Origin of the sequence: Psychrobacter fozii, from assembly GCF_003217155.1 — a bacterium.
Classification (GTDB): Bacteria; Pseudomonadota; Gammaproteobacteria; order Pseudomonadales; family Moraxellaceae; genus Psychrobacter; species Psychrobacter fozii.
Genome location: NZ_QJSU01000012.1, coordinates 1 through 57671, shown reverse-complemented (window position 1 = coordinate 57671; position 57671 = coordinate 1). Strand labels below are relative to the sequence as shown.

Below are 57671 nucleotides of genomic sequence, written 5' to 3'. Positions count from 1 at the left end.
AGTGGTAGGCGAGATGTTAGACACGCTTGATTCCTGCTGCGCGGACTTTAAGGTTGCTTGAGCCGATGCTTGCTTTGATGCGATATTGCCAAAACTCCAGCCTATTGCTGCAATCAAGATACAGACAAACCCAGCCAAAGGCATATCGCCACCAAGGTTTAGCGCAATCACTCCCAATCCTAGTATGCCAACTATCATACCTATGATTTGCATGCGATTTACTGCCTCACCCAGCATGATATATGCTAGCAGTACGGTGATAAAAATTTGAATTTGTAGCAATAGCGCCGTCAATCCTGCCGACGCACCCAAATGCATAGCAGTAAATACAAAAGCATATTGCATGACAAACGTACCGATGGCATAGATAAATAACGTACGGTTGAATTTAGGCGGCTTAAGAAAAAAAACCAGTGGTATAGCGGTAAAGAAAAAACGTAGGGCCGTGAGCATCAGTGGAGGAAAGCTGTCGAGCCCCCACGCAATAAAGGTAAAGTTCACACCCCAAATAAAGGTAACCAGTACAGCTAATGCAGTATATAAAGGGGTCATATAATTGGCCTAAAAAATGATGACTGGTTATTAGAATTATATTCGAGAATATATCATCAGCCATTCTATCACTAGGAACATTGGCAAATTAGCTAAGCGTAAAAATATAACGCATAGGCTTATTTTCAAATATTAAATTTATTTATCTCTCATTTATTGAGGAATTGTCGTGTGCGCGACAAACTTCTAAGTGCTGTTATGAAATTATGGTCTGTAGGAAAGGGACGTCGTCAACGACAAGCCTTAACTTATCACTAAATAAATTAATCAGGGATGAATGATGAATAGTAATAAAAATGCTTATGGTACCGATACGCTTGATCCAAAAATCAGATCGCGTTTTATTGATAACAACAATGGTCTAAATGTTCATATTTTAGAAGCAGGGTTTGAAGAAGCGGAGTCTGAGAAAGGAAGCCGACCAGTTGTGCTGCTTTTGCATGGTCATCCAGAGCTGGCCTATAGCTGGCGCAAGCAGCTGGTGCCTTTGGCTGACCAAGGCTTTCATGTGATTGCGCCTGACTTACGCGGTAGTGGAAGAACGACAGGGTGGGAGACAGGTTTCGACTGTAATCTTGACCAGTTTAGTTTATACAATAATGTGCAAGACATGATTGGGCTGGTATATGCATTAGGCTATAAATCAGTCGCTGCCGTTGCGGGCCATGACTTTGGTTCTCCTGCGGCAGCGCTATGTAGTTTTATCCGTCCTGATATTTTCAAGTCTCTAATCATCATGAGTACGCCTTGGCCAGGCACGCCGCAATTTCCATTTAATTCAGCCAATCTACCAAAAGATGCCACAAACTATGATCCAACCTTGACCAAAAGTATGGAAGAGCAGCTTGGCTCTTTAGTACCACCCCGCAAACACTATCAAATGTACTTTGCCTCACCTCATGCTAACGATGAAATTATGAATGCACCTCAGGGAATTCATGATTTTATGCGGGCATACAATCATGCCAAGAGTGGCGATTGGCAAGAGAACAATCCGCACAATCTACAAGCTAAAACGCTTGAGGAGTTTTCTAAAATTCCAAAATACTATGTGATGGATCTGGATAAAAGTATGCCTGAGCAAGTCATGGAGTTTATGCCAACCCAAGCACAAATAGATGCCTGTGAATGGTTACCCGATAACGAGCTAAAAGTGTTCTCTGATGAATTCACCCGCACGCAATTCCAAGGCACTATGAATTCTTATCGCTGTGCCACCAATCCAAAATATTTCCATGCGATAAAAACCTTCAGCGGTAAATCTATCGATGTGCCCGTGGTATTTATAGCAGGCGAAAAAGACTGGGGGCCGTATCAGAGCTATGGCAACTTTGAAGCGATGAAGGCGAGTATCGCGCAGCTAGAGATTCACTTTGTAAAAGGCGCAGGACACTGGGTGCAACAAGAGCAGCCTGATGCGGTGAATGACATCATGATTGAATTTCTCAAAGATAAAAAATAACAGCGCAAATACTTGGCATTGCGGTTCATTATTTGAATCTGCAATGCTCACTACGTGGCTGATTTTAAATATGGCTGGCTTTAAAGGTAGCAGGCTTTAGAAGTAGCTGACCTTAGAAGTGGCTTGGGAGAAAAACAATGAGTAAATATAATGTCGTTGCTGTTACGACCAATGATTATAAAAGACAGGCCAAACAACGCTTGCCCAATTTTTTGTTCGATTACATAGAGGGCGGCGCAAATGCTGAGCAAACATTGCAAGCGAATACAGCAGACTTTAAAAGATATACGCTAAGACAGCGAGTCATGCGAGACGTGTCAGCCGTTGATACCTCAACGACTCTTTTTGGAGAGTCTCTGTCGATGCCATTGGCACTAGCACCTGTCGGTATGGCTGGACTGTTTGCAAGGCGCGGAGAAGTGCAGGCGGCGAGGGCAGCAGAAAAGAATGGCATACCGTTTACCCTGTCTACTGTGGCGATATGTTCGTCTGAAGAAGTGCAAAGTGCGACCAATCAGCCTTTTTGGTTTCAGCTATATATGCTGCGTGATAGGGCACTTGTGCTAGATATGTTGCATCGTGCTGCTGCATCAGGGTGCAAAACGCTGGTATTCACGGTTGATTTGGCGCTGCCTGGTATGCGATTAAGAGACTATCGAAATGGTATGTTAGGTGGTTCTACAAAAGGAAAAATCTCTTACCTAACGCAGTTATTTACGCGTCCAGGATGGTTGCTTGATATTGGCATTTTAGGAAAACCACATAGTTTATGCAATTTGAAACACAAGGTTGAGAGTGCAAGTGACCTTGATCGATACAAAGCGTTTGTAGAGAGTCAGTTTGATCCAAGCGCCACATGGAAAGATATCGCATGGCTTCGCAATAACTGGAGTGGCAATATTATTATCAAAGGCATCATGGATGCAGATGATGCGAAAGCAGCGGTCGATGCAGGTGCAGATGGCATTGTTGTCTCCAACCATGGCGGCCGTCAGCTAGATGGTGTCTCGTCTACCATTGATAAGTTGCCGAGCATAGCGAACAGCGTCGGGCAGCAAACCAAAGTTTTATTGGATGGTGGCATACACAATGGTGTCGATGTCGTGAAGGCCATAGCACTTGGGGCAGACAGTGTCTTGATAGGACGCTCTTGGGTATATGCGATGGCAGCGCAAGGAGAGGCTGGCGTGAACAAGCTATTGGCTCTCTATCAGCAGGAGATAGCTGCGACGATGGGATTGATGGGGGTAAGCCGTATCGAAGAGCTCAATAGCGATGTCATCGAGCGATTCAATCAACCATTCAATAATCCGCTCAGTTAAATACCTTCTATTTGGAGAAGCCATATGACTTGCATGACGACTAAGACTAAGATCATAACCATGACCATGACCATGACCATGACCATGACCATGACCATGACCATGACACATGGCATATATCCCGTTGTTCATACGCCATTACATGGAGATGAAAGCATTGATTTTGACGGTTTAAAAGCGTGTTTGGAGTATTACAATCAAACAGATTTACCGGGCGTTACTTTGCTTGGAAGCGGTGGAGAGTTGCCTTATTTTTCAGACAGTGAGCAATATGACATTATTAAGGCAGCTTTTAATTATCTAGACCGTAGTAAGTCAATCATTGCTGGTGTCCATGTGTATAGCAGTACGCAGGCGATAGACAAAATAGCCTCATATAGCACTTACGTTGACTACATATTGCTATTGGTTCCTGATTATTACCAAAGCACTTTTGAAGATTATCTACAAACATTAGAATGTATTGCGCAACACTCTGCAAAACCTATCTTGTTTTACTATTTCCCGAAAATCACCCAAAAGTCATTTACGTCAGAACAGCTAATTACCATTCTTTCAATTGACAATATTATTGGTATCAAGGACAGCTCTGTACATATTCCAACGGCCAAACGCATCTTGTCTAATGTACCTGACACACTATATTTTAGCGGGCTTAGCTTGTTATTAGAGCCCATGATAAAGCTGGGCGCAGTAGGTGCGATTTGTCCTATTGCCTCGGTACTGCCACAGCAAGCACATGAGTATTTTTGTGCCATTAAAAACAGCGATAAAAATCTCACAAAATATAGAGCACCATTAAAGCGTATGTTGCCGATTGTGAATGCATTAAATCTATCGGAAAAAACCCAGTATCTGGCGTTAAGTCTGCTTAGTGCTAGCCCCGTCAAATTAATAAAAAATGTGACCAGCTCTCACGCTAAAATCAAAGAAGCTCTGAGATTTAAGGGCTTGCCTATTCAAAGAACGGTTAGAGCGCCTTTACCCAGTCTATCTGACACAGAAGCTGAAAAAATTGCGCTAATTATGGATGATTTGGCATCGCTTTGATCGCTTGTTTAATTAGCATCGTGATAGGCTTTTGAGAGTGCATCCATATTGTTGATAACGATTTTTCCGTATTGAATACAGATAAGCTTTTCCCTCTCCATTTGTTTGAGCTCTTTACTGACGCTCTGCCGAGAGACGCCTACCATCCTTGCCAAATCTGCGTGTGAGATAGTGATTTCTAGCTCATTGTTTTGTGCCATTTTTGAGCTTTGATTGAGCACAATTCTGTATATGCACCGTGCTAACCTTTGATGCAAAGGCAGCGTTAGGTTGTCAGTATTAACCTCAAAGGCCACTCGCATTCGATGAGAGAACATGATTAGGAGCTGAGTATTTATCTCAGGGTGCTTATGGTTAAGTCGAAAAAAATGCCTTTTGCTCAATACATTGACGACAGAATCACCTACTGAGTAGGTATTGGTTGCTCTGGGCAACTCATCTATCAGTCCCTGCTCACCAAATGTCTCTCCTGACAACAGCGTACCGATGACAACTTCTGTGCCATCTTGGCTATATATATTGCATTTTATTTTACCCGATACTACTTGGTACAGCTCGTTCGATGCTTCTTGTATACGGAATAATGCCTCGCCGTCAGATAGCGTTCGTTGAGTCATCGCTGAACGAATATCCTCTTGAATATCTGCATGGAGTTTTTCAAACCAGTTATAAAATATTAGCGTATTCAGAAGAACGCCCTCATGTGAGTCGAGACTATTAATCTAACATGTTTTGGTTTAAACCGTTTTATACGTTTATAAATGATGCAATGTGGAAGTAGAGATTCAAAACAGTGTCTTTGGTTTAAATGCTTTAATGGATGGTTCGATTTTTTATCAATTGTAGCTGATTGAGTAATTTTGATTATAGACTGATTTGAGCATAATTTCCGCTACAGCTCTTATGTTAACAACTCAAAAGCCCCAATCGTGAGATTGGGGCTTTTGAGTTGTTAAGCATAAATAGACTAGAAATGTTGACCTTAAATGATGTTGTCTGATATGTCGTAGAATGCGTGATGACAATCAGAGATATAAGTTTTTTTAAAGGTATTCTATGACTATTGTGTAGTAATATGAGTCAGAGTTAGGTTCTGCTGTGTTCTTTCAGGTAATACTCTAGATAATTTGCTCGTCAAAAAAGACTGATATATAAAGAAAATCCTTAAATTATTAGCTGGTTCTATAGTTTATCAAGGAGCAAAAAACGGCACTTTTTTAGATAACCAAAGTTGTTTAAAGTAGGGGTCTGTAGCAACCAAACAAACCAATATAACTATGTGTTTCAGGAAAGTGTTTCAGGAATCTATGGCCCAAATAACATTGGCCTTAGTTTCGTCAAAAGATAGATTGAATATAGTCAATCGTAATTGAGTCAAAAATGATAGAAGCCGAATACAGTACCCATAAGAGTATGATGTTTGCCATAAGAGAAGCAATGACATTGTATTTGTTTGATAAAAAACGTGAAAAAGACATTCCTAAAATTGCAGAGATTTTTTTATCAATGGACAGTTACGGCGGTGATAGAGTGCCTATGTCGGCTGTTATGAAAGAAGTAAACGACTTATGCAACACCTTGCAAGACAACTATTTAGGATTAAGCTTAAATTTTTTGGTTAACATTGAATCATTACCGTCTTATAAAGCTATTAGCGAATGTGTCAGGCCTTTTGCCAATGTAAATAATGAGCTGCCTTTCTTGTTGGTCAGTCGGCTCGTATATCGTTTTTTCCCCTTGATTACACAGTCTATTACCCTCAAACTTTCTGTAGAAAAAGGATTGCTTCGATTTGATTTTATCTCCAACGCGCCAGACACGATGAATAAGCATCAGATTGATGGCGCTATGGTACTGGTCTATCGAATCGTAGAGGCTTTTTGTCCAGGTATGTTAAAGAAATTATATGTTGCACAGCATCATACGGCTTATGAGTTAGCGTACTATGAATCTGTCTTTGGGGCACCTGCTGAGTCTGCTAATAAAATAAGTTTGCTCTATGCCTTAAAATGTAAAAATCATTATAAAGATGCCGCTAGTTTATTGATAAAAGCTGAAGAGGAGCTTGGTAGAAAGTTTTATATCAATCCTTTATTTAATATGCTGTTCACTCAATTTTCTGAAGTGAGTTACAAACAGCGCTGTGAGATAATTATCGATACTATGATGGGTGTGAGCTCGCCAACTCGTATTCAGGTCGCAGACTCAATGAATATAAGCGTCAGTACGCTACAAAGAAGGCTACATGACGAGGGAGCTACGTTCCAAGAGATTTTAGAAGAGACTAGAAAGCGATTGGCCAAACTGTATCTAACTGAAAGGAAGATTTCAACAACGGACGTTGCTTATCTATTGGGCTACAAATCCCACAGTCAATTTTTTAAAGTTTTTAAAACTTGGTTTGGGATAACACCGAAAACGTATCAAAACAACCAGCTAAGTCATATAGAAGATAACATCTAGGCATGTTTGGTATTGATGCAAGACATGGATAACAGTGGTTCGACAGTAGATTGAATCAGTATTCACGCCAATACACTTTGATTGATCCAAATTGCGTAAAAAACCCATTAAAAAAGCCACTTAAAGATAAGTGGCTTTTTTAATGGGTTTTTCAGTAATAAGTCTTACTTTACTGAAAATAAGAGTATGACAAACACTACTCATATCGATTGTAATGTTGCTCCTTTACTACTGGAGGTTTTTAGTTATTTGTTGCATTTCGAGTCAATATGATATGGCGTTGTCCGCGTGCGAGTTAACCTGTATTAAAGAGGTTATCAGATAGTAATAGGTCTCTTATAATCCATACTTTCACAAAAACATTCGTTCACTGACTAATGCTAGTAGCGTTATCAGAACTGATGATGACTGATACAAGCGGCTTAATAAGATACCGCAACTGATTGTCTAATGTGAATATATAGTTAAATCCATATAAATCCGCTCCATCGTTATCCTTGCTAACCATACTAGTGTATAGCTTGCGCTCGGCTTCCTTGCGTCGAAATTATTTGAATTCAACTATATCTTAATCTGTATTATTTGACTTAAAAAATAAAAGGTAAATATAAGTATATGAATACTATAGTCAAAACTAATGATAGAACTCAGATTGTAGACCAAGTACAACTAGGGACTGAAGATGGCAAGTATTACCATATGTCAGATATCGGTGATACCTTTAAGTGCCTAACACAGCTAGTAATAGGTAGTGAAGAAGGGCAGGCGTTAAGGGATGTAGAATGTCCTGCGGCAGCAATACCTTGGTGGATGCCGACAGCAGCAGCGACTGAGCCATTAGATTTGATTGCTGATAGCAGTCATAGCGATAGCAACGACTTTAATGACAATAGTACTCTGTTTTCTAGTAACAACAGCGTGATGACCGCCTATCATAGGCCAGTTTTGACAGACATAGTTAGCAATGACACTGGTGCAGACAGCGATCTATTAAGCATAGAGGAATTCACGATTGACGGCTACACCACGGTTTATCAACCAGGTGACACGGCGACGGTTCCAAACATTGGCACCTTAAGCATTACCACTAATGGCATGCTAACCTTTACGCCAGATAAGGGTTACGCAGGCGCTGTGCCAGACGTGACCTACACTATGACTGGTGGCCACGGAGACTGCGATAAAGGCACTATCATCTTTAATGATGTATCGGTGGTGTCAAAGCAATCAGCAGTTGCCAATGGTAACCGTGTGAAGACTGCACATAATATACCAGTTGAGGTAAATTTTTTTGGCAATAACACTGATCTAGGAAGTGATCCATTAAGTGTAGAGGGGTTCACGATTGAAGGCTATACCACAGTTTATCAATCAGGTGATATGGCGACTATTCCAAATGTCGGCATCATCACTATTACCAATGATGGCACGTTAAACTTCACGCCAAACGATGGTTACGCAGGTGCTGTACCAGATGTGACCTACACCGTGATTGGCGGTAATGGCGGTATAGACACAGCTATTGTGACCTTTGACGATGTACCTGCTGGAGTAACGGGTATTAACTTTGATGGTACTGAAGATATTGTTGCAACCGCTGCTGATATTATAGATGTTGCGAATCAACCAACAGCGGATGCTTTCGATATTGATCTAACTGACTTAAGCTTAAGTATCCAAAAATGGTCTACCTCTAGTTATACATCTGTTTGAAACACGCTCAAGTGAATAAGATAATAAATGTCATACAGAGATAATCCCCGCTACAACGATTAAGATCACTCCAATCAAAAAGATAATATCTGGCGTGTCTGCAAAGAATACGAATCCCCATAACATAGCAAATCCAATCTAAGCAAAGCCAAACCTGTCAATGACTACAGATGGTGCTTTCTGATAAGCGGTTGCGGTTCCTAATTAGGTTTGTAGTACAGTCAAATTCATATAAACCCGCTACATCGTCAACCTCGCTAACCATACTAATATATAACTTGCACTCGGTTTCCTTGTGTTGAACTTATTTGAATTCACCTATATTCAAGATATTTTTTAATTAGAAGTTACTACAAATTCGAATCGTCTTCTTTAAGATTATTGATTCTCTTGAGTGTTAACTTGATGAACTGGAAGGGTTAGCACTCATCCCAATAAGGATTATCACCGAAACGCTCAGCGATAAAATCAATAAAATAGCGGCACCGCTGAGACAAGAATCTATTCTTTGGATAGACCGCATAGGCCGTTAGCATGGGTAGTTGATACTGCTGCAAGATGGGCACTAGCTCGCCACTGGCTACGGTCTGATAGGTGATAAAGGTTGGCAAAAAGGTAATGCCATGACCTTTCACTGCCATATCACGCAAAAAATCACCATTATTAATTTTTATTTTTGAGTTAACGTCCACCTGATGTTTTTTGCCTTGCTCATCTGTCAATTCTATCGTGTTAGATTTACTCAAGCTGTATTGTAAAAATTCATGATCCGCTAAATCTTCTACCGTTTTTGGTGTGCCCATCTTATCTAGATATTCAGGACTGGCGCATAGGGTATGACGAATTAATGATAGGCGTTTGGCCTGATAGCTAGAATCTTGCATTTCTCCAATACGGATGGCCAGTTCAAACCCTTCTTCGACTAAATCCGTATGCCGATCAGAAAAATCCAATTCAAAATTCAGATTGGGATGCTGGTTGGCGTATTCATCAATGACATCCTTTAAATGAAGCAAGCCAAACGATAGTGGCGCGGTCATCTTTAGTGTGCCCTCGATACGTGTTGGCGCACCACTGGACGCTTCATTCAGTGCATCAACCTCATTCAGTATGTTGCTCACCTTTTGGTAATACTGCTCACCTGCTTGCGTTAAGTTCGATTGGCGTGTGGTTCGGCTGATTAACTGACTGCCTAGGCGCGTCTCTAACTCCTTGAGACGGCGGCTGACAGCTGACTTGGCGATATTTAATTGCTCTGCGGCTTTGGTAATGCTGCCTGCTTCGACAATGCGTACAAACATTGCCATGTCTTCTAGTTGTCCCATTTTAGCCGCCCCTTAATTGTTCTTTAAATGAGAACTTACATTTGCAATTATTGATGTTTATCTATAGTTAGACAACAATTATAATATATCCATAATTTAAACCAATTAACTAATCAATATTTATCGTTATTTAACTTCCGAATAACTAAGTTAATCAATAAGTTAATAACTAGGGATAAATGATGCAAACGATCTATCATGCAGCATACTCTCGTGGCAATGCCAATCATGGCTGGCTAAAAAGCAACCATACCTTCAGCTTTGCTAATTATCACAACTCAGAACGTATGGGCTTTGGCGCGCTACGTGTCATTAATGATGACTTTGTGATTGGCGGGCAAGGTTTTGGTAAGCACTCACATCGTGATATGGAAATTATTACTATTCCATTGTCAGGCAAGCTCAGTCATGGCGATAACATCGGTAATGAAGGCATTATTGCAACGGGTGAGATACAAGTCATGTCAGCCGGCACGGGCATTACTCATAGTGAGATGAATGGTAATGCTTATGAGGCTGTGCAGTTTTTGCAAATATGGGTGCTCCCTAATAAAATTAACGTCACCCCTCGTTATCAGCAAATGCGTATGGGTGATATCATGCAGCCGAATATGTTCAATCAAGTACTATCGCCAAACGCTGACGATGCAGGTGTCTGGATTCATCAAAATGCATGGTTCAGTATGGGTGATTTTGATAAAGGCGTGACAGCGTCTTATCAGCTAAAAGATACTAATAATGGTGTTTATCTCTTTGTCATTAGCGGAAAAGCCACTGTAAATGGTAAGACGTTAGACACTAGAGATGCGCTTGGTATTTGGGGTGCTCAGCAGTTCACTGTGAATATCGAAGAAGACGCCAAAGTGTTACTCATGGAAGTACCGATAACGGCTTAATACTTTTCTACGCTCATTATTTGTAATACACAAAATGTTAAATGGCGAGATTGAACCTAGAACCAGACTTTGAGTACGGTATCTTGGAGTACGGTATCTTGGTTTCAAAGGCTAATGACTATTTATCCCCATGCATCAACATTTTATCCCAATGCATCAATATTTAATTTTAATTCATAAAAACTACTGGAGAAAACCATGTCAAATTTACAAGATTTACAGCAATTAGCAGAAAAACGCCGTTCTATTTATGCGCTAAGTAATCAATTGCCAGTATCGAATGATGAAGTAGTAAAATTGGTTGAGCATGCTATTCTGCATACGCCATCAGCGTTCAACTCACAGTCAACGCGCATTATCGTGTTGTTCGGTGAGGAGCATCAAAAGCTGTGGCAGATGACGGAAGATACCTTACGTGATATCGTCAATGACGATGAGAAATTTGTGTCAACCAAGCAAAAAATTGATAGTTTTAAAGCGGGTGCAGGTACTATATTATTCTTTGAAGATCATGCAGTGATTAAAGGTTTACAAGAAGCGGCACCGTTGTATGCTGACAAATTCCCAGTGTGGTCTGAACATACCAGTGCCATGCATCAGTATATGATCTGGATGGCATTATCCAGTTTAGATATCGGTGCAAACTTACAGCATTACAATCCTATCATTGATAGTCAAGTTGCCGACGCTTGGAATGTGGATAAGGACTGGGAATTGGTTGCACAGATGGTATTTGGTGCGATCGAGGAGCCTGCAGGTGACAAAGCATTTAAGCCTGTAGACAGTCGTTTAAAAGTGTTTGGCTAATAAATCTAGCGTTAAGGATGGTATAACCAATGAACCCGCTATGAATAGATATCATAGCGGGTTCATCGGTTTTTTATAACTGATATGCAATCAGAAGATTACTGTCATTTTAAATACAGACATTTGAAATACAGTTATTTGAAATATGGGTCTGAAAGATGTTCAGGACGTACTTCAGTTAGATTGCAATCAAAGCTCCGACTCTAACACTTATGTTCTGTAAAGCACTTTAACCACATGCCAGCCAAATTTAGTTTTTACTAAATGCGGGGTGTAGAGTTCACTGTTGAAGCAGACTTTATCAAATGCCGGCACCATGTCGCCTTTTTGAAATTCGCCTAAGCTGCCACCTTTCTTACCTGATGGGCAGTTTGAGTGCTTTTTAGCCAGCACATCAAACTTAGCGCCTTTTTTGAGCTTGACAATAATGTCCTCAGCCACTTCTTTGTGTTTTACTAAAATGTGTAATGCGCTAGCGGTACGAGCCATAATGTAAACCTTTCATAAAATATCGATTATCAAGATATTATATCACGGCTCATCTTGGTTGCTCATCTCAACTGTCGGCTCTACTTTATGCTTAGTTTACTTAGGTTTAGTTGTACGGTTTCTTAAGCGTAGCTTAGTGTTCCGTTGTTGAACTAACGCACTTTAAGTCAGCACTCAACAGACATTTAAATAAGCTTGAACCACTTTATATCAAAGGGGCTAAGTCAGAAATAGTAATCAAACCTAACAGCTTCTCTGTTTCTTTTCCATTATGAGTAATAAACAGAACATCAAGATTTCTTTCTTTCTCGTTTATATGGTTCAAAAATAGATCGTAAGCTTTATATATCGAGGTATCACGAGAAATAAACTTATAATTACGTTTAAACTCAATTTCTGGAATCAAATTTTCGACAGTTACTCCGTCTACGATAATCATTCCATTCTCATCTATTTCAGAAGCCAGCCAACGTGAGATAGTATTGTTATTGATTAACTCTATAATAGCTTCATTTGAATCCAATACTGGAAACTGAGAGAATGATTTTTGCTTCATTTGCTTAAGGATATCATTGATATAATCATCCTTATTTGCCCCCAAGACATCAAATTGAAAGGTAGGGATTACTTTTTTAGGGTTATTTATTATTTCATAAATTTCATTGAATCTTTCCACCGTCCTATCATGAGGTTCAGCAATAGCCTTATTATCTATTTTAGGGTTATGTACTATTGCATTTCTTAAAGTACCAAAAGATAGCAGTTCATCCTTAAATTTATTCACAACAGTGTTCTTTGAGTTTTTTACTTTATTTGCATAACTGACATAATCATCAGCTCTGATTTCCTTTTTAAGGTATTGATCAAGGTTATTATAAGTCTCTAAAAATTTTTCAGAATTATTCATGTTATTCCTAATGTATTCAGGTCCATTTGTAGCAGGTAAGTTTGATATCTAAACATGCTCAATAATACATAATACTAATATTTCAAATTGACCCGTAGTGTTGATTGAAGACCTATCTTCAAACTTTAAGAAATTACTCAATGCTAAGCCCTACCTTAATCCGAATCTATGAGCAAACTCACTACAGTTTTAAGAATAATGTAGCCTTCCAAAGACACTAGAACTTTATTGGAACTTTTATTACCCAAAGATGCAGTTTTTATTACTGCGCAGAACCCATTAGGTAAAGAGGTTATGTAGTGGTCAGAAGGCATCATTATCTAATAAATAAAAAAATTAGGCACCGTTTGGGTAAAACTTGGGCACATGCTTTTTGTAGAGTTTGTATTTCAAGATTGAACAAGTATAGATATATGAGAGTCAGAACTGCTACAGCCTATATATCACAGACAAAAAAAGCCCCAATCGTGAGATCGGGGCTTTCTAAATTTGGTAAGCATAAGCAGACTCGAACTGCTAACCTCTACTTTATTTATAACACCTTAGGTAATAGTTAACTTTAAAAAACCAAACAAAAAACTATAAAATTATGTAAAGAATTGTTAGTATTGGTTACTAATTATCTCTGAAATACTACCGTTTATGCGAAAAATAAATAATTTCTTGAATAAAAAAATAATCAAGAGTTTAGTAGCAATAATCATTATATCTACTTTACCTGCCTGCGATAAATCCCCTTCCGAGCACCTCAAAGCCCTTACCGAAGACAAATACCCTGTGGCAAATATGCCAGATGAGCCCTTAGAAACCCCACTTGAGATTAACATCGAACCCAAGCGCTTAGCCATGACCAGCTCATGGAGCGCAGGGGTGAAAGACGATGGGACGCTTTGGACATGGGGTACAGATGGTCTACTGCGTGATACCAAGACAGGACAAGACCCAACGCCAAGACAGGTAGAAGGGGTGAATGATGCAGTGGCGGTGTCAGGTGCAGATCATATGTTGTTATTGCGAGAAGATGGCACGGTATGGGGTTGGGGTAGTAATTCTAAAGGAGAGATAGATCCTAACGATAAAGATACCTTTATTACAGAGTTAAGACAGATTAAAGGCGTTAGTGATGTAGTTGATGTTTCTGCTGGAATTGGTGGTTCATCATATTTTATAAATAAACAGGGCACAGTATCTTTTCTAGGAAGTAACAGCTGGAAACTTTTTAATAATTCAAGTCAGAGAATTGAAAGCCCTACTCAAATTACTGGTATCAATAATATAGTTAAGATAGATGGAAATGCTGAATATTTCTTAGCTCTAGATCGTTATGGGAATTTATTTTCTAATAAGTGTATCGAAGGTACAAAGTTATTGTCTAAAAACCCTCAAATACAAATATGTAAATTCATATTTGATAAGAAGGTTGTTGATATTTCCGAAGGAATATCAAATATTGTCTTATTAGAAGACGGTACAGTATGGAGTTGGGGTGATGATGAGTATTCAGCGCAAGGAAATCGCAAGGAAAATGTTGATCAGCCAGAAAAAATTAAGGGTTTAGCTCGAGTTGTAAGTGTTAATAGCAAATCTGCTAACACCATTGATGGAGAGTTATATACTTGGGGAACTTTTGTATATAAATCAAATCATTCTCCAATTGGTTCCACTAAAGACAATATTTACCGACCTATACTTATCAGTAAAAATATCAATGTCAAAAAGTACGGTTTAGGTAGTTTTGCCGACTATTCTTTTATAGATGATAAAGGCAATGCTTGGATGTGGGGCGATAAAAGTGACAGAGGTCAATGGGGAACAGGCGAAATAACTGAAGATTATATGCCGAAAGAATTCGTACTAAGTTTGCACGAATCATTATTCAATACTCATGCTAATAAATAAATAATAACTCTAAAATTAAAGGAAAAGTATTATGTCACAGTCAGTTAAAGATATCTTTTATCACGCGCTACTAGCTCGTGCTGCTTACTCTGAGATGGAAAGTAATGATTTAAATAATTGGGAAAAACTAAAATCTGATAAGCAATCGGCAATGCACAAGGATATGGCCGAGTTCATTCAATCCCGATTTGACTTTGTGGCATCGTCCTTAGATAACGATGGATATTTTGAATATCAGCCTTCATTAGATCCTCTCGAAGCGATTAACCCTGCAAATCATGTCAACGTAGATGGCTATGACGGTATTGTATTTAAAGAGAAAGAAACAGGTAATTACGTTCTAGCCAATAGAGGTACTGAAGCTGGTTTTGACAGTCTTGATAAGATTATATCTTCTCTTGCTGATTTATATGCCGATGTGGTTCATCTTGCTGTAGAAGGTAAGGCTGAAAACCAAATCGAAACCATGCAAGCGTTTTTAGAGGATATAAAAATACAAGAGAGCTTAGGCGAAGATGCTGTTATTACCACCACAGGTCATAGCTTGGGAGATTATCTATCAGCAGAAGCAGTATTAGATTCTACTATGAATATCAGCCATGCTTATGGGTTCAATGGTGCAGGAGTGCATATTGAAGCTGATCCGCTAGCATGGGCAGCCGAAGCTAGTGAGCATCTTTCAGGGCTCGTAGATGCTTTTGAAGAGTATAGGGAAAGTTCCCAATCCTGAACGCTAAAAATTTAATTAAATTTTGGAGATAATAATGAGTTTACCTACTTTCCAAGAGATGTGGTCGAAATATTCGTTTAGTGACGAAAAGTACTCAGCATCACAAGCTGGGGAAGTCAATTGAAACGACTAAGACCCTTACTCTGCTCGTTAATGTTCGTTCTATTAGGTTGTTCAGAAGAGCCAAAACCTGAAAATGGCTTTGAAGACTTCGCATCCAATGAAGAAAGCTATTATAACAACAGTATCAATGGTGTCACAAACCCTTACGGTGTTGAAAAAAATATCTACCTTTACTCTGGTTACGATAAACAAGGTCTTGAGAACGATCATCAAGCTTTTAACTATTGTCACTTTAAAGTATTTAAAATAAAAAATGATTTTGATATTGGTTCACAAAGTCTACAAGATTATCTTAAAAAATTTGATAATCGATATTTAAAAGAAAACCCAAATAGCTTACATGGAGACTATGGAGGAGTAGTTGAAACAACTTGGATACAGCAGAAGGAAATGGATGAGAAAATTTTTAACCCACTTAATATTAATTTGAAAGATTATTATGGACAAGAAATCAATATACCGCCTGGTCAAGCAAGGTTTGAGGAGTGCATAGATTTTATCCATGATGATAAAGAAGTAAAAACGTATATTCGTAAATATAATCATTATTTCAGTGAAGGTTTTAGTCAAGGAGAGGAAGTTAAATATAACAAAGGAGACTTTCTACAAGTAATTGACAACCCTGATACATTAGTTAAATTTAAACTAGCTTGTATCAGTACTATCGTTGAATTATACGATCCTGATAAAAAATTTCTAATACGTCTCTCGTTTCAAACACATGACAGTTACCCTGAATGCTAACTTTAAGAAATAATTTTGGAGATAAAAATGAGTTTACCAACTTTCCAAGAGATGTGGTCGAGATATTTTTTTATTTATAATACTAATATATAAATAAAAAGGAGAGATGAGTTGAGAACTATAAAATCCCTGCTCTTATTATTGTTTTTAGCTTTGGTAGGTTGCTCAAATGATAGACCTAATAGAGTTGAAAAATTTAATTCGGACTGGTACACAAAAGCTGAGATTAATGGAATAAAAAATCCATATCAGGTTGAGGAGCATATATATATTTATGCTGGATATAATGAACAAGACCTAGAAAATGATAACTCGCCTAATAATTATTGTATTTTTAGAATTTATAGTTTAGATGATGAGGTATATATCAATGATAATTCTATTGAATATTTACGTCAGTTTGATGGAAAAATATTAAAGAAGAATATTTTATATGGGCATAGTGGGCAAAAAGTAAAAACTACTTGGATAAAAAAATAAATATTCCTAATAATATATTTAATTTACTAAATTTAAATTTGGTAAATTTTATAATTTACCTAGTAGTATTAATCCTATAGAGAATAGGTTTTTAGAGTGTCTATATTTCTTTAATGGTAAAAATTCAAAGTCTTTTTTTATAAATAAGTATGGTTTAGAATTTTTTGAGAAGCTTAATAAAAGTAACGATAAAATTTATAAAAAAGAAGTATTTAACAGAACTTTAAATAACCCTGAATCCTTGGTTCGGTTCGAATTTTACTGCTCTGGAAATAGAGTGGAATTTTATGATAATTCTAATAATATATTAATCAATTTATCATTTCAGTTACCTAATAAAACATATCCAAACCCTAGCTGTTCTGCATTTAATTAAGTTATAAAGGAGTAATGCTATGACTATACCTACTTTCCAAGAAATGTGGTCGAAATATTTATTTAATAATAAAGCGCCAAAAATAGGTGATGATTTAAAAGATTATATGTGTTTCTTAGCATATTCTAATATCTCGTGTTGAATATACTACAATTGAAAAAATATGAATATATAGTATGAGGATTTCAATGAAAGCTGATACCAAGCAATAGATTTAAAGTTAAAATTCGAAACAGAGGTCAAAAAGAGGATTTCAATTTTAAGGGTTGGTCACGTTTTGGTCACCATTTGGTCACCGTCGCTTTTTCAAATGATTTAAAGCTGATTGTATAATCATGACTATGAGTCGATGCAAGCAAGAAATTTTCTCTACAGCCCATATATTACAGACAAAAAAAGCCCCAATCGTGAGATCGGGGCTTTCTAAATTTGGTAGGCATAAGCAGACTCGAACTGCTGACCTCTACCATGTCAAGGTAGGTCGACAAACCTATTTCAAATGATTTAATTCTACATAAACCGTAGATAAAGGGATGTAGCCTATGTTGGTAATTATATATCGGTATTATATTGATGTAAATTAATATTTAACTCGTATTTGGGCACTGCATTTTTATAGTATTTTTACCTCCACTCTACTATCAGATTAGACCAAAATATTGAAAGTGAATCCCTAAATGATAAGTAAGTAGAGCCTTCTCTTGCTTGATATTCAGAGAAAGGTGACAGGAGGACTAGCTGCTACTTTTGAGATTGATACAGAAATGGAGACTATTTAGTCGGTGATAGTATTAGATATCTATAGTTTGAGGACCAAAAAATAGACTATGGTCTAGCCTGTTTTCTACAGTGATGAGAGAATTAGTTACTACAAGATTTAATGATTTGATAGAGAAGGGGATGATGCAAAGATAATCTGAGGCTTCAGGACGTAGTATGAGCTATGAGATAGTGACCCTCTATCGAAATATAATATGAATAAAAGTACTTAATTATGCTCAAAAACCAACTCTCCACTATATTGAGGCTCAAATTTTATTAAAGAATTCAGGTTTATCTTGCATTTAAGTGAATATATATCGATGGATAAGGATGATCCTTTGAATCCCAAACAGCTTTGGCAAACGAGTGATAACGCCAACTATCTTTATGAAAATCGAATATTAAGTCGTAAGTCTCGAAAATAGGTTTTTGTCGACTTCGATTATTTTCCAAAATTGTCACAACTATCGTTTACCCCAATAAGCTTTGTGAGAGGAATACGCTGGAAAAAATACTCACCATATGGACGATCCACAATATCTCCCTGAATACAACCGCAACCAAGGGCTTCGTCCCACCTTTAAGATTCTTCATCATCCCGCCGTACCTCTATACTATTTGAGATGTGTCATTACCTTGATTGGCTAACTAAGGCAACTGAGCTGGTAATTCTCTGGATCTTGTACTCGGTCTCCGTATTTATCTAGGCAACCTCATCCACACAAAAAATCCGCCCACCAAGACCGAAAGGACAGCGTTACCAAAGCCAAGTCATTAATCCGTTAAAGTAAATCTATGCCAGCTATTTTAGCAACGTCTCACCAATTTCCATAAATAACAAAATGAAGTGAAGAGAAAACTGTCTCGTTGCTGACGTTAGTGTTGCCTTTTTTAGAACACAAAACTCTATTCACTGTAGTTCTTCTTAATGTTTGATTGGTTACAATAAAACTGACAAAAGATACAAAAATAAAGGGACAGGTATGAATAAAAATACTTTAGGCATCATCGGATTAGGCCGTATGGGTAACGGTATGGCTCAGTCTTTGCTCCGCGAGGGTTTTAGTGTGTTCGGCACTGACATAGGAGAAGCCCAACGTCAATCTGCCAAGGATATCGGCGTGACTGTTGTTGCAGACATTAAAGCGCTGTGTGCTGAATCTAGTGTCATCATTCTATCTCTGCCTATGGCAAAGCATGTACAAGCAGTTGTTAAAGGCAAAGATGGCATTATTGACTGTGCTCAGCCCAATACCCTGATTATTGATACTTCTACCTCAGAACCAGAGGTGACACGTGCACTATGGGTAGAGCTGAATCAGTTAGGCCATCAGTTATTAGATTGCCCTGTTAGTGGCGGTCCAGCGGGCGCTGAAGCCGGCACTATGGTGATGGTTGTTGGTGGTGAAAGGAGTTCACTTGAACGTGCCAAGTTGTATTTGGATGCGCTAAGCTCAAAAGTGGTCTACATGGGAAAGTCTGGTAACGGACATGCGGCCAAACTGATCAATAATCTACTTTGTGCTGCGCATCTAGTGACCACTGCCGAAGCAGTCGCTTTGGGCACCAAGGCAGGACTTGATCCTGAAGACCTTATTGCTGGTTTGAACGCTGGTTCAGGTCGTAGCGCAATCAGTGAGGTTAACTTCCCTCGTTGGATTCTCAATCAAAGTTTTGATTCCGGTTTTACGATGCAACTGATGCGCAAAGATGTGCGTTTGGCAAAGAATATGATCGGTGAGATGGGATTAGAATTACCTTTGGCCGAACAGGTAGCTGAGATTTGGGCGCAGAGCGAAGAAAACATACCTGATCAGGATGATTTTAACTGCATTATCAAAAATACCAGCTTGGGAGAGTAGATCATGAGTTTTATAGTAGAAGGAAATGGTGAGCAGCAAGTTGAACTATTGCTTAATGAACTGCTAGGTACTTCTGAATTTGGCAGCTGGATTGATGGAGAGCTGGTGACAGGTAAAGGAGACGATATTGAACTGATTAACCCCGCGACCGGCCAGACATTTCTAATTTATCGTGATGCGGGGAAAGATATTGTTGCTGATGCGGCCGCTGCTGCCATTAACGCTCAAAAACTATGGTGGTCAATGACTGCCAGTGTACGAGGTCAGTTAATGTGGAAATGCGGCATGAAAATACGTGAAGCCGCGGAATCTCTGGCACGCCTAGAGTGCATATCTGCAGGTAAGCCTATTCGGGATTGCCGAGTTGAGGTGGCAAAAGTTGCAGAGATGTTTGAATATTATGCTGGCTGGTGTGACAAAATCATGGGACAGGTTATTCCCGTACCAACCACTCACTTGAACTATACCCGTCATGAGCCTTATGGTGTCGTCACTCAAATCACCCCTTGGAACGCACCTATATTTACCGGAGGCTGGCAAATTGCACCGGCCATTTGTGCAGGAAATGCCGTACTACTAAAGCCATCTGAATTAACCCCGCTAAGCTCAACAGTGCTCGTTAAAATTCTTGAGCAAGCAGGTATCCCGCGTGGTTTGGTAAATGTCATTAATGGGCTGGGACACACCACAGGTACTGCCGCGATTGCTAATCCGGCAACCAAAAAAGTAGTTTTTGTAGGTTCGCCACAGACCGGTGCTCTCATTGCTTCGGCAGCTGCGCAACGTGTCATTCCTTGCGTATTGGAGCTAGGTGGCAAGTCAGCCAATATAATTTTCCCTGATGCTGATCTTGATCGTGCGGTAGTGGGTGCGCAAGCTGCCGTGTTTTCTGCTGCTGGACAGAGCTGTGTATCGGGTGCTCGATTATTGGTTCATCGAAATGTCTATCAAGAAGTCGTGGATCGGGTTGCTTCAGCAGCCAGTAGGTTGCCCGTAGGCTTGCCATGGCAGGAAGGCACGATGGTGGGACCGATCAATAATCAAAAACAGTTCAACCACGTACACTCATTAGTGTCCGACAGTATTGCTGAAGGTGCGATTGTTGCCGCAGGTGGAAAACCAAGTGAAATTTTTGGCGGTGAAAATGGTTATTTTTATCAGCCAACTGTATTGGCCAACGTGAAAAATAATATGCGAGTTGCACAGGAAGAGATTTTTGGACCTGTTGTTTCTGTCATTTCATTTGATGATGAAGAAGAAGCGGTAGCGTTAGCAAACGACAGTCGGTTTGGTTTAGCGGGCGCGGTTTGGACGGCTGATGTCGGCCGTGCGCATCGGATGGCCGCTCAAGTAAATGCGGGCACGTTCTGGGTGAACAGTTATAAGGCAATCAATGTAATGTCGCCGTTTGGTGGCTTTGGTGAGAGCGGCTATGGACGATCTAGTGGCTACGAAGGTTTACTCGAATATACACAGACGAAGAGTGTGTGGGTGGAAACGGCTAAGGATTCGGCTATCCAGTTTGGTTATTCAATCCAATAGTATATTTGGTTAATGGCGTTTTAAGGTCAGGCATTAGGCTTTCTTAAACAGATTACTCAAAATTATTTTTCCGGTGTTTCTATGTCTAGGCAACCAATTTCGGAATGGGCAATTTAGCTTTCAAGTTTCAGATTTTATTGTTTTCCGTTTGGAAATATAACAAAGATTCAATCGATATATCACCGTGTTACCTGTCTATATTAAAGGAGAAAATAGATGTTAATTAACGAAACCCTAATAGGTGAAGTAAAGCAGTGGCGTCAGCAGATTCATAGTCAACCAGAGCTTGGTTTTAAAGAATTCAAGACATCATCATTTATTGTTGATAAGTTAAAATCCTTTGGAATTGAGGTGCATCAAGGATTGGGTGGTACAGGGGTTGTCGGTATCCTAAAGAATGGCTCAGGCCCTGCTATTGGCATACGAGCTGATATTGATGCGCTACCAATAAAAGAGCAAAACGATATTGATTATAAATCCACTCACGAGAACTGTATGCATGCCTGTGGTCATGATGGTCACACGTCAGTTTTGCTTGGTACGGCAAAGCATCTTAGCCAGCATAAAGACTTTAACGGTACCATTTATTTTATCTTTCAACCTGCTGAAGAGGTCTTGGGCGGTGCAAAGGCTATGATTGACGATGGGTTGTTTGACAAGTTTCCTATGGACGCCGTCTACGGGTTACATAACTGGCCAGGCCTACCTGTGGGAGAGATTGCAGTCAATAACGGACCTATGATGGCGTCTTTTGATACTTTTGAGATTACTTTGACTGGTAAAGGGACTCATGCAGCCATGCCACATTTAGGGGCTGATCCTATAGCAGCAGGAGCGGCATTGATTACTAATATTCAGTCTATTGTCTCTCGTCGAATATCTCCTCTCAAATCAGGCGTTATTAGCGTCACGCAGATGAATAGTGGTGATACGACCAATGTTATCCCTGATTACGCCATTCTAAAAGGAACCGTTCGTAGCTTTGATATGGACGTACGACAGTCCATGCAGGATATGCTGACAGAAATGGTTACAACATTGCCGCCTTTATATGGTGTCACAGGAGAGATGGATTACCATATTCGCTATCCAGTTACCACTAATGACAGCCAAGCCTATCTTGAAATCAAAGAGGCTGCTACTAAAGTGCTGGGTGCGGATAAAGTAAATACTGATGTGGAGCCATCAATGGCTTCTGAGGATTTTTCATTTATGAGTCAAGTCGTCAAGGGCGCTTATTTTTGGTTAGGTGTTGATGGTAATAGCCCCTCCAAACCACTACACAATGCGGCTTATGATTTTAATGATGATGCTATTGAGACAGGAATTAAAGTATGGGTCTCTTTAGTTGAGTCTCAGTTACCAAAAATTTCTGCATAAACCAAATCATCAAAAAACGTAGGAATCATCAAATGCAAAAGGAACTGCTATGAATAATACCACTATACTATCAAGTACAATGACGAAGCACTTATTTGATTGGAAGCTGCATTTACTAGTGATTATTACATCGCTATTTGCAGAATGGATAGGGATCATTAAGATACCTATTGGTATTGGTACACTAGTCTTACTGCCTTTACTATACGCATTCATATTTACACTACTGTTGAACCCCAACGTTATACCTTCAATGAAAGCGGTAATTTCCAAGGATAGAGCAAAATTTGCAAGCTACGCCGTCCTTTTAAGTATCATGCCCTTCATTGCAAAATTTGGTGTTGGTGTCGGTCCTAAAGTTGAAGAAATCATAGCCGCAGGTCCCGCCCTTTTACTACAAGAATTGGGCAATGTAATGACTGCTCTTATCGCCTTACCCGTTGCGGTATTGGTATTTGGAATGGGGAGGGAGGCTATTGGTGCCACTCACTCAATTGCACGTGAACCTAATATTGCGCTCATTGCTGACAAGTATGGACTGCAGAGCGCCGAAGGTATCGGCGTAATGGGTGTCTATGTAATGGGTACCTTGTTTGGCGCGATTTACTTCTCATTAATGGCGGGTATCATTGCTTCTATGGATATCATGGATATTCGAGCGCTCGCTATGGCTTGTGGTATTGGTAGTGGTAGTATGATGGGTGCCTGTTCAGCAGCGCTCGCAGAAACGGTACCTGCTCAAGCGGAAACTATTACTGCGTTTGCAGCGACCTCTAATTTATTAACTTACGCCACAGGGCTATTCGTGAGTTTGTTTGTTGCCCTGCCATTCACAGAGTTTTTATATAAAGTTATTAACAAATTTAAGAAGAATAATGATATCAGTACTGCCACACAAACAGATTTTGGTTTAAAGGTACCAGAGCAATCTATTTTATCAGTAAAGCAGTCTTTATCCCTATTAGCGGTTATCTGTATCGTTCTATTACTAAGCAATTGGGTGGGACAAGGCGTTGATCCAATCTCTGCTCTACCTGCCATGTTAATTCTGTTCGCGTGTTGTATCGTTGGCGTTTTATTAAAAGAAGTCATTCCTGTCAATGTCCCTGCTATTGCTTGGATATCAATTGTGGCCATTTTGATATCTTTGCCACAGTTTCCACTGAGCGAGTATGTCTTAGTAGAAACAGAAAAGCTTGGCGTATTACAACTCATTACGCCTGTGCTTGCCTATGCAGGGTTTGCAATCTCTCAGATGGAGGTGACTTTGTTTAAAAAATCTGGATTTAAAATCGCAGTGGTTGCGCTGCTTACTTTTACAGGCACTTTCTTGGGTTCTGCCATGATAGCCCAGGCTATGCTGTAAAAGGCGCTAAGCCATTCAGTTCGATGTTAATAGCTATTTCAAAACAGCGTCCAGCAACTCAACGTTGCTGGTGCGTAGCCCGCTTACAAAGCCTTCATCCATGACTTCATATGCTGTAGTAATTCATGAGGGCCTTGGGATAGATGACGACCCAATCGAGTGACGATATGAGCTTCACCGCTTGACAGTAGCGTATTGTCTATAGGGATTGCTATCAAATGTCCGTCTTTCACTTCTTTGGACACTACAAAATACGGTAGAAAGGTAAATCCCATATTTGAGCGAGCAAAGTTCTTTAGCACAGTAAATGAGTCAGTGGTTAGGATAGGGTCAAATCGAATTTTTTGTTGAAATTCGGCCATCGCTAGTAACTGACGCACGCCAAAACGACTTTCAGCCAACCCCACTGGATATTCCAAAAGCTCCTTTAACTGCATAGGTTTACTTCGATCGGCCAATGGGTGGTCGGGCGAAACAATAATATACATTGGCTGACAACTGATAACCTGTGATCGGATGCGCGGATGACTGCTGGGATGGAATACTAGCCCGATGTGCGCTTCATCCTCCTCAACCTGACGAATCACCTCGTTTGATCCACCAGTACTGATCGAAAGTGTTAGCGCCGGATATAGACAGGCAAACTCAGATAATGGGCCAAGCATCAAATCCCCAACAAAACCATCACCCATTGCTAACTTTATATGACCCCGCTGTAATCCCAACAACGACTGTAATTTGGAAACACAAGTTTCTTCAGCGGATACTGATTCCCGATAAAACTGTAAGAGAATACTACCAGCTTCTGTGGGTGTTACTCCTTTTCGGTGCCGTTCAATAAGAATGCATGCTAATTCTTTTTCTAACAGAGATATCTGCCGGCTGATGGCCGAGGGAGCAATATCCAGCTTATCTGCTGCAGCCCGGATCGTACCCATAGTCACAGCCTCATAAAGATAGGATAATCGCTTTCCATTAATCTCTTTCATTGCTTCCTCTTGCTCTGTTTTTGGTTTCATTGAATAAGTGCAGCACTTTGACCCATGATGGAGCAATAAAATCCAGTGTCGGTATATTATTTAGTTGGTTCTGCAGAAGTGCCCGTGGTGTATCAAAAAGTATACCTTAATAAAAACAAACAGTGGCCTAGACGTTTAATGTCTGCATAGCGCATCAAGCCTATTCCGATAACATAGCTTTAGGCAATTAATCAGCTGGTATTGGTATTACGTGAATCTTCATTAGCACCGGTGATGACTGATTATAATAACGAACAGTGCGAAAAAATAGTTAAAGGAATCCTTGGTTATCATAAAGAGCAGGGTGCTTGGTTGGGATTGGCAAGATTTTCAGGGCATATGACATGTAGTGGTCAACTAATTTGGATACAAGGCAGCCAAGTGAAAGTGCTACAAACAGTAGACTAAGAGAGACTGACACCGTATCCAGTTTAGGTGAAGTGAAGCAGTGGCGTCAGCAGATTCATAGTCAACCAGAGCTTGGTTTTAAAGAATTCAATACCTCATTATTTATTGTTGATAAGTTAAAATCCTTTGGGGTTGAGGTGCATCAAGGATTGGGTGGTACAGGGGTTGTCGGTATCCTAAAGAACAGCTGAGGTCCTACTATTGGCATACGAGCTGATATTGATGCGTTACCAATAAAAGAGCAAAACGATATTGATTATAAATCCACTCATGAAAACTGTATGCATGCCTGTGGTCATGATGGTCACACGTCAGTGCTGCTTGGTACGGCAAAGCATCTTAGCCAGCATAAAGAATTTAACGGCACCATTTATTTTATCTTTCAACCTGCTGAAGAGGTCTTATGTGTTGCAAAGGCCATGATTGATGATGGGTTGTTTGACAAGTTTCCTATGGACGCCGTCTACGGGTTACATAACTGGCCAGGCCTACCTGTGGGAGAGATTGCAGTCAATAACGGAACTATAAGGCACTCATGCAGCCATGCCACATTTAGGGGCTGATCCTATAGCAGCAGGAGCGGCATTGACCACAACAATCACTCTATTAGTTCAAAATCCAGAATTTCGAATTCACTGCCATTGACGATAAGTGAAACCTGATGTGCACCAGAGTATAACTTGCGGGTTGTTACCACTTTAAAACTCTGCTTCCTCGTTACCGAATATATTTCATCGGCCCTAATATTCCGCTCGCTGATTTTAAACACTTTACGCGATAAATTTCCGTTGTTTTTCTGATAGTAAATACCATATTCCAGCCTTAGCTTTTTACTTAATGAACTCCTGTTTTGAATTGAAAAGGAAAATTCAAGTTCAGAGCCAATTTCAATTATAGGTTGTTTTAGGCAGAACTCTGATATGTTGATATCACGGCTATTAAATCCAAAAAGTTCGAGCACATCTGGATTTCCTTTTTTTAGCAACGTTCGGCAAGCGTGTTTAATCAGCCTGTCTGTGTTTTTACTTTTTCCATAGTGCTTCCTAGCAAAGTGAATAACAAAGTCAGGATTATCTTTTGCGATGTCGTTAATACTATTTGCCACACTGCGCCTGACCAGTTCACACTCATCTTCTTTTAGCTGGTCAAATATAGGTAACAACGGAGCCGGCTCTTTCTTCAGCGAAATTAATGCGATTCCCCATGGCAATCTTGGTCGGGAACCTTCACTGGCCAGTCGACGCATTCTATTATTCTTATGAGTAGTCCACAATATCATCTGTTCTAACATTTGCTGTTCATACTTTACGATAAAGGGTCTTACTGCGAACTCGCATGTGATAAATGGCGTGATCACTTCAAAGGCAGAAACAGCACTCCCATACTCATTAATCCCATATCGCTCGATATATTCTGGTAAGAACAGATATTCTAAACTATCTGCTTTAACACCCAGGTCTTCAAAGTGCTTAACCAAAGTTAGAATAAGTTTGGCTGCTTGTTCGAACTGTTCTGGCATGAACTGATGTAGAACCGTTGTAGTATGAGAAACCCGTTGCTTGAATTCATAACCATCGAACTGCTCACAAAAAATCAGTGTTATAAATTTTTGTGTATCAAAATCAGAAATAATTTCATTGCAGGCTTGAGCAAAAAAATCATAGAACTTTTTTGAATAAAGATCTTTAAACAGCGCACTCATATTATGGGACCTATATTAACGTTAATAATAGATTTTAATGCACTTTGTAACTTTTCATTTAACGGTTTCGGGTAGACTTCAGTTAAAGAAACTGATTCACATTTCTGAAAACAACAAAATGGTATAATCGCGTCTATAAATGCTTTAATGACAAGCTCTTGATCAAACTTATGTTGTTCAAAATATAATGACTTAATTTCTAAATGAGACGTTTTTCGATGCACTTTACAATCCATCCGACCAATAAATTCACCGCGATAAAGTAGCGGTAAGCAGAAGTAGCCATACTGCCGTTTCGCTGCAGGAACATAACATTCTAGTTGATAGTTATATTGAAAAAGTACGTTAAGCCGATCACGTTGAATGACACTATTATCGAATGGCGAAAGGATCAACATTCGATTATTCAGACGGGGAAGGGGCCGTTCAATCGCCTCGGTTTCCACTAACAATATTTCACCGCTACTCATTTGCACTTGTTGTAAAATGTTTTGCACTAATCGTTCATTTACCAAGCTTTTCACAGCGTTGCGCAATTCGTTATCTCGACGTAAATAAGTCAAGCCTTTAAGTGAGGTAACCCCCAAGCAGCGGAACTGTTGATCGACAATGTGCGTGGCCAACTCATCCATACTGGGCATTTTTAAGTTTACCTCAGAAGGTAATACCCGTTCAGTTAGATCATACGTTTTTTGGAAACCTTCTCGGTTACTAACCATCAGGTCGCCTTCCATATACAACTGTTCAAGTGCTTTTTTTGTAGGTTTCCAGTCCCACCAACCTGCACGCTTTGTAGCATTCGACTCTAAATCTCGAGATCGCAACGGACCGTCGATACGTATGCGAGTTAATAATTCTTGCATCAGCTTGCTATCACGCTCTTTATGCCAATGAATTTGACCATTTTTAATCGCGTGTTTGTAAGGTAATGAGAAGCGAAAATCTTTAATCGGTAAAAAAGCGGCAGCGTGAGACCAGTACTCAAAAATGTCTTTATTGAGTAATAACTGATTGGTCATAGCGGGTTTGAAATTAGGTACTCTAGAGTTAAGAATATGATGATGAGCACGCTCTACCACCGAAATAGCATCAATCTGTACGTAACCCATATGGTTAATTGCATTACACGCACCAGCCAAACCACTGCCAAAAGCTTGTGTTTGTAGCAAACCTTGTGCTGACAGGGCAAGGCGGCGTAAACGCGCTAGCTCTTGAGGGTGTTTAATTTTAATCATATTTGCCTAAGAGATAATTAACGAGTATCCGTGCAACGTGTAAACCTAAACCTAAACCTAAACCTAAACCTAAACCTAAACCTATTTTAAGGGGTTTGGTTTAAACCGAGCTCTTTTTGTTTTTTCTTTGTCAGGCCTAATGAAACAAGCCGATAAGACGCTTTAAGGTAATATAATAAGTCGTTATCAGTATCATCGTTGCTTTCGTAGTGTTGTATCCATTTCATTCCACGAGAAGCAAAATACGGTGCAGGCTTATAGCCAGGTATTTCACTGAGAAAATGAAAATTCAGTTCAGATGTTTTAAAAATAAAGGCTGGTTTATCATCTTCTCCCAACCCTCCTCCCAATCCGCCGATAGCAAAAACCTTTCCGCCGACTTTCCATACATGAGAGTTATGCCATTGGACCACATATGAGGTTGCTTCTAATGCGCGACAGAAATCATTAAATTCTTTATAGTTCATATTGACGCTCTTCGTCTATGGAGCTCAATATCTGAGCTTATAAAATATAATTGACTCGCTTTATATTCTAGCGATAACGAGCGTAAAGTTTACTGGCTAAAAAGGCACCAATAAGCATTTCAAACCATGCTATTGGGACCAAAGTAACTGCCATTTCCCACGTTCCTAATCCTGAGTTTACAGACCCTATCCAAAAAACACCCAGCGTTGCCATGCAAGTAACAGTGGCTGATATAACAATTGTTTTTACATTGTGACCAAAGCTTTGAGCGCACAACCAGTAAATAAATACCAAGGTACTCGCCAGTATCGTATCCCATATTCCCCATATCAAAGCATTACTTACGGCCATTGGCCCAACGACTAACTTTCCGGCATAGAAGGCCTCCATCATAGGAAATGCGACTAAAATAGCTCTTGCTACCTCGGCAACGTGGATCCAAATACTCGTTAGTAACATAACGACAATGAATTGCTTAAATTTGAATGTGTTATTCATAAATATCGTGTCTATTCTGATTTTTTATGGCTAATTAAAAAATAGATTCTGTAATGCATGCAACAATCTAAATTATTGAATTAAGAGTAACCAAAAATAGAATTCAAAGCATGATCAAGGACTGACTTTAATTCATCTTCTACCAGACCTACTTTTGCTTGAACAGCCAGCCCATAACTTACTGATAAAAGATAGTTAGTCAGTTTTTGAGCTGTTTGGCCTTGGGGCATATCCGTCTTCGCAATGTCAGACGCGAATAAACCTGTCAATGTTTGCTGAGTTTCTGTTCCTAATTTCTTCATATAAACAACCGCATCTTCTGGAAACGCAACACTATCTGATTCATTAAAACTCTTTACAAGCAAACATCCACGGGGCGTTTCATCGCTGGTGAATAGCTCAATAAGTCCATAGAAACAAGCTTGTAACCGCGCTTTTAATGTTGCATCTGAGGGCTCTACTAGGTGTCTGTAGTTAACTTCTACATATTGTTTTTGATAATGTGCCAAAGCATCTTTGAACAATTGCTCTTTATTGACAAACGTGCCGTACAAACTCGACGTATTAATGCCAAGCTCAGAAGAAAGATTAGCAACAGAAGTACCCGAGTACCCATTGGCCCAAAATAACCGCATCGCTTTATCTAAAACGACCTCTTTATCAAACGCTCTTTTTCGTCCTGCTTTCATTCTGTGGCCCTTAAAAATAATATTAATTAACCCTATTTTGAAGCAGTCACTTCAAAATGTCAATTTACCCTATTGACATTACAAAGTGATCGCTTCACAATTAACTCAATTCTGAAGCGATCGCTTCATAAGTGTAAAATAAGTGAACTAGAAATGTTTAAAAAATTCGTACAAATTACGTCGCTATTCAACTTTCCAATCGCACTAGGTATGATTATTTCAGCGCTGATGGCACCTCAAGCAGACACGTTAATTATCACGGTGGTATTGGGCGTATCTTTTATGCTTATGGGCGCTGCGTTACTTTGGGCTACTTCAGACATTAAAACCCGTGCCCCTCTCATTGTTTGGAACGGATTGGTAAGAATGGTCGGCTTTATCATTGTTACATATGCCGCTTCATTAGGCTTGGCTCCAAAGGTATTTATCTTTATTTCAGTCATGGATCTTATTACCGCCTTTGTTTACATCATTGGCAGTATGCGCGTATCTGGACTGTCTTTTAAATCGCTATTTTTAGGCGAAACCCAGTAACTTTAGCATTGATAACATTAACTTAAGCAAACTTAAATCAGCTACTTTCAGGAAAATATTATGACGATTAAAGCATTAAGAACACCAGAAGAAAGATTCTCTGTATTACCGGCCTTTCCTTACCAACCTAACTACATTGATGATTTAGCTGGTTTTGAGTCTTTACGCATGGCCTACATCGACGAGGGTGATTCCTCATCTGAAAACACTTTTTTATGTTTACACGGTGAGCCTTCATGGAGCTACTTATATAGAAAAATGCTTCCTATATTTACGGGCGCTGGTCATCGTGTTGTTGCGCCTGATTTGTTTGGCTTTGGTCGCTCAGATAAACCCGTTGATGAATCGGTTTATACCTTTGATTTTCACCGTGATAGTTTAATGCGATTAATTGAACGCCTTGATCTGAAAAATATTACGTTGGTCTGTCAAGACTGGGGCGGAATTCTAGGGTTAACAATCCCAATGGATATGCAAGATCGATTCAAAAATTTGATTGTTATGAACACGGCAATATCGGTGGGTGAAACCGCCCCTGAAGGGTTTTATCAGTGGCGAGATTTCTGCGCAAATGCCCCTGAAATACCAGTCGGTGGTTTATTTGCCTGTGACGCAGGGCCAGCCGTATCTGTGATGGATGTTATAGCTTACGATGCGCCATTTCCAGACAACAGCTATAAAGCAGGCGTAAGACGCTTTCCCGCCATGGTGCCTGTCGAGCCAACGATGGATGGTGTTGAGCACGGAAAACGCGCAAGAGAGTTTTGGTCAAAAGACTGGAACGGTCAAAGTTTCATGGCGATAGGCATGAAAGATACAGCTTTAGGCGAAGGCCCAATGGAGTACTTAAGAAGCTTTATTAAAGGCTGCCCTGAGCCCTTAAAAATTGCAGAAGCAGGACACTTTGTTCAAGAATACGGTGTTGAAATTGCTGAAAAAGCGCTTGTTCACTTAGAAATGAATAATAAATAGGCTATATCCAATGAATACAAATATTGAAAATAAAGTGATTGTTATAACGGGTGCAAGCAGTGGTTTAGGTGAAGCAACTGCGCGTTTTCTTGCTCAAAAAGGTGCTAAAGTCGTATTGGGTGCGCGTCGTAGTGAAAAACTAGCAGCTATCGTAAATGATATTCGTGCTGAGGGTGGCGAAGCTGAATATGTCACGATGGATGTCACCAAATCCGATCAGGTTAAAATGCTTGTCGACAAGGCGATTGAGACTTTTGGACGCTTAGATGTCATGGTCAATAATGCCGGCTTGATGTCAATTGCTCCGATGGCTGAGGTTAAGGTTGATGAATGGGATCGCATGGTCGACATTAATATCAAAGGGGTACTTTACGGTATCGCCGCAGCACTTCCCGTGTTTACCAAACAAAATAGTGGTCACTTTATTAATCTCGCTTCCGTTGCTGCACATAAAGTTTCACCGGGTTCGGCTGTCTATAGCGGTACAAAATTTGCGGTTAAAGCGATAACAGAAGGATTGAGAGCGGAAGTGGGTGGCAATATACGTACAACGCTATTATCACCTGGCTTAATTGATTCTGAATTAAAATTCGGTAGTTCGGATGAAGCCACCTCTCAATTTGTTCAAGATATTTATAAAGTCACTATTCCAGCGTTATCTATTGCTAAAGCTGTCGCCTATGCGATTGAACAACCAGATGATGTCGATATTAACGAAATTATTATCAGACCAACAATTCAAGACTTCTAATCTAATGTGAGTTGATCCTGCCTTTTTATATATCGTTTGGCAGGTCAATTTAAAAAATTGCTTTAAAGGTATAAAAAATGAAAAAAATACTCGTTATTGGCGCTAATGGCCAGATTGGTAAAATAGTAGTTGAGTTGCTTCACAATCAGGATCGCCCAGTTGTCGCAATGGTTCGTAGCAAACCACAAGCTGAGAAGTTAGAAAATATGGGTGTAGAGGTTGTTGTTGGCGATCTTGAAACTGATTTTGAACACGCTTTTAAGGACTGCGATAAAGTAGTATTTAGTGCTGGTTCTGGCGGTAATACAGGCGACGATAAAACACTTTTAATAGATTTATGGGCAGCAAAAAAAGCAGTTGATTATTCTTTAAAGGAAGGTATACAACATTTTGTAATGGTAAGTGGTTTAGGCGCACAAGACCCTGACGAATTTGAATCAGAAATAAAACCCTATTTGGTGGCAAAGTATTTTGCGGATTATTATTTAATAGAAAGTGGTTTAGAGTATACGATTTTACGTCCCGGTAGTTTAACCAATGAAAATGGAACGGGTTTAGTTAGAACGACAAGAGCTGAAAGTTTTAAAGAGTTAATCATTCCACGAGAAGATGTAGCAGCGACAATTACGTATTGTTTAAACGCCGATAATACTAAAGGAAAAACGTTTGAGCTATATAGTGGGAAAGAATCCATTCGTGAATCTTTAAAATAAGCGAATCACTCTGTTCTACAAAACAAAAACTTAACACCAGTATAATGATTATGTTAGAACGACAAATGGTTGGCGTATTAAAAGTTTAAGACTCAACATGGCTAATGTACTTGGCGCTTAATAATAGTCATTCAAGCATTAACCTTGGGCTAATCGAATTAGAAGGTCGTTTAAACTCCTCCCAGGTAAATGTGTTGAATTCATTTTTTCACTCAGAAGTATTATGTAACAAACTAAGGGATAATCATGACTCAAAATAAAACAATCTATCTTAATAAAGTACTTGAAGAACATTCTCAAGATATGACAAGTAAAGTGGTTGCCATTACCGGTACTACAAGTGGTACGGGATTTGTATTCGCAAGAGAAGTTGCTAAAAAAGGGGCTACAGTCCTACTGCTTAATCGTACAAGTGCAAGATCAGAAAATGCCTATAAGCAGTTAACCGAAGCAGTTCCAAGCGGAAAATTTGAAGCAATAGCGTGCGATTTGCAAGATTTTGAAAGTGTAAAAAAAGCAGCTGAACAAATTAAATCGGAATATAGTGTTCTCGATGTTTTAGTCAATAATGCTGGAATTATGGCCGTAAAAGATGAAGCGACTAAAGATGGCTATGATGTTCAAATGCAAACAAATGCCATATCACACTTTCTTTTAACCAAAGAATTATACCCTTTGCTTAAAAACAGTAGTGAAGCTAGAGTCATAAACCAAACGTCGTTAGCTAGATTAGGTGGACCTTTAGAACCTGCCTATTTTGAGAAAAATGGAGGTAATTTAGGAGGTAATGGCACACCTGAAGAAACCGCAAATTTTCAAGGCGCTAGATGGGAACGTTATCACCAAACTAAATTGGCAAATGCCACTTTTACCTATGGTTTAAAAAAGAAACTTTTAGAGGCTAACGTTAAAAATATTATTTCATTATTGGCGCATCCTGGCGTAGCCATAACCAACCTTCAAGCAACTTCAGCTGAAACAGGTGGAATGGATGTTAACGGAGGCGTTATGAGCCAAGCACAGTCTGCTGAAGATGGCGCCGCTGGAATTATTAGAGCTGCTATGGATAAAGAGGCGAAATCTGGTGATTTTTATGGACCAACTGAAGGGATAAGTGGTTTTCCAAATTTGCTAGAGCCAGAAGAACTACTTTTTGACGAATCTAATGTCGCTATCAATTGGAATGGGTGTGAAAAAGCTGTTGGTGAATTTAAAATATAAAATCACAAACGGTTGGTAATTTCTTTAAATCTGCATTAGAGTTTTAAATAATATGCAAAACTACCTTCAAGAAATAGAAACAATCACCTCTAAAGCAGGTGAAACCGTTCCTTTACAAAGAAAAGCTTTTGAAAGAGGTTTTTCTTTTAAGCACATGTCTTTTTATGAACAACTAGCGATATGGAGTTATATCTGGACGAACACCAAAGTGTATAGAGCAGAAATGTTTTGTTTGTATTTCTTGGAGGAGCATATTAAAAACAAAGATGAAATGCTGGCCGCTTGGCCAACGATTAAATTATGGCAAGACAAAATTAATCGATGGGAAACAAGCGATGGCATTTCAAAAATATATGCTCAATTAGTAGAATATGATGCAGCACTAATTTTGCCAACATATAAAAAATGGAATACGTCTAAAAACCCATGGCATAGAAGACAAAGCATAGTGGGTTTACTTTATTATAGCGCTTATAGAAAACACTATTTACCTTTTCAGGTACTTATAGATTTGGTAGCACCTTTAATTTCTGACAACGCTTATTATGTGGAGAAAGGCGTGGGTTGGACTATTAGAGAAATAGGAAATATATACCCTAAAGAGCAGGAAGAATTTCTATTTAAGAACGCAACTAAAATTTGTGCTTACGGATATAGTGCAGGTACAGAAAAGTGGGATAAAGCAAAACGAGAAAAACTGAAGCAAGTTAGAAAAGCAGCAAGAGTTTTAAACCGCAAAAAAAAACATTTAAAAAGGAATAAATATGTCAAACAACAAACAAATATCAGCAGCGTTTCCTTTTGAATCTAAATTTCAAGAAGTATTAGATTCTAAAATGCATTATGTAGATGAAGGAGACAAAAATTCTAAAGATACTTTTTTACTCATACACGGAAACCCTACCTCAAGTTATTTATGGCGGAACATTATTCCGCATGTAAGTGCCTTAGGTCGTGTGGTTGTTCCTGATCTTATTGGAATGGGTAAGTCTGACAAGCCCGATATAGATTATACATTTGAAGACCATATTACCTATTTGGATGCGTTTATTGAAAACTTAGGGCTGAAAAACATCATTCTAGTCATTCAAGATTGGGGCTCTGCTTTAGGTTTTAACTATGCCAATCAGCATAGAGAAAATATAAAAGGGATTGTTTTTTTTGAAGCTATGTCTCAAGTTTCTTATTGGAAAAATACGACTAAAGAGACAGAAACATTATTTAAAAAATTTCGTGACCCTGCAGAAGGGCATGAAATGATTGTTAAAAACAACTTCTTTATTGAGGCTATGCTACCCATGATGGCGGGCAGAGAATTAACTCAAGAAGAAATGGACCATTACCGAGCGCCTTATTTGGAAGAAAAGAGCCGTAAACCACTGCTTATGTGGCCTGGTCAAATTTCGTTTGATGGCGTCCCAAAATTTACCACTGACATTGTTAATTCATATAATGAGTACCACAAAAATTCAGATGTGCCTAAGTTGTTATTTTATGCAGAGCCAGGACTAATCATTAATCGAGAATTAGGTGAGCATATCGCTGAAACGTGGAAAAATATTACTGCAGTAGATTTAGGTGAAGGGAAGCATTTTCTACAAGAGTCACATCCACACGAAATTGGTGAAGGTATTGTCGATTGGTATAAAAATATTTTAAATAAATAAACACTAATTATAGGCGCAAGTGGTCAAATAGAAAAAATGCTTAAGCGTTATATTGGGTAGACTACGGAACCATGAGCAGATTTATTTGACCACGGCAACCTTAATTCTTTATTAGCTAAATGCTTCATGCTTTTCATAATTATTTCCAAAACGCCGTATAAACTGCTTGCTCAAAAAGTAGACTTAAATGAAATTAAGTCTACATGGATAAAAAAAGTGCTGATAATTAGCTAGTACCTAAAACTACTTGTTGATGCGACGATACCAGTCATGTGAACCGCCCCGGGATTGTCGGAGACTTAACATTCTGAGAGAATACGACAATGAAAAGACAAACCTACACCCCCGAGATGAAAGAACGCGCCGTTCGCATGCTGATTGAAGCGTCTGGCGATTACCCCTCCACATGGTCAGCTATTCAAACCATAGCTCCTAAGATTGGCTGCACACCTGAAACCTTACGATCGTGGCATAAAAAGCACATCGATCAAACCATTCCTGCCTCAGTGCAAGCTCAAAGTGAAAAAGAGCGCATCAAAGAGCTTGAACGCGAGAATAGAGAACTCAAGCAAGCCAACAAGATTATAGGTAAGGCTGCTGCTTTTTTCGTCCAGGCGGAGACGGGCCGCCCACCCAGATAATGGTTCAGTTTATTGATGACTATAGAGGTAGTTATGGGGCACTTGTCGCCTGAGTGTAGCTTTAAGTATGACAACCATTTTGCCACTTTGACGGCGACCTATGCGCTTAGTAAAGCAGATATAACATTGCCAGATCAAACACTGTATAACATAACAGGTTTTACCAATAAAAATCTTAAGGAAAATAATTTGACAGTTCGCCCAGCTTTAATAAGCTTTGGCTAAATATTCAAAGCAAAACTCAATAACACGCGTTTACCAGACTGAATTCGTGAAACACTGTGCTCATACTTATCGGGACGAAAAAAATAAACTCTGTCAAACAGGTTTATAATGCAGTTTGAACACTCGAACACACCACCAACTTTAGGCTGAATTAAGACAAAGTTTAATTTGTAATAACGGCCTTTTTGCACGGGATCACAGTGCTTCATAACGCTGTGGTTAGTAGGGTAGGTGACATAATTAATTGAAAAAATTCTACTACTGAAAATTGCTTTGTTGGTTACTCTTTCGGTCATATCTAATCCATTATTTTACGTGTATTAAACGTCGCTTAACGCATCTCAAGCTAATTGTATTGGTTGTAACTTAGTTAAATACTAGCGTGAATAATGTAATGAAATGTTCTACTTAATCTGAATTTTCGACAATGAATACTTGATAGGCAAGCGAATCAGCAGCTTATGGATAATTACATTCGTTTTGCCAACGAATTACATCAGAACTGCCAGTCATTATTATTTCATACTGTCATCGGATGACTGACGTTTACGATGCTCACTGAACATTCAATATCAAAGTTATTTAAGATAGATAGCTTTTTTGCTAATAACATTCTTTTGAGAGTATCCCAATCAGCTTGGTTCAAACGCGCCAATCGGCCAATTTGCTCAACTAAGATCACATCGCCCTTATGATATGAGCATCTTCAATCAGTTGCATAAGCTTGGGTCGCACCAAGATGGCTCCTGATTCGTTTTCGATATAGAAGGCGGCAATCTTGTGGCCATGATCATTGGCAAAGGCTATGAGTTCGCTTTTGGCACGCTTAGCATCTTGCTCTTTGGTAGACGCTCGTAGATACGCTCTGATAAACATAAACACCTAAAATAGTCTGTTATAAGTGGTTCCATTATAGCAGTCTGTTTTAAGTGGTCTGTTAATAGGTTTGAAGGGTGAAATAGCTGGTTCCCTTGGGGTATACCCTATGATAATAGGAAATCCATCGCGGATGATAAAACTTGTTTAGCTTCTAGACGTGATCGGCTTGTCGATAGTATGTAAGATAAGTCGGAAAAGTGAGTAGAGTGTTAGATTATTCATACTGGGACTAAATTGAATTTTTTTTTGCGGTTAATTTCTGCTCGATGTGATTCATTTTTCGCCATAATGAATCATGGCGGCTTGTGAGTTAATCAGGAAAATTAATCTTGAGTAATAAGGTAGGCTTGCAGAATTTGCAGCAGGGTTTGTTCTAGACTTCTTTACTTACGCTTTTTTGTAGATTATTTTTTAGTAAATGATCAAATATAAACGGGCCAAACGGTAAGAGTGATCCGAGTACGCCCGCAGGTATTGCCCAAAGAGGCATTTTTATTTTTATGACTGAGCCTATAAGTATTATGACATAGGCAATAAATAATATACCGTGTGCCATACCGATGTATTTCACACCTTCTGGAATATCCATCATATATTTTAGCGGCATGGCGATACAGAGCAATAATAAGAAAGAGGTGCCTTCTAGGTAGCCTATAATGGTTAGGCTTTTTAACGCGGTCCTTTGTTTTTTTCTAAGGCTGTGAATTTTTTCAATAGTTGGCTGAGCCTGTGACACTATATTTTCCTTTTGTTATTATCAATAAATAATTTATGAGTTATTCAATGTCGCCATAATAATGGCTCTACGCAGAGCTTTGAAGTATTGTGTTTTAAGAGCTAAAATGAGTGAGTACCTATACCAGTCATACATTACCTTCCAGTTCACATTTTTATAAACATACTCAAGTATAAAAAGTATTTTTCCGTATAGAGCGACTAAGACGCTAGTTCATTTTGTTTGTGCTAATCGACATCAATATGCTTATTTATTACGCTTACTTTCAAAAAATATCATATCAATAATAATCAATGCGACACCGACACAAACACCTATATCTGCAATATTAAAAATAGGATAATTCCAGACATCAGCATAATGCACATGGATAAAGTCAACCACTTTGCCAATTCTTAAACGATCGATTAAGTTGCCAATCGCACCACCAAGCACTAAGGCTAACCCCACAGACAATAGCTTGGCTGTACGAGGCGCTTTGATTAAATAAACCGTCAAAAAGATAGCCATTATAAAAGCTAAGCCTGAGAAAAACCATTTCTGCCAACCGCCAGCATCGGCTAAAAAGCTAAATGCTGCGCCATAGTTATAAGCGAGTGTCCAGTTGAGAAAGGGTTCAATGACCGGTACGGGATCATTGAAAGATAACTTGGTTTGGGCCAACCACTTAGTCCCTTGATCCAGTATTAATACCATTAGCGCCAGCAAATACCAAATAAAAGCGCGACTGCCATTGGCAACCATTTTTGGCGTTTTGTCCAACTGACCTTTAAGCGTTATCGATTTGCCTGAAGTCACGTACGTAGCTTCAGGCGTATGACTCATAGTTTCAGAGTCAATCCGTTGATGAGTGCTATTCACAGCTGCTTTATTGTCAGCAATATTAGTACTAGTCGATTCAACGCTATTTAATTTAGTACTATCTAATCTGTCGATAGGTTTAGTCATAGTTGTTGTCTTTATCTGTGTTTATACAATGAACAATGTTAAACGTATATGTTTTTGGTATACGACTATTAATAGCGCCACTTTCAAAAACTGCTCCAATTACCGCTCTGGTATTATGAAACTTACGGTAATAATTTTTTATTAGGGAATCTGTTGGTTGATTTCAACATTAACCTGAGTCTGTTCAGCGCTAATCACTATCGGATTACCCGATAAGTCGCCTGACTCTGCTATGGCATTACCGCTATGACTAATACGAGCAACGACTGCTAACTGAGTTTTGTCACTACGGGCGGAGTTTAACGTGCGCTCCGGCATCATCGCATCAAGATTACTTAAGTGGATACTGGCTTCACCTTGCTTGATAACACTAATGGGTAAACGTTTAGCAGCAAACGGTGGGCCCCCTTTAACGTCACGAATAGCAATAAATAGCACATCATCACCCTTTACTAACGGCAATAAACTGGCGTTAATCGTCACTGTCACTTCAATACCTTCTAGTGCTTGCTTTTCTTGCGTGCTAACGTAGGCGCTTAACTCATCTAAGCTTGCTAAAGCTTTAGTATGGTCACCTGGTTTGGATATAATACTGTCTTGTAAACGTCTAATCCAACCTTGCGCTTGGGCAAAGTTACTACTGCGCGCCTCACCCATTGCCATTAACATTTGAGCTCGTTCATGCTGCGGATTTTTGGCTAATATAGCTTGTAATACACGGCGAACATTTGCGTCTAACTGACCCTTATTAACAAAAAATCTAGTCTGAGCATAAGTGATTGCAACTCCTTCGTCATCAGGCGCTAAACGATAGGCGCGCGACAAGGCTTCTAATGCAGAATCAGTCGCCTCCATAGATAAGAAAAGCTCTGATAGGCGCATCCAACGATCAGGATCATTAGCATTACGGTGGACATTGGTTTGCATAGCGCTAATCAACTGACGACCGTTTTCAGTCGCCCACTTTGGTGGCGTGTCGATCTTAGCCGTTAATAAGTCATCAGCTACTTGTCCTACTTTGTCTTCAGCCGCCCATAGATCAAACACGGGCGTACGATTGCCTATTAATAAATACGCCATCGTTGCCAATATTGGGATCCAAGCTGCGACAATTAGACGGCTTTTAACATTAGGGGTGACCATTGGCGCTATTTGACGCTGCGCATCTAATAGCTGACGCTCAAGCTCCAGCTTTTGGTTTTGATAATGGCTGTTATCAATAGTACCGCTGTCTTTATCTGTTTGTAGCTCAGCCAGACGTTCGCGAAATACCGCAACGTTAATGTCTAACAGTTGGTTATCTATCGGTTTGGACTGCGAGCGTGCGGCTCTTAGCCATGGAAAAATAGCAATCAGCGCAAATATAAGAGCAATCAATAAGCCTAGAGCTATAAATAAACCAAAAGTAGAAAATAGGGTCATTCTTTGTCCTTTGGGATAGTAATGTCGTGGTCAATATTCTCAGCTTGCGATAATAGACGATCAAGTTCAGCTCTTTCCGCAGGGGTTAGAGCAGTGGCAGTATGGTCTACTGTGACGCCGCCTTGACCACGAGCGACAACTTGGCGACGCTTGCTTTGCCAAAACCAGCCGATGACTAAGACGAGCAGTAATAATGGTGGAAAAAACCACAGTATCCATGTCGATGGTCGCATAGGCGGCTTATAGCTAATAAAGTCACCGTAGCGCTCTTGCATATAGGTGCGTATTTCAGCATCACTACGTCTATCTTTAATTAAATCATAGATTTTTTGCTTTAGATCTTGGGCGATAGGTGCATCAGAGCCTGCAAGGTTTTGATTTTGGCATTTTGGACAGCGAAGATCTTCTATTAGTCCACGGTACTGAGCTTCTTGCTGTGGTGAGTCAAAATCGTATACGTCAATAGCTGCATATGTCGTCATGCTAAGTAGACACGCTAGTATTAAGCTTGCTAGTTTTAAAACAATATTAGATTTAAGAGGAGCTTTCATTCGAGCAACGTTCATTTGCATACCTTTTCAAGTTGACTCGGATCGGGGCTATCGTTGTTCTTGTTAGCCTCATTAAGCATTGTTAGGCACGGCTTAACACGCTGTTGCCAATTGGCTTCATTGATCTCACCAAGAATATGCTGACGAATGATACCGTCTCCGTCCACAACAAAGGTTTCGGGCGCACCCGTTATGCCTAAGTCTAGAGCAAACTGACCCAATGAATCTTGAATAGACATAGAGAAAGGATCACCACCTCGGTTTAAGTAGCTGAGCGCATTGCCAATCTCATCCTTATAATTCACGCCAATGATATTGACGCCGCGCTCTTCTAATTGCATTAAGAACGGATGCTCGATAACACACGTTGGGCACCATGAGCCCCAAACATTGATCAAAAACGGCGTATCTGGCAAATCATCATTAGTAATGATACGGGTAATATCTGCTAATAACGGCAGCTCAAAAGCAGGAACCGGACGCTCAAGAGCGGTATTGGTCACAATGTTTGTTGGTTTACCTAAGCGCATGTACAGTATCACTACCAAACCAAAAAAGACGATAAGCGGAATTAAAAACCAGACTTTAAAAGGTTTGCTCTTTATTGTCTTATGACGACGTTTATGGTTTTGACTGATGTTTTGATTGGAGGAGTTATCAAGTTTGCTCATATTACTTTTCACCTACTGATGCGGCTGATATCTCAATTTTAGTAGACGTATCAGCTTCAACTTGATCTAGTGCTTTGGTCTTTTTAATGCGATAGCGCTTGTCAAGCATACTCAATAATCCACCTAAAGCCATAATAATTGCGCCTAACCAAATCCAGCGAATCAGCGGCTTCACATAGATACGTACGGCCCATTGATTGCTGTTCTCAGCGATAGGCTCACCAAGTGCTACGTATAAATCACGCATGAGACTAGCATCAATAGCAGCCTCGGTTATCGGCATCATACTGATAATATAGGTGCGTTTTTCAGGGTATAAAGTGGCGACCTCGCGACCCTCTTTCGTTATCTCAACTTGTGCTCGCGTACCATCAAAGTTACTTTCTTTAACTTCTTTAAAGTCAACAAGTTTGAAGTCGTAACCTTGTACATTGACTGTATCGCCAGGTGCCATCGCCACATCGCGCTCAATACTTAAGCTACTGGTAAACGCCACCCCAATAACTGCTATTAAGACACCAATATGTGCGGTTTGTTGACCCCAATAGCTGAGACGTAATTGACCCAAACCGCTAAATATATTGACCGAGTTTTTAGTCTTATCTCTAAAATCAACCACCATCCAAAACAGTACCCAAAAGCTAACCGCTAAAGTGACACCAATATTAAGCATAGATGATGGATTGACAAAGTAGGTGATAATTGCGGCTAACACCAAGCTAGCGACTGCTATAACCATTCCAACGCCTAATAAGGGACGGCTATCTTTTTTCCAGCGAATATTTGAACCCATACCCATCGCTATTAATAACAGCCACGTTAAGGGTACAAACAATGCATTAAAGTAAGGGGGGCCTACCGATACCTGGCCTAAATCAAAGGCGTCGGCAATAATTGGATAAAGCGTACCGAGCAGCACTACTAATGTCGAAATCAAAATGATGGCGTTGTTGATTACTAAAAAAGACTCACGTGAAATCAGCTGATATTGACTCTCAACGGTCAAACGCCAACCGCGAACGGCAAACATTAATAAGCCGCTACCGATGATAATGCCAAGAATAGCTAAGATGACCAAACCACGCGTCGGGTCAGCTGCGAACGAATGCACCGAGGTAAGAACTCCAGAGCGCACAAGGAACGTGCCAAGCAAACTTAATGCAAAGGCAAAAATAGCCAGCATAATGGTCCAAGCTTTAAAGACTCCTCGTTTTTCGGTGACTGCTAAAGAATGCAATAATGCCAATCCAACAAGCCATGGCATAAACGAAGCGTTCTCTACCGGATCCCAAAACCACCAACCGCCCCAACCAAGCTCGTAATAGGCCCACCATGATCCTAAAGCAATACCGACTGTCAGAAAGCCCCAAGCGGCTAGCGCCCATGGTCGTGACCAGCGTGTCCAAGCAGCATCTAAACGCCCTTCCCACAATGCCGCCATACAAAAAGCAAAAGGTACTACCATACCGACATAGCCCATATATAGCATGGGTGGATGAATGATTAGACCAAAATCTTGTAGGACAGGATTTAAATCAGCGCCATCGACTGCTAGATTGGGTAAGGTGCGCTCAAATGGTGACGAGGTAAATATCAGCATTGTTAGCATCATTAACTGCACACCGGCCAAAATCACTAATACCCGCGCGCGCATTGATAATGGTAGACCACGGCTAAAATAAGATACCAGTGCACACCATGTCGCCATGATGGTCATCCACAGCAGCAAAGAACCTTCATGTCCACCCCATGTCGCCGATAACTTGTAGTACCAAGGCAACAGAGTATTGGAATGCTGAGTGACATAAACTAGGCTGAAATCGTTGTAATAAAAGCCTGCCATTAAAGCGCCAAATGACGTTATCATAGCGGCAAACTGTGCCCAAGCAAGGCTTGGGGCTAAACGCTGCCAGGCCACTCGATTACGCATAACACCAACGGTTGGTAGAACCACTTGCAATATTGCCAACACAAAAGCAATCAGCAAGGCAAAATAACCTAATTCTGTAATTAACATACGGTCTAACCTTGTTCGCTTTAGTACAGTCACAGCTTACTGTGGCTAGCGCAATTTATAATATTAAAAGCATCCAAAATCTATAGCCAGTTATCGCCAATGGATCCTATAGACTTTCATTTAACTACTTTAGAAGGAGTTACCAGTGGAGGCGCGCCTTTAAAGCGCAGTAAACGCAGCGCATTGAGAGTGACGAGCACTGTTGCGCCAGCATCAGCCAGCACCGCAATCCATAGCCCAGTAATGCCGAATACGGTGGTGATTAGAAAAATGCTTTTAAGCCCTAATGAGAAAATGACGTTTTGATGAATATTGCGCATCGTTGCGCGCGACAGTGCAATCAGATGAGCCATGTCCGTGACCCGGCTTTTCAATAAGGCGATGTCGGCTGTTTCAATGGCCACATCAGTACCGCCACCCATCGCGATGCCGACATCAGCAGTTGCTAGCGCGGGCGCATCATTGATACCATCACCTACCATCGCTATTTTGCGATTATTCTTCATCTCGTTAAGCAGGCGCAGTTTATCTTCGGGCAACAGCTCCGCTTTCCACTCAATATCTAAATTACTGGCAAGCGCCTGAGCGGTTAAGCGGTTGTCGCCTGTCAGCATAACGGCGTTCACACCCATCGCTTTGAGCTGAGCCACCCCTTCATGAGCGTCGTCTCTTAACTCGTCTCGTAGGGCAATCAGTCCAAGCGCTGCTCGACTTTGCTCATCGAATAGAACTGAGACCGTCTTACCTTGATTTTGCAGCGCCTCAATTTGAGCCTGTTGTTCAACTGAAATTACCGCCTCATCAGCGGCATAGACGGGCGAGCCGATAGCTAGCGTGCGGCCTGACACAGTCGCATGCACCGCTTTACCCGCAGTAGTGGAAGCTTTAGAGGCCACAGGTATGACCACATTAGCAGCTTCAGCATGACTGACAATAGCTTCAGCAAGCGGGTGACTAGAACCGGTTTCCACACTGGCGAAGAGCGCCAATACCTTATCTTTACCTTGAGAACCCGCATACTCTTGAGTAAAGGCAATAATGTCAGTAACGCGTGGCTTACCCTCAGTTAAGGTGCCGGTTTTATCAAAAGCGACTGTCTCCACTTTGCCGATGGTTTCTAAAGCACTACCCCCTTTAATCAGCAATCCGCGGCGCGCACCGACCGCCAGACCAGAAGCAATAGCAGCTGGTGTTGAGAGCACAAGGGCACAGGGACAGGCAATTAGCAACAGTGCCAAACCGCGATACAACCAAGTTCCCCAATCGCCGCCCATGGCTAACGGTGGCACGACGATAATTAATGCGGCAATAGCCATCACTGCTGGAGTGTAATAGCGACTAAACTTTTCAATGAAACGGGCGGTAGGCGCTTTAGAAGCTTGTGCTTGCTCTACCAGTTCAATAATTTTTGCAATCGTATTATCGGCAGCCGTTTTCTCCACCCGTACTTGTAACACGCCATCGATATTAATCGACCCTGCAAATACATTGTCACCCGTTGTCTTGGCAACAGGGACCGACTCTCCGGTCACAGGCGAGTCATCTAGGCTAGATGCACCTTGAACAATCTCGCCATCGGCAGATACTCTATCGCCAGGACGGACGAGCACAAGATCATTCACTTGTAGTGAGGATGCTGGAACGTCACGTTGCCCCCCTTGCGCATCGAGTAAAATTGCAGTCTTTGGAACCAGCGATGCCAAGGCTCTGATACCAGCGCGAGCACGATCAGCAGCAATACTTTCAAACAGCTCACCAATCGAAAATAAGAAAACTACCGCTGCGGCCTCTTCAGCCTCACCAATGATAAGGGCACCAAGCACGGCGACGGACATCAGCGTTTCAATGGAAAAAGGTGAACCCGACTTAGCCAGTGCCACCGCTTTGCGCACAAATGGAAAGACGCCCACGATCACGGCGATGGCAAATATCCATACCCCGTAAGCGGGGAAAAGTAATGACAATAGGTAAGCACCGCCCATCAGAACACCGAGACCAACAACCTGTTTGCCTTTTTGAGTTTGCCACCAACGCTGACGTTGCGAGGTCAACGGATTGTCGCTGTCAATATCAATAGCCGATACAGTCTGTTGGCCTGTATTAGCAGAGATGCCAAACCCTAGGCTTTTAATGGTTTTTTCGATATCACTGACCTGAGTTATAGCCTCAGGGTCTAGCGTCAACTCTAGTGATTCTGTAGCAAAATTTAGCTTAATATCAGAAACCCCAGGCATACGTATCAAGGCTGTTTCAATCTTGCCGATGCAACTTGCACAGTCCATACCTTCAATACGATATTTCATAATATTCTGCCTTTCAAATAGTGTTATTATGAACCCTCTAGTAGGTTCAGAGTCAAGGGCTGTATCTACAGATTTATGAGTTTTATTTCTCCAACATCAAGCTTAAAAGTCACTTCAACGTTCTGAACCATCGAGGTTATTATGTTAATCAAAATTGGTGAGCTTGCTAAACGCACAGGTGCCACAGTAGAGACCATTCGCTATTATGAAAAAGAGCGTTTATTACCTGGGCCTGCTCGCAGCGAAGGAAACTATCGTTTATATAATGAGGAGCACATGGATCGTCTACAATTCATCCTACATTGCCGTATGCTTGACATGGCTTTAGATAAAGTGCGACTCTTACTTGATTTTTGGGAATCTCCTAGCGAGGACTGTGGCGATGTGAATACCTTGCTAGATGAGCAAATTCACGCCGTGGAAATACGGATGAAAGAGCTGACGCACTTAAAACAGCATCTCACGGTTTTACGTCATAAATGCACCAGCAGTGTACCAACGACATCCTGTGGCATACTCAATGCCCTTGCTGATAACTCTTGTCATTAATAGCATCTATTTTTACTAGTCAAATTCTGAAAGATTGAAAATGGCATAATAGCAAGCACAAAAAAACCCAGCAATGATAGTAAAATCACGACTGAGCTGGAGAAAAATCATAACTATGCTGCGTTAATTTATTAGGACTGTGTTGACTTATTAAATCTTATTTGTCAGCCATAGCAAGGTAGATGCCACGGTCCGATGCATCATCAACGAATTTTGAATCGCGCCATGTCGTATAAGCATAGACACCGCTGTATGGGCTGATGCCATTCTGACGAAAATCAGAAATCCAATTGGTACCATCAAAGATTTGGATATGACCATGCGGACGCTTTGATGAGCGATCATAGACGATAACGTCACCTACTTGGGTCGGCATGTCATTGCTGATTTTGCTGAAACCTGCTTTATCAAGTGTGCCACGAGTAGCATACTGATAGGCTGAAGGGTTCGGTGTAAACTCGTAACCTGCAGATTGTAGCGCTTTACGTACATAGCGGGCACAATATCCAGAGCTGCCAGATAAAGCGACTCGTGAAGCACGAGCGGCGGCGCGAGCAGGTGCTGAATTGCTATCAGGAACCGTATTGACTTGCTGCTGTTGTTCAGCATATAAGCGGCTGTTTAATGATGAAAGCTGATTCTCTTTTTGCTGGGCCTGCGCACTTAGATTGCTAATTGCTTGACTGATTTCGTCATTATTTGAGACATAAGCACCGCTTTTTGTGCTATAGAGGTTCTTTGATGAACCGTAGTTTGATGCTACAGAAGTATTAGTGATAGTATTATTGGTTTGAGAGATTGTTATAGCAGCACCACTCGTTTGTGCTATGCCCATACCCAGTGCTGATAAAATCAATAAAGCCTGTTTCATAAAGTTACTACCTAAGGTTGATACAAAATAGCCTGTCATCAATAACAGAGCAGTCAATTAAATTTCAACAACTCAAGCATATACACGTCATAGTGAGTAATACTTATGCTGCAAAATGCTTATCTAAAGCAGTTAGTAGTGCTGGCAACCTTGTTAAAGTCTTATGAAGCTATTGAAAATCAGGTGGTTAGCCAAAACACAAAGCCGACTTTAGCATAGGCTATAAGACATGTCACCACTAATAAAAATCTCAAAAACACTCTTGTATTACTGATGAGATGACCGAAGACCCCTATTTTACAATGTAAGTTTGTGTATCTTTTAAGAGATATAGCTAACCAATTCGATATGTTTTTTATTATTTTATGAGCAAAAAAAACGTCTGATTGTTAAATCCAAATTATGGATTTAACAATCAGACGTTTTTTTATTAGGTGAAGCAATCATGCTACATAGAGTTTAACCAATTATTATGATTATATAATATATTTATAGTGTAAATTTGAATCTTAATTCCCTACTGGCTTATGTAATATTACGTAATTGTTACGATACATCGTGTATTTCCTTGTATTAATTTCTTAGTAGTTAGCTACTCTGAAGGTAAATAGTCGATAAAACAGCTTACATTGTCATCAAAAGTTACAAATTCGAAGTTATTTTTGGCTTTTAAAGTCTCAGTAGCTAACGAATTTTTTGATAAATAGTTATTTTTATAAGCAATAGAACAGTCTTATACCTTTCTTATTTGCTCTTAACGCTAACACTATAGTCAATTATTCTTATTTTCGAACATCTTATAGTTGCTGTTCTACAGATTCAATATCAACATAAACTTGGGTCGTTCCGTCTTTATTAAGCTGCATGATCTGATAAGGCATGAATTTATTTTGATACTCCATACCTGGGCTACCTACAGGCATACCGGGCACAGCAAGACCCATTGCTTGTACTGGCGGATTTTCTAAAAATTGCTCCATATATTTAGCGGGTACATGACCTTCAAAGACATAGTCATCAGTAGTGACTACCGTATGGCAAGAACGCATCTCAGTTGGCACTTTGTAGCGGTCTTTAAGGGATGACAAGTCTTTTGGGTGCTCAGCCGTCGAGCTCAATCCATTACTTTGTGTATGGTCAATCCACCCCTTACAGCAACCACAATTGGCATCTTTATAAACCGTCGCTGAGACGTTTTTAAGTAAATCTGGATTACTTACTGGTGTTGTGATCATAGGGGCACTTTCAATTTTCGATTCAGCTTTCTCTAAAGCAATAGCCGCTGAATTTTCGGTTGGTACTGGTGTTGAGCTTGCATCAGATACGCCACTATTCGATTGATTACAAGCAAATAGTGATGTGGCGGCAAGTAATACCAGCGTACCACGCAACCCTTTAGACAAGTGACGATCAAACATAAGTCTATATTTTAGTTTTAAGATTGTCATAATGCTCTCTTATATATTGTGAATATTGTAAGCCATATAAGGCTAAGTGACCCTTCATATCGTTTGATAATGTAGCATAATAACCCATCAAATAAGGTATGCAAATTTATCCATTGAGTAGTGCGGACTGGTATTATAGGCAGATTTTATTTTGAAGTACTGTCTGTAGTAATAAAGAGTCTATCTAAGTCTTAGATTTTGACTGAGAATTTAAGACTCATATTTTTGGATAATTTGCGATGCGCCTGTCTACTATTAATCTACAAAAGCGTCTGAATACTAAGTCAAAGCCGCTGCCACTATTGCTTATGCTGACAACAGCCTGGCTTGCAGGGGCTGTTTTCTTATTAGCGCTAGCACCTTATGGGTTCTGGCCGCTAGCAATAGTGTCACCAGCGATTTTATATTCGCTATTAGTACCACAGATGAGTGGTCGCCGCGCTTTTATTATTGGTGAAGCTTACGGTATGGGACTATGGTGTGTCGGTGGCTTTTGGTTATATACAGCCATCCATGATTATAGCGATACCCCGACGTGGCTTGCGTTGATTCTGATTGCGTTGATGGGTCTCGGTATGGGGCTGTTTCATGGCTTTTTAGCACTAATCTTTAACCGAATGGTAGGCAAACAACCCTTTTCCTTTGCTGCGCTTTGGGTGTTACAAGAATGGCTAAAGACTTGGCTGTTCACAGGCTTTCCGTGGCTGTTTATTGGTTATGCATTTACTGAAGAGTACTGGTTGTCGTCCTTAGCACCTATTGCTGGTGTTTTTGCCGTCTCTTTTGTTGCCATACTATTGGCTGCAAGTTTAGTGGAACTACTGCGTCGGCGCAGTAGTTATATCGTCGTTTCTGTAATGTTATTAGCCATTAGCACATCACTATGGCTAATCAATCCACAATGGACGAAACCTAAGGGCACACCTGATCTGTCTGTTTCATTGATTCAAGGCAATATTTCACAAGATATAAAGTGGCTGACTCAATATCAAGTAGAAACCCTAAAGATTTATGCAAAATTAACGCGCACTGAGTGGGGACGTGATGTTGTGGTATGGCCTGAATCATCTATTCCGATGTTTCAGGATGAGGCTACCGGCTTTATTAGTGAAATGGTAGAAATGGCTAATACAACTAATACGACATGGATAACCGGTATTCCTTATAAGGATAAAGCGGCTTTCAATGCTAGTACTGATGCCAATACTGACAACTATCCTCCATTTTATAATAGCGTGATGGCTTTGGGCGCAGAAGCCGATGGTCTCTACAAGAAGCAGCGCCTGGTACCGTTTGGGGAATATATTCCATTCGAAGGCGTGCTTGATGTTTTCCCTAATCTGGCTGGTAGTCAGGATATTAAGAGCTATAGCCGCGGGAGTGATCAACAATCACCGCTGCAGGTACGTGGACATACTATAGGTACGGCTATCTGTTATGAGGTCGCCTATCCAGATACCACGCGCAAAAACGCAATGAATACTGACTTTTTATTAACGGTCTCTAACGATGCCTGGTTTGGCACTTCAGCAGGCCCATTGCAACATTTGCAGATGGTACAAATGCGTGCGCTTGAGAATGGTCGCTGGTTTATACGTGCGACCAATACTGGCGTTACCGCTATTATCAACCACAAAGGACGTATCGTAAAACGCGCACCACAGTTTGAGCGTACTGTATTGCGCGGTGAAATACAGGCACGGGTTGGCAACACCCCCTTCATGATTATGGGTAATTACCCTATTTTGATAATAATAGCGCTGCTATTACTTCTAAGCTATCTTGGCAGGCGTTCAAAATCAACAAGAGATTGAAAGAGTATTTTTCATACTAAAAACTTATCTGAAGTAGTAAACGAAAAATAAAAACGTCTTAAAGGGTACTATTTTATTATGTTAGAGGTACTGTTACTAGCGCTAGCGCTAGCACTGGCTGCGGATGCGTTTGCCGCATCAGTCGGTATTGGCTCCACTCACAGGGTCGACTCTAAGCCGCAGTTTATAAAAATGACCTTACTGGTTGGTTTATATTTTAGGGTTGCTCAAGGAGTGATGCCGCTGATTGGTTATGTGCTTGGCTCTACCATGCTAGGCTGGTTTGCGGAAGGGGCGGCTTGGATTGCTTTTGTCATACTAGTAGTGCTTGGGATCAAGATGCTCTATGAGTCGCGTTCCGTTAACGATGATGATACTCGGATCAATTTAAGTCATAAAACATTACTGTCGTTGGCGATTGCCACCAGCCTTGATGCGATGGGCGCAGGATTAACTTTAAATCTATTACCAGTCAATGCTTATTTAGCATGTTTGATCATTGCACTCACGACAGCTATGTTAAGTGTTTTAGGCGCTTATATAGGACGTAAATCAGGAACATGGCTGGGTAGTTGGGCAGAAGCGCTAGGGGGTTTGGTTTTGATAGCCATTGGTAGTGAATATGGTGGTTTAAAGACAGTCTTATATTTAGGAGTTACAGCGACTAATTAAAAAGATGGATATGCCGCCATTTCATCTTGAAAGGTACACTGCTATGTACACTGAGCTGCTATAAGTAATTTTTACTACCGATACCAATAGCCTACAGCCTAGTATTCAAGTCCTCACTAGGGTACCGCTATTGTTCTCACAATATAAGCAAACCTATCTCAATATTTTGTTGATCCATCAATACTTATCGTTTCTAAATCCCAAGCTTTATAGTACAAAGAGGGTTAATACCTAGCCATCAACAACGCTACCTTAACCTCAAAATAATATTTATCTTTGATAGTAATACTCACTTTACCTTTATGAGCATTAGCGATGGCCTGCACGATAGACAATCCCAATCCTGTACCTGCATACTTATGACTAGTCTTATCATGACGATAGAATCGCTCGAATAATTTATCAGCCTCTCTCTGATCTAATGGTTTGTCTAAACGATTGGTCATCGTTATCCTTAACCATTGCTGCTTTGAGGGTCGAACCTCGTCTTTAGTCACATTAAGTGAGGTGGTTGAGGTGAGGGCGGTAGCGGATATCATGATAGTACTATCACTAGCTGCATAATAAATGGCATTTGATATCAGGTTGGCAAACAGCCGTTGCAATAATCCTTCATCACCCAACACCATTTCAAAATCACCCGATTTCTCAAAAGTTATCCCTCGATCTTCTGCAATCATTTCATAGTAATCAACAAGCTTGGTGATTAAACCATCCGTATCCACGTGACTGATTTGCGAGTGACTTAACCCTTTCTGGGTTTTTGCCAGTAGCAGCATATTGTTAATCATGGCGGATAACTGCTCTAACGTATCATGCTGATGATGTAGCTGCTCGATATATTCGTCGCCTTCTCTTGGCTTAGTTAACATGACCTGCGTTTGTGTACTCAGCGTCGCTATTGGCGTACGTAGCTCATGAGCGATATTGTCTGAAAACCGTGATAATGATTCAAAGTTACTTTCAAGCTTGACCATCATCGAATTGTAAGACTCTGCTAGTGGCCGCAGCTCTAACGGCATATCGCCAACCGACACTCTCTCATCTAACCTTTGCAGGTTTATGCCTTTCATTTTTTGTACGATAGTGGCCAGAGGCGCAAACCCCCAATACACACTTAATGCCGCTACTGAAACCAACAACAAGGTGATGGCTGTGAGTATCAAGCTCAGCTGGCGATTAAACTGGAGAAGATATTGATGATGCACATCGGTAGGTAGGGCAATAAACGCCAAAATCTCTTGATTTGGAATAATAATGGCTCGGTAATGCCTATTGTTTATCTTGATCATAAACTGCTGATCGTGATGTTCCTGCCATAATGATAACAAGCTAAAATCGGCTGGCAAATTATGAATGAAGTTACTGGGGTCACTGGATAATAACTTGCCTTTTTTATCTGCTACTAAGGTTTTTAAATCATAATCCAGCCAAGAGGAATGCAAGTGATTGTCATCAATGAGTGATTGGGACTTTGACACAGTAGACTTTGATACTGTGAATGGTTCTATAGGCTCGTTAACACTAACCATGCGTTTACGCAGATTAAAAGCCGCATGGGTAATAATCTCTGAGTCCATTTGCTCAAAGTGTCCACTCACAGAGCGCTGCACCCACGCATAGATGATGACCTGAGAGATAATAACGAAGACTGTCAATAAGGAAATCGTTCGCCATAGCAGTGACCAGCGCCGATTTCTGAGTGTATGGTTCATGCTATTTAGAATCGTCTCCGTCCGCATCACTTTGGACCTCAGTAGCCAGCGCCTCTAATCGATAGCCCATTCCACGCACAGTATGAATAAGCTTTGCTTCATGATCATCGTCTATTTTTATACGAAGACGCCTGATCGCCACATCAATCACATTGGTATCGTTATCAAAATTCACATCCCATACTTGGGAGGCGATCACGGTACGTGGTAGCACTTCACCTCGGCGCTCTAATAAAAACTGTAGTAAGGAAAACTCTTTTGCCGTGAGCTTAATAGGCTTGCCGCCTCTATGTACCGTGCGCTTGGCAATATCCATCTTGAGATCTGCTATTTGCAGGATCGTACTTTGATAATCGGCTTGATTGGCGCGTCGTAACAGACTCTTTATTCTGACGATCAATTCTGCAAACGCAAAAGGCTTAGTCAAATAATCATCGCCTCCAATCTCAATCCCTTTTATCTTATCGCTTAAGTCATCTTTTGCTGTCAAAAATAGCACAGGTGTTTGCTTACCCGCTGCTCGGTAATTGCGCACCAGCTCAAAGCCACTAACATCAGGCAGCATCACATCCATTAGGATCACGCTAAATTCTTCAGTCATCAATGCATGATAGCCATCTAGACCGGTTAGGTGATGATCAACAATAAACCCAGCTTCGGTTAAGCCTTTTTTTATATACTCGCCAAGCTTCAACTCATCTTCTACCAGTAGGACTTTCATTGTAATTTCTCAGTACGATTATGATTGTTTAACGTTTTAACCAGCACAGATGACAACATTGACTGGTAACTGACAAAGATGTCATGTGCTCGTAATCAGATTGTCAGTCTTCTTTTGCTAATCTATATGAATGAGACATAGTTGCTTGTTCCTAATATCTGACGGCTATGAACTATTCTTACAGGTCATTAATTTAATGACCTAATAACTTAAATGCCTAACAACTTGCAAAAGAGGTTTTATATGAAAATTCATGGTTCATTCAAAAAAGCAGCACTGCTGTCGGTATCTGTACTTATCGGTATTACCACTGCTAACGCGCACACTACTGATCTAAGTACGTCCATCATCGATAACTGTGACGCTGTTACTGACTTTGCAAAAAACTTGGATCATAACGATGCCCAGCTTTCTAACGCCCAAATGAAAAGCTATATCGATGCGAGAATGGCTTGTGAGATTGAACACAAAGATCAGCACCTACAGTCTGAAAAATATTTCATTAACCAATATGGTAGCGATAAGTAATATCAGCGTTAACGTCATACTAAAGGATTGCTGACAACATTAAAAACCATAAATAGCAAGATGACAGAATTGTAATCTTGCAGTCATCTCTCTGTCAGAATCAATAAAGTATGCTTTAGAGTAACTTACCACTGTAAAGTCTTTTCGACTTCATACCAAATCATATAAGGATTTACCATGTCGCTATTCAAATCAAGATCATTATTCACATCAATGCCACTGTCTAAATCAATCGTAGCAACTGTCATAGCATTGGTCGTTTCAACCTCTGCTATGGCACACGATCCTAAGATGCATGCTGAAAAAGACCAAATGAACTGTGAAAAAATGGAAAAGCACATGCAGATGATGGGCAAAATGGATCATAGCAAAATGGATATGAACGATCCTGCTATGAAAGCCATGATGACCAACATGAGCAAAATGAAAGCGATGTATCAAAAGCACTGTGTTGCTAGCAAAAGTGACTCTTAAACATTGATCTTATAGAAGTTGATCGCAGAGATTTAATATTATTGTTAGATGGTTTTGTCGAGCCGTAGTTAGGTATTAACAAAAATGGATTTTTAGGACAAACCTATGAAGTTTTTACTAGGAATACTGTTTACTGTCTTTGTCGCTATTGTGGGCATTTTTATTGTGGTGACCAGTGGCGTGATAAATATCGGCGCTGATCAAGCCCATAGTCCGCTGGTTTACAATTTTTTAGAAACGGCACGTACGCGTTCAATAGCAAATGCTAGTAAGGACATTGCGGTTCCAAACTTAGAAAAGACAGAAATGATCAGCTCGGGCGGGGCAGACTACAAGGATATGTGTGCAGGCTGTCACTTATCTCCTGGGGTAGAAAGTACCGATTTTAGTGCAAGTTTATATCCAAAGCCGCCTAGCTTCACCAGTGCTGCATTGGTTGAACGATATAAAACCGATGCCGGTGCTCAGCAAGCCTTTTGGGCCATCAAACACGGCATTATGGCATCAGGCATGCCCGCATGGGGTGCTTCGCATGATGACGATAGGATGTGGGCAATGGTCGCTTTTATCAGATCGTTACCTGAATTAAATGAAAACCAATACACCATGCTGACGACTAGGATAGACGATGATATGTTGGACATGTCATTTGATGGTGAGATGGATATGTCCGGTGATGGATCGGGCATGCAGCATTGATTTTTTGTAAGAGAGGCAGTGCTCAATAGTACTGCTTTTTGCGATTGTCATTTTAAGTGATACCAGTATTACATGACTCAGTAATACGGCTTTGATTTTTATAAATTTGATCGTCAGATAGACGCCTAGGAGTGGTTTTATGAGACGCTATACTAATAGATTTATTAATGCACATCATCAGATATCTGGTCGTGTGCTCTCAGCGATCGTGGTATTGCCATTATCGTTAACGATTGTCGCTTGTAGTCAACCTAACGCCACTGCTGCTGACGCAACACCAGCGACTGAGCCATCTATCACTACACAAAAAACCGAGTTAGTAGAGCAACCACAAGTCGAAATAACACCTGTCAGTGTTCATTCAGATACCCAATCAACTATTTTGCGAAATGTGTCAGCCACCGTCTATAAAGACGCCAACTGTGGTTGCTGTAAAGAGTGGGTCAGCCACGCAGAAGACAATGGGTTAAGCGCAGTTGCCCATGATGTTGCCGACGTATCTTTGTTTAAGGATCGTTATGGTGTACCACAGCAAATGCGCTCTTGTCATACTACCGTGACGACTGATGGCTTTGTCTTTGAAGGCCATGTCCCTGCTAAGCACATAGCGCAGTTCTTGAAAAACCCGCCAAGTGATGCCATTGGTCTTGCCGTACCTGGTATGCCAGTTGGTAGCCCTGGTATGGAGTATCAAGATAAATTTATGCCGTATAAAGTGATGCAGCTTAACAAAGATGGCACCACAGAAGTTTATGCCACTATTGAGTCTCCTCAGCAGCAGATATAGTTTGATTAAAACATTACATAGCTCATTCTGCTTTATCAAAATCTGCCAGATATAGAGAGCCAACACTCATTTCATGGATTAAGTTAGGTAAATTATTATGAACAAGAATATGTTCAATCGCAGGCGTTTCTTAACAGGGTCTTCTACTTTATTAGGGGCATCCATGCTATCTACGCTGCCGTCTATTGCCAATAGTGCCCTCGGTAATGGGCAACAAAATGTAGCCGTCAACAGTGATAAAGCTGACCATATCGTACCCATCCTAACCGGTACAGAGTTTGATTTATACGTCAGTAAACAGTCCGCTATTGTGAATGGTAAAAAGAGCATGGCGACACTGATTAATGACTCGCTACCAGCACCGACGCTAAAGATGCGTGAAGGCGATACCGTAGTGATACGTGTTCATAATCAGATGGATGAATCGACCTCTATCCATTGGCATGGTTTGCTCGTTCCATTTGAGATGGATGGGGTGCCGGGTATTAGCTTTGACGGTATTCCTGCGAACAGTACTTTTACTTATAAATTCAAACTCAAACAATCAGGCACCTATTGGTATCACTCACACAGTGGGTTCCAAGAGCAAACCGGTATGCTCGGCGCTATCGTCATTGAACCCAAAGGGCGTGAGCGTCATCCAATTGAGGAAGACCATGTTATTGTGCTCAGTGATTGGACCAGCCGCAACCCGCATAATCTACTGAAGCTGCTCAAACAGCGTGCAGATTTTGACAATTATCATCTGCCAGATTTCAAGAAGCTGCTGGCCGATATTGCAGCAACAGATATAGAAGCCGCTCACGACAAGCGAAAAATGTGGAATCAAATGCGCATGATGCCGACAGATTTCACCGATCTATCTGGTGAAAA

The 57671-nt window shown here is 40.3% G+C and carries 54 protein-coding genes and 2 pseudogenes (1 of these 56 running past the window's edge); 33 read left to right on the top strand and 23 right to left on the bottom strand.

Annotated elements, in window-relative coordinates; translation table 11 throughout:
* A protein-coding gene (locus tag DFP82_RS13615; protein WP_110924268.1) for an EamA family transporter crosses the window boundary here: on the bottom strand, positions 1–552 show its 5' portion. It extends 399 nt beyond the left edge of the window; the window shows 552 of its 951 coding nt (coding positions 1–552); its start codon is at positions 550–552; its stop codon lies beyond the left edge, outside the window.
* A 280-nt stretch (positions 553–832) separates the two neighbouring features.
* Here DFP82_RS13615 and DFP82_RS13610 point away from each other — a divergent pair, with 280 nt between their 5' ends.
* The 3 genes from DFP82_RS13610 (at position 833) to DFP82_RS13600 (ending at position 4386) form a co-directional block, all read left to right on the top strand.
* The gene (locus DFP82_RS13610) at positions 833–2014 is read left to right on the top strand and encodes an alpha/beta fold hydrolase (RefSeq protein ID WP_110924267.1); all 1182 of its coding nucleotides are present in this window, start codon (positions 833–835) and stop codon (positions 2012–2014) included.
* Between the two features lie 137 nt (positions 2015–2151).
* Positions 2152–3336, top strand: a complete 1185-nt coding sequence (locus DFP82_RS13605; RefSeq protein WP_110924266.1) for an L-lactate dehydrogenase — start codon at positions 2152–2154, stop codon at positions 3334–3336.
* 60 nt (positions 3337–3396) lie between these two features.
* A complete protein-coding gene (locus DFP82_RS13600) occupies positions 3397–4386 on the top strand; it encodes a dihydrodipicolinate synthase family protein (RefSeq protein WP_181416330.1) in 990 nt (329 codons plus the stop codon).
* Between the two features lie 8 nt (positions 4387–4394).
* Here the strand turns inward: DFP82_RS13600 and DFP82_RS13595 are convergent, their stop codons facing one another.
* On the bottom strand, positions 4395–5003 hold the full coding sequence (locus DFP82_RS13595; protein WP_110924264.1) for a Crp/Fnr family transcriptional regulator: 609 nt from the start codon (positions 5001–5003) through the stop codon (positions 4395–4397).
* A gap of 832 nt (positions 5004–5835) precedes the next feature.
* Here DFP82_RS13595 and DFP82_RS13590 point away from each other — a divergent pair.
* Both DFP82_RS13590 and DFP82_RS13585 read left to right on the top strand, forming a co-directional pair.
* Positions 5836–6849 carry a helix-turn-helix transcriptional regulator gene (locus DFP82_RS13590; protein ID WP_181416329.1) on the top strand — a complete coding sequence of 338 codons (1014 nt, stop codon included), beginning with the start codon at positions 5836–5838 and terminating at the stop codon, positions 6847–6849.
* A gap of 615 nt (positions 6850–7464) precedes the next feature.
* Positions 7465–8562, top strand: a complete 1098-nt coding sequence (locus tag DFP82_RS13585; RefSeq protein ID WP_110924262.1) for an Ig-like domain-containing protein — start codon at positions 7465–7467, stop codon at positions 8560–8562.
* A 419-nt stretch (positions 8563–8981) separates the two neighbouring features.
* Here the strand turns inward: DFP82_RS13585 and DFP82_RS13580 are convergent, their stop codons facing one another.
* Positions 8982–9887: a LysR family transcriptional regulator gene (locus DFP82_RS13580; protein WP_110924261.1), complete on the bottom strand. Its 906-nt coding sequence runs from the start codon at positions 9885–9887 to the stop codon at positions 8982–8984.
* 182 nt (positions 9888–10069) lie between these two features.
* On the opposite strand from DFP82_RS13580, the gene DFP82_RS13575 reads away from it, so the two are divergent.
* Complete coding sequence (locus DFP82_RS13575; protein WP_110924260.1) at positions 10070–10783, top strand: pirin family protein; 714 nt, start codon at positions 10070–10072, stop codon at positions 10781–10783.
* A gap of 198 nt (positions 10784–10981) precedes the next feature.
* A complete protein-coding gene (locus DFP82_RS13570; RefSeq protein WP_110924259.1) occupies positions 10982–11590 on the top strand; it encodes a nitroreductase family protein in 609 nt (202 codons plus the stop codon).
* 210 nt (positions 11591–11800) lie between these two features.
* Here the strand turns inward: DFP82_RS13570 and DFP82_RS13565 are convergent, their stop codons facing one another.
* Both DFP82_RS13565 and DFP82_RS13560 read right to left on the bottom strand, forming a co-directional pair.
* A complete protein-coding gene (locus tag DFP82_RS13565) occupies positions 11801–12079 on the bottom strand; it encodes a peptidylprolyl isomerase (RefSeq protein ID WP_110924258.1) in 279 nt (92 codons plus the stop codon).
* Positions 12080–12284: 205 nt separating this feature from the next.
* Positions 12285–12986, bottom strand: a complete 702-nt coding sequence (locus DFP82_RS13560) for a CBS domain-containing protein (RefSeq protein WP_110924257.1) — start codon at positions 12984–12986, stop codon at positions 12285–12287.
* A 642-nt stretch (positions 12987–13628) separates the two neighbouring features.
* Between DFP82_RS13560 and DFP82_RS13555 the strand changes: the two genes are divergently transcribed.
* The 8 genes from DFP82_RS13555 (at position 13629) to DFP82_RS13520 (ending at position 24250) form a co-directional block, all read left to right on the top strand.
* Positions 13629–14885 (top strand): RCC1 domain-containing protein, encoded by a 1257-nt coding sequence (locus DFP82_RS13555; protein WP_110924256.1) that lies wholly within the window; start codon positions 13629–13631, stop codon positions 14883–14885.
* Positions 14886–14916: 31 nt separating this feature from the next.
* Positions 14917–15615 (top strand): hypothetical protein, encoded by a 699-nt coding sequence (locus DFP82_RS13550; protein WP_110924255.1) that lies wholly within the window; start codon positions 14917–14919, stop codon positions 15613–15615.
* A gap of 153 nt (positions 15616–15768) precedes the next feature.
* Positions 15769–16482: a hypothetical protein gene (locus DFP82_RS13545; protein WP_110924254.1), complete on the top strand. Its 714-nt coding sequence runs from the start codon at positions 15769–15771 to the stop codon at positions 16480–16482.
* Positions 16483–16593: 111 nt separating this feature from the next.
* Positions 16594–16962: a hypothetical protein gene (locus DFP82_RS13540; protein ID WP_110924253.1), complete on the top strand. Its 369-nt coding sequence runs from the start codon at positions 16594–16596 to the stop codon at positions 16960–16962.
* Between the two features lie 2070 nt (positions 16963–19032).
* Positions 19033–19962: an NAD(P)-dependent oxidoreductase gene (locus tag DFP82_RS13535; RefSeq protein ID WP_281269563.1), complete on the top strand. Its 930-nt coding sequence runs from the start codon at positions 19033–19035 to the stop codon at positions 19960–19962.
* 3 nt (positions 19963–19965) lie between these two features.
* Complete coding sequence (locus DFP82_RS13530) at positions 19966–21504, top strand: aldehyde dehydrogenase family protein (RefSeq protein WP_110924251.1); 1539 nt, start codon at positions 19966–19968, stop codon at positions 21502–21504.
* A 216-nt stretch (positions 21505–21720) separates the two neighbouring features.
* A complete protein-coding gene (locus DFP82_RS13525; protein WP_110924250.1) occupies positions 21721–22884 on the top strand; it encodes a M20 aminoacylase family protein in 1164 nt (387 codons plus the stop codon).
* Positions 22885–22933: 49 nt separating this feature from the next.
* Positions 22934–24250: a DUF3100 domain-containing protein gene (locus tag DFP82_RS13520; protein WP_110924249.1), complete on the top strand. Its 1317-nt coding sequence runs from the start codon at positions 22934–22936 to the stop codon at positions 24248–24250.
* A gap of 83 nt (positions 24251–24333) precedes the next feature.
* Here the strand turns inward: DFP82_RS13520 and DFP82_RS13515 are convergent, their stop codons facing one another.
* Positions 24334–25239 (bottom strand): LysR family transcriptional regulator, encoded by a 906-nt coding sequence (locus tag DFP82_RS13515; RefSeq protein WP_110924306.1) that lies wholly within the window; start codon positions 25237–25239, stop codon positions 24334–24336.
* 392 nt (positions 25240–25631) lie between these two features.
* On the opposite strand from DFP82_RS13515, the gene DFP82_RS14850 reads away from it, so the two are divergent.
* Both DFP82_RS14850 and DFP82_RS14960 read left to right on the top strand, forming a co-directional pair.
* Entirely contained in the window at positions 25632–25868 is a 237-nt protein-coding gene (locus DFP82_RS14850) for a hypothetical protein (RefSeq protein WP_245905731.1), read from the top strand.
* A 9-nt stretch (positions 25869–25877) separates the two neighbouring features.
* Positions 25878–26240 (top strand): M20/M25/M40 family metallo-hydrolase, encoded by a 363-nt coding sequence (locus DFP82_RS14960; RefSeq protein WP_425450614.1) that lies wholly within the window; start codon positions 25878–25880, stop codon positions 26238–26240.
* Between the two features lie 35 nt (positions 26241–26275).
* Here DFP82_RS14960 and DFP82_RS13505 read toward each other — a convergent pair whose 3' ends face one another.
* The 5 genes from DFP82_RS13505 to DFP82_RS13485 all read right to left on the bottom strand — a co-directional run bounded on the left by DFP82_RS13505 (position 26276) and on the right by DFP82_RS13485 (position 30269).
* Positions 26276–27379: a DNA alkylation repair protein gene (locus DFP82_RS13505; RefSeq protein WP_110924248.1), complete on the bottom strand. Its 1104-nt coding sequence runs from the start codon at positions 27377–27379 to the stop codon at positions 26276–26278.
* Positions 27376–28614: a winged helix-turn-helix domain-containing protein gene (locus tag DFP82_RS13500; RefSeq protein ID WP_110924247.1), complete on the bottom strand. Its 1239-nt coding sequence runs from the start codon at positions 28612–28614 to the stop codon at positions 27376–27378. Before DFP82_RS13500 ends, DFP82_RS13505 begins: the two co-directional genes overlap by 4 nt.
* Before the next feature lie 86 nt (positions 28615–28700).
* A complete protein-coding gene (locus tag DFP82_RS13495) occupies positions 28701–29081 on the bottom strand; it encodes an MmcQ/YjbR family DNA-binding protein (protein ID WP_110924246.1) in 381 nt (126 codons plus the stop codon).
* Positions 29082–29148: 67 nt separating this feature from the next.
* Positions 29149–29580: a hypothetical protein gene (locus DFP82_RS13490; protein ID WP_110924245.1), complete on the bottom strand. Its 432-nt coding sequence runs from the start codon at positions 29578–29580 to the stop codon at positions 29149–29151.
* An 80-nt stretch (positions 29581–29660) separates the two neighbouring features.
* The gene (locus tag DFP82_RS13485) at positions 29661–30269 is read right to left on the bottom strand and encodes a TetR/AcrR family transcriptional regulator (RefSeq protein ID WP_110924244.1); all 609 of its coding nucleotides are present in this window, start codon (positions 30267–30269) and stop codon (positions 29661–29663) included.
* 153 nt (positions 30270–30422) lie between these two features.
* On the opposite strand from DFP82_RS13485, the gene DFP82_RS13480 reads away from it, so the two are divergent.
* The 8 genes and pseudogenes from DFP82_RS13480 to DFP82_RS13445 form a co-directional block, all read left to right on the top strand.
* Positions 30423–30803, top strand: coding sequence for a hypothetical protein (locus DFP82_RS13480; RefSeq protein ID WP_110924243.1), 381 nt, complete (start codon positions 30423–30425; stop codon positions 30801–30803).
* A gap of 60 nt (positions 30804–30863) precedes the next feature.
* Positions 30864–31775, top strand: coding sequence for a haloalkane dehalogenase (locus tag DFP82_RS13475; protein WP_110924242.1), 912 nt, complete (start codon positions 30864–30866; stop codon positions 31773–31775).
* Between the two features lie 10 nt (positions 31776–31785).
* A complete protein-coding gene (locus tag DFP82_RS13470) occupies positions 31786–32526 on the top strand; it encodes an SDR family oxidoreductase (protein ID WP_110924241.1) in 741 nt (246 codons plus the stop codon).
* Between the two features lie 77 nt (positions 32527–32603).
* Complete coding sequence (locus DFP82_RS13465) at positions 32604–33239, top strand: SDR family oxidoreductase (protein WP_110924240.1); 636 nt, start codon at positions 32604–32606, stop codon at positions 33237–33239.
* Positions 33240–33485: 246 nt separating this feature from the next.
* Complete coding sequence (locus DFP82_RS13460; protein WP_220034752.1) at positions 33486–34460, top strand: SDR family NAD(P)-dependent oxidoreductase; 975 nt, start codon at positions 33486–33488, stop codon at positions 34458–34460.
* A 52-nt stretch (positions 34461–34512) separates the two neighbouring features.
* Complete coding sequence (locus tag DFP82_RS13455; protein ID WP_110924238.1) at positions 34513–35265, top strand: DNA alkylation repair protein; 753 nt, start codon at positions 34513–34515, stop codon at positions 35263–35265.
* Positions 35225–36127: a haloalkane dehalogenase gene (locus tag DFP82_RS13450; protein WP_110924237.1), complete on the top strand. Its 903-nt coding sequence runs from the start codon at positions 35225–35227 to the stop codon at positions 36125–36127. Before DFP82_RS13455 ends, DFP82_RS13450 begins: the two co-directional genes overlap by 41 nt.
* A 323-nt stretch (positions 36128–36450) precedes the next feature.
* Positions 36451–36806 (top strand): annotated as a pseudogene (locus DFP82_RS13445) (transposase); the annotation flags it as partial.
* Positions 36807–37671: 865 nt separating this feature from the next.
* On the opposite strand, the gene DFP82_RS13430 reads toward DFP82_RS13445, so the two are convergent.
* From DFP82_RS13430 to DFP82_RS13395, 8 genes are all read right to left on the bottom strand, one after another.
* Positions 37672–37869, bottom strand: coding sequence for a recombinase family protein (locus DFP82_RS13430; RefSeq protein WP_245905730.1), 198 nt, complete (start codon positions 37867–37869; stop codon positions 37672–37674).
* A gap of 376 nt (positions 37870–38245) precedes the next feature.
* The gene (locus DFP82_RS13425) at positions 38246–38608 is read right to left on the bottom strand and encodes a DUF3817 domain-containing protein (protein WP_110924233.1); all 363 of its coding nucleotides are present in this window, start codon (positions 38606–38608) and stop codon (positions 38246–38248) included.
* Between the two features lie 246 nt (positions 38609–38854).
* Positions 38855–39556, bottom strand: a complete 702-nt coding sequence (gene lspA, locus DFP82_RS13420) for a signal peptidase II (protein ID WP_110924232.1) — start codon at positions 39554–39556, stop codon at positions 38855–38857.
* Between the two features lie 141 nt (positions 39557–39697).
* A complete protein-coding gene (ccmI, locus tag DFP82_RS13415; RefSeq protein WP_110924231.1) occupies positions 39698–40978 on the bottom strand; it encodes a c-type cytochrome biogenesis protein CcmI in 1281 nt (426 codons plus the stop codon).
* Positions 40975–41460, bottom strand: coding sequence for a cytochrome c-type biogenesis protein (locus DFP82_RS13410; RefSeq protein ID WP_245905729.1), 486 nt, complete (start codon positions 41458–41460; stop codon positions 40975–40977). Before DFP82_RS13410 ends, ccmI begins: the two co-directional genes overlap by 4 nt.
* 80 nt (positions 41461–41540) lie before the next feature.
* Entirely contained in the window at positions 41541–42200 is a 660-nt protein-coding gene (locus DFP82_RS13405; protein ID WP_110924229.1) for a DsbE family thiol:disulfide interchange protein, read from the bottom strand.
* A 1-nt stretch (position 42201) separates the two neighbouring features.
* A complete protein-coding gene (locus DFP82_RS13400) occupies positions 42202–44217 on the bottom strand; it encodes a heme lyase CcmF/NrfE family subunit (protein WP_110924228.1) in 2016 nt (671 codons plus the stop codon).
* Between the two features lie 116 nt (positions 44218–44333).
* Positions 44334–46520, bottom strand: a complete 2187-nt coding sequence (locus DFP82_RS13395) for a heavy metal translocating P-type ATPase (RefSeq protein ID WP_110924227.1) — start codon at positions 46518–46520, stop codon at positions 44334–44336.
* A gap of 141 nt (positions 46521–46661) precedes the next feature.
* Here DFP82_RS13395 and cadR point away from each other — a divergent pair, with 141 nt between their 5' ends.
* Positions 46662–47069, top strand: coding sequence for a Cd(II)/Pb(II)-responsive transcriptional regulator (gene cadR, locus DFP82_RS13390; RefSeq protein WP_110924226.1), 408 nt, complete (start codon positions 46662–46664; stop codon positions 47067–47069).
* A 157-nt stretch (positions 47070–47226) separates the two neighbouring features.
* Here the strand turns inward: cadR and DFP82_RS13385 are convergent, their stop codons facing one another.
* Together DFP82_RS13385 and DFP82_RS13380 are read right to left on the bottom strand one after the other, a co-directional pair.
* Positions 47227–47940 carry a CHAP domain-containing protein gene (locus DFP82_RS13385; RefSeq protein ID WP_110924225.1) on the bottom strand — a complete coding sequence of 238 codons (714 nt, stop codon included), beginning with the start codon at positions 47938–47940 and terminating at the stop codon, positions 47227–47229.
* 797 nt (positions 47941–48737) lie between these two features.
* A complete protein-coding gene (locus tag DFP82_RS13380) occupies positions 48738–49388 on the bottom strand; it encodes a DUF411 domain-containing protein (protein WP_110924224.1) in 651 nt (216 codons plus the stop codon).
* A 239-nt stretch (positions 49389–49627) separates the two neighbouring features.
* On the opposite strand from DFP82_RS13380, the gene lnt reads away from it, so the two are divergent.
* Complete coding sequence (gene lnt / locus DFP82_RS13375) at positions 49628–51202, top strand: apolipoprotein N-acyltransferase (RefSeq protein WP_110924223.1); 1575 nt, start codon at positions 49628–49630, stop codon at positions 51200–51202.
* Positions 51203–51280: 78 nt separating this feature from the next.
* Positions 51281–51836: pseudogene (locus DFP82_RS13370) on the top strand (manganese efflux pump MntP).
* A gap of 262 nt (positions 51837–52098) precedes the next feature.
* Here the strand turns inward: DFP82_RS13370 and DFP82_RS13365 are convergent.
* Both DFP82_RS13365 and DFP82_RS13360 read right to left on the bottom strand, forming a co-directional pair.
* Positions 52099–53589: an ATP-binding protein gene (locus DFP82_RS13365; protein ID WP_110924221.1), complete on the bottom strand. Its 1491-nt coding sequence runs from the start codon at positions 53587–53589 to the stop codon at positions 52099–52101.
* 1 nt (position 53590) lies between these two features.
* Complete coding sequence (locus tag DFP82_RS13360; protein ID WP_110924220.1) at positions 53591–54310, bottom strand: heavy metal response regulator transcription factor; 720 nt, start codon at positions 54308–54310, stop codon at positions 53591–53593.
* 243 nt (positions 54311–54553) lie between these two features.
* Here DFP82_RS13360 and DFP82_RS13355 point away from each other — a divergent pair, with 243 nt between their 5' ends.
* From DFP82_RS13355 to DFP82_RS13335, 5 genes are all read left to right on the top strand, one after another.
* The gene (locus DFP82_RS13355) at positions 54554–54838 is read left to right on the top strand and encodes a hypothetical protein (RefSeq protein ID WP_110924219.1); all 285 of its coding nucleotides are present in this window, start codon (positions 54554–54556) and stop codon (positions 54836–54838) included.
* A 177-nt stretch (positions 54839–55015) separates the two neighbouring features.
* Positions 55016–55312, top strand: a complete 297-nt coding sequence (locus tag DFP82_RS13350; protein ID WP_245905728.1) for a hypothetical protein — start codon at positions 55016–55018, stop codon at positions 55310–55312.
* Between the two features lie 105 nt (positions 55313–55417).
* Positions 55418–56011 carry a c-type cytochrome gene (locus tag DFP82_RS13345; protein ID WP_110924218.1) on the top strand — a complete coding sequence of 198 codons (594 nt, stop codon included), beginning with the start codon at positions 55418–55420 and terminating at the stop codon, positions 56009–56011.
* Between the two features lie 139 nt (positions 56012–56150).
* Positions 56151–56798: a DUF411 domain-containing protein gene (locus DFP82_RS13340; protein ID WP_110924217.1), complete on the top strand. Its 648-nt coding sequence runs from the start codon at positions 56151–56153 to the stop codon at positions 56796–56798.
* 97 nt (positions 56799–56895) lie between these two features.
* Positions 56896–57671 (top strand): multicopper oxidase domain-containing protein (locus DFP82_RS13335; RefSeq protein ID WP_181416328.1); only part of this gene is annotated, 776 nt, incomplete at its 3' end.

Coding starts and splice junctions, on each gene's coding strand:
- DFP82_RS13595 (WP_110924264.1), bottom strand. CDS start 5,003: ATGACTCAACGAACGCTATCTGACGGCGAGGCATTATTCCGTATACAA.
- DFP82_RS13520 (WP_110924249.1), top strand. CDS start 22,934: ATGAATAATACCACTATACTATCAAGTACAATGACGAAGCACTTATTT.
- DFP82_RS13465 (WP_110924240.1), top strand. CDS start 32,604: ATGAAAAAAATACTCGTTATTGGCGCTAATGGCCAGATTGGTAAAATA.
- DFP82_RS13565 (WP_110924258.1), bottom strand. CDS start 12,079: ATGGCTCGTACCGCTAGCGCATTACACATTTTAGTAAAACACAAAGAA.
- DFP82_RS13500 (WP_110924247.1), bottom strand. CDS start 28,614: ATGATTAAAATTAAACACCCTCAAGAGCTAGCGCGTTTACGCCGCCTT.
- lnt (WP_110924223.1), top strand. CDS start 49,628: ATGCGCCTGTCTACTATTAATCTACAAAAGCGTCTGAATACTAAGTCA.
- DFP82_RS13400 (WP_110924228.1), bottom strand. CDS start 44,217: ATGTTAATTACAGAATTAGGTTATTTTGCCTTGCTGATTGCTTTTGTG.
- cadR (WP_110924226.1), top strand. CDS start 46,662: ATGTTAATCAAAATTGGTGAGCTTGCTAAACGCACAGGTGCCACAGTA.
- DFP82_RS13385 (WP_110924225.1), bottom strand. CDS start 47,940: ATGAAACAGGCTTTATTGATTTTATCAGCACTGGGTATGGGCATAGCA.
- DFP82_RS13365 (WP_110924221.1), bottom strand. CDS start 53,589: ATGAACCATACACTCAGAAATCGGCGCTGGTCACTGCTATGGCGAACG.
- DFP82_RS13480 (WP_110924243.1), top strand. CDS start 30,423: ATGTTTAAAAAATTCGTACAAATTACGTCGCTATTCAACTTTCCAATC.
- DFP82_RS13470 (WP_110924241.1), top strand. CDS start 31,786: ATGAATACAAATATTGAAAATAAAGTGATTGTTATAACGGGTGCAAGC.
- DFP82_RS13475 (WP_110924242.1), top strand. CDS start 30,864: ATGACGATTAAAGCATTAAGAACACCAGAAGAAAGATTCTCTGTATTA.
- DFP82_RS13580 (WP_110924261.1), bottom strand. CDS start 9,887: ATGGGACAACTAGAAGACATGGCAATGTTTGTACGCATTGTCGAAGCA.
- DFP82_RS13460 (WP_220034752.1), top strand. CDS start 33,486: ATGACTCAAAATAAAACAATCTATCTTAATAAAGTACTTGAAGAACAT.
- DFP82_RS13405 (WP_110924229.1), bottom strand. CDS start 42,200: ATGAGCAAACTTGATAACTCCTCCAATCAAAACATCAGTCAAAACCAT.
- DFP82_RS13490 (WP_110924245.1), bottom strand. CDS start 29,580: ATGAATAACACATTCAAATTTAAGCAATTCATTGTCGTTATGTTACTA.
- DFP82_RS13430 (WP_245905730.1), bottom strand. CDS start 37,869: ATGTTTATCAGAGCGTATCTACGAGCGTCTACCAAAGAGCAAGATGCT.
- DFP82_RS13355 (WP_110924219.1), top strand. CDS start 54,554: ATGAAAATTCATGGTTCATTCAAAAAAGCAGCACTGCTGTCGGTATCT.
- DFP82_RS13450 (WP_110924237.1), top strand. CDS start 35,225: ATGTCAAACAACAAACAAATATCAGCAGCGTTTCCTTTTGAATCTAAA.
- DFP82_RS13345 (WP_110924218.1), top strand. CDS start 55,418: ATGAAGTTTTTACTAGGAATACTGTTTACTGTCTTTGTCGCTATTGTG.
- DFP82_RS13505 (WP_110924248.1), bottom strand. CDS start 27,379: ATGAGTGCGCTGTTTAAAGATCTTTATTCAAAAAAGTTCTATGATTTT.
- DFP82_RS13530 (WP_110924251.1), top strand. CDS start 19,966: ATGAGTTTTATAGTAGAAGGAAATGGTGAGCAGCAAGTTGAACTATTG.
- DFP82_RS13350 (WP_245905728.1), top strand. CDS start 55,016: ATGTCGCTATTCAAATCAAGATCATTATTCACATCAATGCCACTGTCT.
- DFP82_RS13585 (WP_110924262.1), top strand. CDS start 7,465: ATGAATACTATAGTCAAAACTAATGATAGAACTCAGATTGTAGACCAA.
- DFP82_RS13575 (WP_110924260.1), top strand. CDS start 10,070: ATGCAAACGATCTATCATGCAGCATACTCTCGTGGCAATGCCAATCAT.
- ccmI (WP_110924231.1), bottom strand. CDS start 40,978: ATGACCCTATTTTCTACTTTTGGTTTATTTATAGCTCTAGGCTTATTG.
- DFP82_RS13380 (WP_110924224.1), bottom strand. CDS start 49,388: ATGACAATCTTAAAACTAAAATATAGACTTATGTTTGATCGTCACTTG.
- DFP82_RS13550 (WP_110924255.1), top strand. CDS start 14,917: ATGTCACAGTCAGTTAAAGATATCTTTTATCACGCGCTACTAGCTCGT.
- DFP82_RS13545 (WP_110924254.1), top strand. CDS start 15,769: ATGTTCGTTCTATTAGGTTGTTCAGAAGAGCCAAAACCTGAAAATGGC.
- DFP82_RS13570 (WP_110924259.1), top strand. CDS start 10,982: ATGTCAAATTTACAAGATTTACAGCAATTAGCAGAAAAACGCCGTTCT.
- DFP82_RS13410 (WP_245905729.1), bottom strand. CDS start 41,460: ATGACGACATATGCAGCTATTGACGTATACGATTTTGACTCACCACAG.
- DFP82_RS13525 (WP_110924250.1), top strand. CDS start 21,721: ATGTTAATTAACGAAACCCTAATAGGTGAAGTAAAGCAGTGGCGTCAG.
- DFP82_RS13605 (WP_110924266.1), top strand. CDS start 2,152: ATGAGTAAATATAATGTCGTTGCTGTTACGACCAATGATTATAAAAGA.
- DFP82_RS13560 (WP_110924257.1), bottom strand. CDS start 12,986: ATGAATAATTCTGAAAAATTTTTAGAGACTTATAATAACCTTGATCAA.
- DFP82_RS13495 (WP_110924246.1), bottom strand. CDS start 29,081: ATGAACTATAAAGAATTTAATGATTTCTGTCGCGCATTAGAAGCAACC.
- DFP82_RS13340 (WP_110924217.1), top strand. CDS start 56,151: ATGAGACGCTATACTAATAGATTTATTAATGCACATCATCAGATATCT.
- DFP82_RS13485 (WP_110924244.1), bottom strand. CDS start 30,269: ATGAAAGCAGGACGAAAAAGAGCGTTTGATAAAGAGGTCGTTTTAGAT.
- lspA (WP_110924232.1), bottom strand. CDS start 39,556: ATGACTAAACCTATCGACAGATTAGATAGTACTAAATTAAATAGCGTT.
- DFP82_RS13395 (WP_110924227.1), bottom strand. CDS start 46,520: ATGAAATATCGTATTGAAGGTATGGACTGTGCAAGTTGCATCGGCAAG.
- DFP82_RS13455 (WP_110924238.1), top strand. CDS start 34,513: ATGCAAAACTACCTTCAAGAAATAGAAACAATCACCTCTAAAGCAGGT.
- DFP82_RS13555 (WP_110924256.1), top strand. CDS start 13,629: ATGCGAAAAATAAATAATTTCTTGAATAAAAAAATAATCAAGAGTTTA.
- DFP82_RS13600 (WP_181416330.1), top strand. CDS start 3,397: ATGACCATGACCATGACCATGACCATGACCATGACCATGACCATGACA.
- DFP82_RS13515 (WP_110924306.1), bottom strand. CDS start 25,239: ATGAAAGAGATTAATGGAAAGCGATTATCCTATCTTTATGAGGCTGTG.
- DFP82_RS13610 (WP_110924267.1), top strand. CDS start 833: ATGAATAGTAATAAAAATGCTTATGGTACCGATACGCTTGATCCAAAA.
- DFP82_RS13360 (WP_110924220.1), bottom strand. CDS start 54,310: ATGAAAGTCCTACTGGTAGAAGATGAGTTGAAGCTTGGCGAGTATATA.